Origin of the sequence: Bifidobacterium italicum (assembly GCF_002286915.1) — a bacterium.
Taxonomy (GTDB): Bacteria; Actinomycetota; Actinomycetes; order Actinomycetales; family Bifidobacteriaceae; genus Bifidobacterium; species Bifidobacterium italicum.
Genome location: NZ_MVOG01000004.1, coordinates 57,672 through 115,342, shown reverse-complemented (window position 1 = coordinate 115,342; position 57,671 = coordinate 57,672). Strand labels below are relative to the sequence as shown.

Here is a 57,671-nt window from a genome sequence, read left to right as displayed (position 1 = left end):
ACGATGCCGGCTCCCGCCATCCTCAGGCACGAAGTACGTCACTGCGACGCGCGGCGCATCGTCGAAGCGCGCGAGCAGCGCGGCGAGACGCCGATCGAGCTCCTCGCGCGCGTCCTGCCCCAGTTCGATGCGTCGCACGCGCGGGCGCGCAGCATCCTCGACGATCTCCTCGTATCCAGCGAGGGCCGCGAAAGGCATGAACTGCGCGGCCCGCTGCGCCGCCGACAGCGGTGCATGGACTTGCGAACGATGATGCGGCATGTCGATGATGTCGTCGTAGCGATGCGTGCGTTCGAGGCTCATGCGGCGTGCCCTCCGATCTGTCTGTTGCGTTCGACACCAGTCGCGCCGTCCTCGAGGTTGCGCCCGGTGATCACGGCGTTGCCGCCGAAGCGTCCCTTGATGCCAAGCAACGCGCGCTGCACGGCGAGTTCGCGCGCATCGCGGTCGCCGTCGCGGTCGTCCGCCCCACGCACGTCACCACCATCATCTGCGCCGGCATCGCTCACGCCATCCGCATCGTCGACAGCCGCAAACAGATCCGGCTGCTCATATCTCCCGCCGAGCGTTCCATCTCCATCGAGGCCCCGCTCGCCCATTCCACCATCATCCGATCCGCCAGCATCCGCCCCGCCGACCCTCGTCGCGCTCACGGCGACGTACCGCACGAGCAGGTCCGGGTCGACGGTCCGCTCGAAGATCTCGGCGAAGGCTTCACGCAGCCGTGCCGCGTTCGCCGTCGCCCGGCCCATCCGATGCGAACCGTGCGCGCTTTTCGGCACGCGTCTTCCGTAGCGGTCGGCGACGACGGGTCCCGCATACCCCTCGCCGCGTGCCCCGCCGAGGCTCGTGGCGTCGTAGCTGACGGTGAGCGTGACCAGATCGGTCATCTCGCCGTGCCTAAGCAGGTCGTAGGCGAGCTCGTTGGCCATCTCGAACACGATCGTGCGCGCCCGCGCGTACGCGTACGGCTCGTGCAGCACCTGCCCGCAGCTCCTCGTCGAGTCGTGCGGACGGTACGCCTTGATGTCGGCGATCGTGCACGGCTCCCATCCCCATGCGTGGTCGATGAGCAGCTCCGCGTTGACGCCGAACAGCCGGTAGAGCAGCCCCTCGTTGTAGTAGTCGTTCGGCGAGCCGACCGAGCAGCGCGCGACGTCACCCATCGTCAGCAGCCCGTGATGTTCGAGCATGCGCGACATGCCCGGCCCGATGCGCCAGAAGTCGGTGAGCGGCCGGTGCGCCCACAGCGCGCGCCGGTATTCCATTTCGTCGAGCCGCGCGATGCGCACGCCGTCCTCGTCCTCCGGAATGTGCTTGGCGACGACGTCCATCGCAACCTTCGCCAGATACATGTTCGTGCCGATGCCTGCCGTCGCTGTGATGCCGGTCTCGCGCATGATGTCCGCGACGATGCGCCGCGCGAGTTCATGCGCGTCGCAGCCGAAGTATCCCAGATACGACGTGGCGTCGATGAAGACCTCGTCGATCGAGTAGACGTGGATGTCCCGCGCGTCCGCATAGCGCAGATAGATGCCGTAGATGCGCGCGCTCGCTTCGAGATAATGCGCCATGCGCGGCTTCGCGACGATGACCTCCGCCTTGAGCGACGGGTCCGCCGCGAGCGCGGCCGCGCTCGTCGATGCACCTGCGAAGCGGCGTCCCGGCGCGCGCAGCCGCCGTTGCTCGTTGATGTCGCGCATGCGTTCCTCGATTTCGAACAGCCGCGGACGGCCGCCGATGCCGAGCAACGCCTTGAGCGATGGCGAGACGGCGAGGCAGATCGTTTTGGACGTGCGCGAGCGATCCGCGACGACCAGATTGGCGTCGAGCGGATCGAGCCCGCGCTCCACGCATTCCTCGGATGCGTAGAACGACTTGAGATCTATGGCGAGATAGCTCCGTGCATCCATGCCCTCCATTATCGAACAAACGTTCGAATCTGTCGAATCCCGCGTGCCGCGAGCGCCGTCGTGCCTGCCGCACGCGCCCCGCCTTACGCGTGTCCCGTCACGCAAACTCCGCCGCGCAGATCGCCGCGACCTCGCGCACGCACGCCTCGGCCATCAGCCTTCCCGCCTGCGCCGTCGCGCCGCGCGGATCGGCGAGGCCGCCGTAGGCGGGCACGTCGCCTTCGCGCACCGGGTAGCGCACGTACGGCTTGGGCGTCACCGGCTCCTCGTAGACGATGCGGTCCATGTGCACGAGTTCGGGCGCGTAGTGCAGCATGAGCGCGGTCTCGGTGACGGCCGCATGTTCGAGCGCCCATCCGGGGAACTCGAGGTCGCCGGCGAACACTTCGTCGATGACGTCCGCGGTGAGCGGATCCCACCAGTTCGTCTCGATGATCGTCGCGACGCCGTCGGTCTCGCGCGTCACCAGATCGATGGCCTCGACGATGAACGCCTCGTTCTCGAAATGTGCGTTCATGACGACGATCTTCGTGAAGCCGTCGTCGATGAGTTCGCGCAGCACGTCGTGCATCTGCGCGATGACGGTGGCGCCGTTCATGTCGATCGTGCCGGGGAAGAGCGGTCCGCCTCCGGAGAGCGGCTTCGATTTGTATCCGTAGTTGAGCGTCGGCATGACGGTGCCGTCCACGGCCTGTGCGAGGTCCTCGGCGATGCATGCGGCGAGCGTCGCGTCCGTCTGCATCGGCAGGTGCTGGCTGTGCTGTTCGGTCGACCCGATCGGCACGATCACCGGCTTGTCCTTGCGCGCCGCGAATTGAGGCCATGTCATTTCGTCCATGCGGTAGGTCATCTTCTTCTCCTTATGTGCTCCGTTGATTGATGTTCCGCTGATTGATTACTGCTGCGTTGATTGATTGTCGCCGCGTTGATTCGACTGATCGATGCTGATTTCAGATCGTGCCCAGATCCTTCTCGGTGTTCTCGTGCGACAGGCACATCGCCACGAGCGCGACGGCGGCGATCGCCACCATGTACCAGGCCGGCGCGATCGGCGAGCCGGTGGCCCAGATGAGCCATGTCGCGATGAACGGCGCCGTGCCGCCGAAGATCGCGTTCGCGAGGTTGAAGCTGAAGGCGAATCCGGTGAAACGCACGCTCGTCGGGAAGGTCTCGGTCAGGTAGCTCGACAGGGTGCCGTCGTTGGCGGTGAGCGTCGCGCACAGCGCGAGCTCGACGAGCAGCACGGGCCAGAATGCTCCGGTCTCGAGGATCATGAAGGCCGGGACGGTCAGCACGATGAAGGCCACGCAGGCGCCGATGAGCACCTTCTTGCGTCCGAATCGATCGGAGATGTGCCCCATCGCGAAGACGAGCCCGATGTACAGCACGAGGCAGATCGTCGTGACGAGCGAGGATTCGGAGGCCGCCATGCCGACGGTTTCCGAAAGATAGGTGGGCAGATAGGTCAGCACCGTATAGAAGCCCACCGCGTTGAGCATGCACGCGCCGAAGCTCAGCAGCACCTGCTTGAAGTGGTGGCGGAACAGCGTGCGCAGCGGCGAGACGGGACGCCCGGCATCGTGTGCACCCTCCTGCTTGCGCTCGAGTTCAGCGTTCATCTGCTCGTAGATCGGCGAATCCGCGACGTTGTTGCGGATGTAGTGCACGATCAGGCCCAGCGGGCCGGCCAGCAGGAACGGCACGCGCCAACCCCAGCCGCCCATCGCGGCCGCGCTCAGATGCGAGGTCATCACCATCGCGAGCGTCGAACCGGCGAGCAGGCCGATGGCGGTCGACGCCGGGATCAACGAGCAGTAGATGCCGCGGCGCTTCACCGGCGCGTATTCGCCGAGGAACGTGGCCGCGCCGGCGTATTCTCCGGACGCCGAGAAGCCTTGCACCATGCGCAGCGCCAGCAGCAGCAGCGGCGCGACCAGGCCGATCAATGCGTACGACGGCAGGCAGCCGATGAGGAACGAGGCGCCGGACATCAGCAGGATGGACAGGCTCAGCGCACGCTTGCGGCCGAAGCGGTCGCCAAAATGACCCCAGAACAGCGCGCCGACCGGCCGAAGCACGAACGACAGCGCGAACACGCCGAAGGTCTGCATCAATGCGACGGTGCGGTCGGCCGACGGGAAGAACACGCCGGCGATCACCGTGGCGAAATATGAATACGAGGCATAGTCGAACCATTCGATGAAGTTGCCGAGGAACGACGACAGCGCGACCTTGCGCACCATGCCCTGACGCTCGTCCTCGGGCCCGCGCTCGACGCCTTCCAGTTCCCGGACTTTCAGCCCCGCCTCCGTTATGGCACTCATGGCATCCCACCTTTCTGCTCGGATTGGTCATATCCGCGACGTCGCGCCGCGATATGCGCACTATCCCGCGCCGCGTTTGCCGCGTCATGAACATGCCGTTAATGCGCGCATGCATACGGATGACGTTTCGTCAAGACGTTCCTCCTGCTCGCCAACGCGCCTGCGGCCCGTCGTCGCACACGTCGAGCGCGAGCCTCGCCGCGAACAGCAGCAGCGACCAGGCCGCCCCGTCGTCCGACGCGATGCCGGACATCCTGTGCACTTTGTCCAACCTGTTGTACAGCGTCTGGCGTCGGATCCCCAGCCGCCCGCACGCCCGGGTCTTGTTGTCGCCGGAATCGAAGCAGGCGGCGAGCGTCCCGACGAGCGTGACGTCCGACGCCAGCGCCTCCCCCAGCATCACGCCGAGCAGCATCGCGACCGCCCGTTCCGTGCGCCCCACCTGCGCGAAGCGCACGAGCAGCTCGTCGTATACGGTGCGCACCGACCCCCACCGCGGCGCGGACACGCGGATGCATGCGCGCATGACGCCGATCACGTCGACGAGCATCCCCGCCTCGGCGACCGCGCGGCCGCCGAACGCCCAGACGCCGCCATCCTCCCGCGCGACGCCGCGCAACACATCGGCGCATGCCGAGGCGAACGCGCCGGCGCCGGCCATGCCGGCCGCCTCCCCATCCATTCGCGGCGCGCCGTCCGCCGCATCCGAGACTTCCTTGCCGACCAGTCCGAACAATACGCCGCCGTCCAGCAGGCACAGCGTCTGCGCCCCGTCGATCGCGGCGAATCCGGACAGCAGGCGTTCCATGCCTTCCGCGGACGACACGAGCGAACGCATGCCCAGCGCGAAGGGATAATACAGTGTGCGTTCCGGGAACCCGAGCGCCCCGAGCATCTGCCCGACGTCATGCGCCTCCTCGCGTCCGACGTGCACGCCGTCGACGGGACCCGCCAGGACGCGCGCGATCATCGAGGCGGAGACGTCCGACGGCGTCAGCGCCGCCATGACCTGGCCGACGACCTGCGCGATCTGCGTCCGCGTGCGCTCGTCGAACAGGCGCACCCGCTGCGAAAGCTCCAATGTGGCGACCGGCACGTCCTGCCGCCCGATCGCGATGAGCACCGTCGTCTCCCCGCGGGCCATCGCCGGACCGGCGAACGCGACCGGCAGCCCGTCGGCGTCGAAGATCGCGACCGACTCACCGCAGATGCGCGACAGGCATGCGCCCACCTGCTGCGCGTCGTCCGCCTGCGCAAGCTCACGCCGCAGCACGGTGGACAATGCGTCCACCTCCATCTGCATGAGGAACTGGTCCTTGACGATGAGCGTGTTCACGCTCTGGCAGGCGTCCACGAACGGCACCCGCGAGCGCAGCCCGATGACCGGCACGCCGCGTTCCCCTGCGCGCGAGCGCAGCGCCGCCGGCACGTCGCGCAGCCCTTCGACGAGTTCGACGACGAGCCCGGCCGCGCCGATCCGGGCGAGCGAATCCACGTATCCCGCGAGTTCCACATCATCGAGACGCGCGAACAACGCGCTGCCCTCGACGATGACGAGCTCGCCGCCGGACAGGAAGCGCGCCACATCGTACCGTTCGTTCGTATACGCCCACCGGACCGCGTTGCCAAGCGCCTCGGGCGCGGCCTCCACCGTCGGGTCCGCCTGCGCGAGCACGGATCGTTCGAGCGCATCCTTCACCGTCACCGTCATACAAACCGTCCATTCCTCATCGCCATGCATTCACATGGCCGCCATACGCACGCAAATGATGCCGGCGAGAATAACGGGCACAGATTACGCACAGGCCCGGTTCGCGTTACCTGCACGTCACGGGCGACGCACCGATACGAGAAAGGACCCATGATGACCGTCACGCTTTTCACCAACGCCATATTGCGCGGACGCCCCCAGCCGCAGGACATGCTCGTCGAGGACGGCAGGTTCCGCATGATCGGCCCCGATCTGCCCGCGACGCTCGCCGCGCAAGGGTACGACCTGACGCGCGCGGCCGTCGTCGACCTCGGGGGCCGTCTCGTCAGCGCCCCGTTCTGCGACACGCATCTGCACCTCGACTACGTGTTCACGTCCCGCAAGCCCGGCGCCGCGAACACCTCGGGCACATTGTTCGAGGGCATCCAACGCTGGGGCGAGACGAAGGCGGATCTGACGGTCGACGAGGTGAAGGCGCGCGCACGCCGTGCGGTGGCGATGGAGATGCGCCACGGCGTGCAGTACATCCGCACACACGCCGACGTCACCGATCCGCAGCTCACGTCGCTGCGCGCGCTGCTCGAACTGCGCGAGGAGCTCGCCGACCTCGTGACGATCCAGATCGTCGCGTTCCCGCAGGAGGGCATGTATTCGTATCCCGGCGGCGCCGGCCTCGTCGAGGAGGGGCTGCGGATGGGCGCCGACTGCGTGGGCGCGATCCCCCATTACGAGGCCTGCCGCGAGTTCGGCGAACGCTCGATGCATACGACCGTCGAGCTCGCGTCCCGCTACGGACGCCTCATCGACGTGCATTGCGACGAAACCGACGACCCGAACTCGCGCTTCGTCGAGCTGCTCGCCGCGCTCGCCCATGCCGAGGGCATCGGCGCGATGACGACGGCGAGCCACACCTGCTCGCTCGGATCGGCGGACGACAGCTATTTCTTCCATCTGACCAAGCTGCTGAGGAACTCGCGGATGAACTTCGCGTGCGCCCCCACCGAGAACCTGTATCTGCAGGGCCGCCAGGACACGTTCCCCAAGCGCCGCGGCATCACGCGCGTCAAGGAGCTCACCGACGCCGGCGTCAACGTCTCGCTCGGGCAGGATTCGATGCAGGACCCGTGGTATCCGCTCGGCAACGGCAACATGATGATCATCCTCGACTACGTGCTGCATCTGGCGCAGATGATGACGCCGCCCGAGATCGACCGCGCGCTCGACCTGCTCACCGTCAACGGCGCCACGACGATGCACCTGCGCGACGTCTACGGCATCGAGGAGGGCAGGCCGGCGAACTTCGTCGTGCTCGACGCCCACGACGCGTTCGGCGCCGTCTACGCGCGCGCCGACGTCGTGATGTCGGTGCGCGCGGGCCGCACGCTGTTCCGGGCCGTCACAGACGTCGCCACGTCGGTGCCGCTGCTCGCCGACCATCTGACGGGCGGACTGCCGATCGCCGACGGGACGGAGCTGCTGGCACGCGCCTGAGACCCCGTCCCGCCGGCCTCCGGACCGCCCGTGTCCGGCATGTGAATGGGCGGACGGTCCGGATTCGTTGCAACGGCGCCGTTTTCGCAAAATCCACGTTTCCCGATGTAGCCGACACTTGCTAGGGTTTATCCCGTAGCGAATCCCTTGTCTCCAGTTGTGGAAGGAGTTTTGGCTTGTCGGCTGAGCTCGAAGAGATCCATGAGGAATGTGGCATTTTCGGCGTATGGGGACACCCTGATGCCGCGCGCCTCACCTACTTCGGATTACACGCATTGCAACACCGCGGCCAGGAGGGGGCGGGCATCGTCTCCAACGACCACGGCCATCTCATCGGACACCGCGGCCTCGGCCTGCTCACCCAGGTGTTCCAGGACGAGAAGGACATCCAGCGGCTGCAGGGGGACGCCGCGATCGGCCATGTCCGGTACGCGACCGCCGGCTCCGGCGGCATCGACAACATCCAGCCCTTCGTCTTCCGCTTCCATGACGGGGACATGGCGCTGTGCCACAACGGCAACCTGACGAACTGCTTCTCGCTGCGCCGTGCGCTCGAGAACGAGGGCGCGATCTTCCACTCCAACTCGGACACCGAGGTGCTCATGCATCTGGTGCGCCGCTCGGTGCGCAGCACCGTCGTCGACAAGCTGCAGGAGGCGCTCAACACCGTGCACGGCGGCTTCGCCTACCTGATCATGACCGAGCACGAGATGATCGGCGCGCTCGACCCCAACGGCTTCCGCCCGCTTTCGCTCGGCCGCATGACGAACGGCGCCTACGTGCTCGCCTCCGAGACCTGCGCGCTCGACGTCGTCGGCGCCGAGCGCATCCGCGACATCCAGCCCGGCGAGATGATCATCATCAACGATTCCGGCTACCGCACCGTCAAGTACACGAGCCGCACGCAGCTGTCGATCTGCTCGATGGAGTACATCTACTTCGCGCGCCCCGACTCCGACATCTACGGCGTCAACGTGCATTCGGCGCGCAAGCGCATGGGCGCGCGCCTCGCGCAGGAGTCGCCGGTCGAGGCGGACATGGTCATCGGCGTGCCGAACTCGTCGCTGTCGGCGGCCTCCGGCTATTCGGAGGAGGCCGGACTGCCCAACGAGATGGGCCTGATCAAGAACCAGTACGTCGCGCGCACCTTCATCCAGCCGACGCAGGCGCTGCGCGAGCAGGGCGTGCGCATGAAGCTCTCCGCCGTCAAATCGGTCGTCAACGGCAAGCGCATCGTCGTCATCGACGATTCGATCGTGCGCGGCACGACGTCGAAGCGCATCGTGCAGCTGCTCAAGGAGGCCGGCGCCGCCGAGGTGCACATGCGCATCAGCTCGCCGCCGCTCAAGTACCCGTGCTTCTACGGCATCGACATCTCGACGACGCAGGAGCTCATCGCCGCGAAGAAATCGGTCGACGAGATCCGCGAGTTCATCGGCGCGGACTCCCTCGCCTTCCTCTCACTCGACGGCCTGATCGAATCGATCGGCCTGAACGCGGACGCCCCGTACGGCGGCCTGTGCGTCGCCTACTTCAACGGCGACTACCCGACCGCGCTCGACGACTACGAGGCCGACTTCCTCGCCTCGCTCACGCCGGAGGACCGCGTCACGCTGCCCGGATACAACGGCAAGAAGACGATGTACGAGGGCACCGAGTACACGATGCACCAGAAGCCCTTCGGCGAGCACGCCTCCGACGCGCCCACCGAATACATGGTCCCGAACATCTAAGGCGCCCCTTGCGTCCGCGGACCGCCCCACCAACCATCCGAACACCAATGAAACGACCCGCCGATCTACGCGGCGGACAGGAAGGTCACCATGCCACAAGCATATGAAGACGCGGGTGTGAGCGTCGAAGCCGGCTACGAAGTGGTCAAGCGCATCAAATCGCACGTCGCACGCACGGACCGCCCGGGCGTCGTCAGCGGCATCGGCGGCTTCGGAGGCCTCTTCGACCTCGCCTCGCTCGACTACAAGGAGCCGGTGCTCATCTCCGGCACCGACGGCGTCGGCACGAAGCTCGTCATCGCCAAGCTCATGGACAAGCACGACACGATCGGCGTCGACTGCGTCGCGATGTGCGTCAACGACGTCGTCGCCCAGGGCGCGCAGCCGCTGTTCTTCCTCGACTACATCGCCTGCGGCAAGAACGATCCGGCCGTGCTCGAACAGGTCGTCTCCGGCGTCGCCGACGGCTGCGTGCAGGCCGGCGCCGCGCTCATCGGCGGCGAGACCGCCGAGATGCCGGGCATGTACGACGCCGACGAGTACGATCTGGCCGGCTTCACGGTCGGTTGCGTCGAACGCTCGAAGATCGTCGACGGCTCCGCGATCCGCTCCGGCGACGTCCTCATCGGGCTGCCGTCCACCGGCGTGCATTCGAACGGCTTCTCGCTCGTGCGCAAGGCGCTCTTCGAGCAGGCCGGCTACACGGTGCACACATGTCTGCCCGAACTGGGCGACCGCGAGCTCGGCGACGTGCTGCTCACGCCGACGAAGATCTACGTGAACGCGCTGATGCCGCTGTTCGAGGCCGGCCTCGTGCACGGCGTCGCCCACATCACCGGCGGCGGCTTCATCGAGAACGTGCCGCGTATGCTGCCCGACGGCCTCGCCGCGCGCATCGACCTGGACGCGTGGCCGGTGCCGCCGATCTTCGACGTCATCGAGAAGGCCGGCGACGTCGACCATATGGAGATGTACAACATCTTCAACATGGGCATCGGCATGGTCGTCGCCGTGCCCGCCGACCGCGTCGACGAGGTCATGAACCTGCTCGACCACGCCAACGAGGCGGCGTACCGCATCGGCTCCGTCGTCGAGAGGTCCGACCGGGACGTGGAGCTCGTCTGAGCCCTCCGAAGGCCGCGCGCGTCACGCGTGCGGCCTTCCACGTTGTCTCCCGACGTTTTTCCTCACGTCGTTTCCAACGATTTTTCCCAACCACTCCCCCGAAGAAAGAAGAGACATGAAGGTTTTGGTCATCGGTTCCGGCGCGCGCGAGCACGCGATCGCCGACGCGCTGCTGCGTGGCGGCAGCGTCGAAGAGGTCACCGTCGCCCCCGGCAACCCGGGCATGGAGCTCGAGGACGGCATCCGCACGTTGCAGCTCGCGCCTTCGAATCAGGCCGCGCTCATCGACTTCGTGCGCAACAACGGCTACGACTGGGTCTTCGTCGGCCCCGAGGTCCCGCTCATCGACGGCATCGTCGACGCTTTCGCCGAGGCCGGCATCAAGGCCTTCGGCCCGCGCAAGGCCGCCGCGCAGATCGAGGGCTCGAAGGACTTCGCCAAGCAGCTCATGGAACGCTACGGCATTCCGACGGCCGCCTACAGGACCTTCGACGAGCTCGCCCCGGCCGTCGAGTACGTGCACGGGCACGGCGCGCCGATCGTCATCAAGGCGGACGGCCTGGCCGCCGGCAAGGGCGTGACCGTCGCGATGGACGAGGAGACGGCCGTCGCCGCGCTCAACGACATCTTCGTCGACCATCGTTTCGGCTCCGCCGGCGCGAAGGTCGTCATCGAGGACTTCCTCGAGGGTCAGGAGTTCTCGCTGATGAGCTTCGTCAACGGCACCGACTTCTGGCCGATGCCGATCAGCCAGGACCACAAGCGCGCCTACGACGACGATCAGGGTCCGAACACCGGCGGCATGGGCGCCTACAGCCCGGTCCCGCAGATCGGCCAGGACGTCGTCGACGAGGCGATCTCGACGATCGTCAAGCCGACCGTCGAGGCGATGGCGCAGGACGGCACGCCGTTCACCGGCATCCTCTACGCCGGCCTCATCGCGACCGCCGACGGCCCGAAGGTCATCGAGTTCAACGCGCGCTTCGGCGACCCGGAGACCGAGGTCGTGCTGCCGAAGCTCACGAGCGACCTCGGCGCCGCGATCGACGCGATCCTCAACGGCGAGACGCCCGAGTTCACATGGGACGAGGACAACGCGACGCTCGGCGTCGTGCTCGCCTCCGACGGCTATCCGAACGACGTCGTCAAGGGCGCGCGCATCCCCGAGCTGCACGTCGACGACGACTCGCACGTCTACTACGCGGGCGTCGCGCGCGACGGCGACGGCCTCGTCGCGAACTCCGGCCGCGTGCTGCTCGTCGAGTCCTCGGCGCCGACGCTCGCCGAGGCGCAGCGCAAGGTCTACGCGATCCTCGACGCCGCCGACACGACCGGCATGTTCTACCGTCACGACATCGGCGCGAAGGCGCTCAAGGGCTGACGGCACCTGACCTCATCCCCATAGCGCGGGGCGGCATCGATGATGCCGCCCCGCTATCCGTTCGGGCCGGATGCGCATGTCATGCTCAGTCCCGTCATCCGACATGATCTCGGCGTCCATGTCATTCAACCGCATATCTCAATGGCTTCACAATACAGGCCCATACCCGAAATGCGTAGAGTGATGGACAGAACATCAACGCTTCATTTATGATGACCCCAAAGCTTCAACGATGAAGAAACGGGGGACGGCGATGAGAAAGACATTCACCTCACTATCGGCATTGTGCATCGTGGCCATGCTGGCAGGGTGCGGGCAGTCACAATCCGCACAACCGGTCGATTTCGACAAGAACGATGTCACGTTCACAGGAGCTAACTCCATCACCTATGAAAAGGCATACAATTCCACGAAGTCAGATGTTGTCCGGAAGATATTGATTGACGAGCATATCACTGATGCCGAATTCGACCAGATAAGACAACTGTATGCCGACTGCCTCGGGGAAAAGGGCGCCACCGTGGAATACGAGGGAACGGACGGCAGAAGAAGCGAACGTTTTCCTCCCGGAGTCAGCGTCGATCAAATAGATGAATACATACAAGAGTGTGTCGCAGACACTGCGTTGCCTTATGTGGAGCAGCTGCATCAGCTCGATGGGCAAGATCCCGACTCCGATTCCGTGGATGCGCTTGTCGCCTGCCTCAAGCGTCATGATATCGCCGATCAGGCAATGACCGCCGACGACTACAAGCGCATCGTCACCGACCCCGACCTCGACGACGAGTACTTCGGCAAGTACTTCAATGAACAACGCTCCGACTACGACGCCGAGAAATCACCAGCCTACTGGGCCTGCAACGCCAACCCCAACTCCTGATTGCCATACTCCTCAACGGCTGCGGCCACCGGCTGGCGCTCATGGCGCTGCGCCACGAGTTCGGCGCGCAATCTAGAGGGTAGTAGTAATCGTTGCAACGCTTCATTGTGGTTGTGTTCTTCATTAAACGTATTGCACGGTGTTGAGCAGTTCGATGAAGGGGCAGAGAGCGCAGAATGGCAACATATCTAATCACCTACCCGAAATGGGTAGACCAATGGACAGAACATTTGGCGTTCTCCTACAATGACTTCAGGTTTCAAAGACGAAAACAACATGGGGAGGGACAGCATGAGGAAGACAACCATCGCCATTATGGATGATGATATCTGGTGTCTTAAGTCGCTCGGATCATGGCTAGGCGGCCGACCTCATCTGTGTACGCTTCTCTGGCAAACATCGTCGTCCGATGAAGCATTGCAGCGTTGCCTCAATGGGCGAAATGCACAACAACCTCAAGCGCTTCTTCTCGATATGTCATTCGACATCGCGAGCGCTCCGGAGATCTGCCGTCAGATACGGTCCGAAACAGACTCTATAAGCATTCTCGGCATGTCATCTGGGATGTGTGAGTCATATATCGAAGTGTTGGCGCAGGCCGGCGCACAAGGCATCATAGCGAAGAGGCATCTCGCTAAACGGCTCCCATCCGCCCTATCCCTCCTAGCCGTCGGGAAAAGCATCGACCCCGCGCGTTTCAAGAATACAACGGAGGCACATGCGGACCTTGCAGGCACCACAACCATACAGCAGAAACCGCTCAGCGTACGGGAAGCACAGGTTCTGCACCTCTATTCCCGACACAACACGACCCAACAAATCGCGAATCAGCTTGGTGTTTCACTAAGCACCGTCTATACCTTTGCACATCGAGCGATGGAAAAACTGCAAGTAGATACAATTACAGCAGCTATATATAGATTTCAAGAAGATAATAAACATAAATACATATGATGACAGCATGCATTTCAATTCGCATTTTCGCGGGTATAGCATATCAGTCTTCACCGCACGCGATGTCATAGAACTGCTACAAACACCAACAAACAAATCATAGACATGCAATACTAGAAGATAAGGAACATAACGATGTGTTCCTCGATTATCAAAGAAAGGAGAGGATTGACGATGAAGTCAAAGACACGCAAGCTGCTGGCTGCCACTGCGGTACTGGGATCGTTATTCGGATTCACCGGCATCGCGCAAGCGTATGAAGTGTACGGAAAAGGCGTGGTCTATCTGGATTATTCCATGGCCACCTTCGTCCCTTATTATTCTCGTCATTACCACCAAGCCCAGTATCCGGACGGCTCTGTCCAGACCTTCAGGGGAGAGACTGCGGCCACCTATCATAAGTCCTCTGCGTATTCTAGAGGATTGCCCGTGCTGGATTTTGGAGCTGATTTCTTCAAGTAAGAAGCTTTCCCCATCAGCATGAATCAGAGGGCGAGATACTTATCTCGCCCTCATTATCCTCACTTAGCCATACCACAGGGATACCCATCATGAAAAAAACAATTTATATATTTACTTCCTTTATCATAGTTCTTGCTTTTGGAGGTTGTGGACAAAACTCCAAGTCCACAGATGTAGATTTCAACAAGGATAGTGTTACATTCTCAGGGGCAAACTCCGTCACTTTTCAAAAAGCATACGATATGACACAATCCGATGTCGTACGAAAGATACTCATCGATGAACATATTACCGATGCCGAATTCGATCAAGTCAGAGAAATGTATTCAAACTGTCTTGAAGAAAAAGGATACGAAGTCGAATTTGAGGGGAATGCCGGTGCTCGCAGCGAACATGCCCCCGTAGGCGTAAGCGGCGAGCAGGCGCTCAAGGACGCCAAACAATGTGAAACACGAACCGCCTTGCCATACATCGAAATCCTTCATAGCGTCGAGGGCTATGCCTCTGGCGAAGACACTGTCACGCCGCTTGTCGACTGTCTCAAGCGCCACGGGATCGCCGACGAAACGATGACGGCGGAAGACTACAAGCGCATCGTCACCGACCCCGACCTCGACGACGAGTATTTCGGCAAGTACTTCAACGAGCAACGTTCCGACTACGACGCCGAGAAATCACCAGCCTACTGGGCCTGCAACGCCAACCCCAACGCATAAGGCCGAATCCGCAACGTCACGAGAGAAGCCACCCCCATGAGCAATCACACGCGCCCAAGGATCATGCGCCACACACCGCGTATCAGCATGTCAGTCATCGTGTTGCTTTGCGCGGTCATGCTCGCCATCGGCATGGGGCTTGCATTGCTCCTGATACGGCCCGTCCCTCCCTCGGACCTTGATTCGAAGACGACAGCCGGCACGATGACCGTCGAGGACGGCGTCTTCGACGATCGGCGCGCCGTGACCTTCCGTCTCGCCCAAAGCGACGCCTCGACATTGCAGATGCCGCAGGACGGGACGCTCACATCCTCCACCTGCACCGCCGGCGCCGCATTGCAATCGGGAACGTCGATGTTCTCCATCAACGATCATGCCGTGCTGTCGCTGCATACCAGCATCCCGTTGTATCGGCCGCTCGCCATCGGCACACAGGGGAACGATGTGCGCTCGTTGCATGACGCGCTGCGTGACCTTGGATATGCGGCCCCCGATACGGATACGTTCTCCTCCGACTCCATCGCCGCGTTCAACGCGCTCGCCGAGAAGACCGGAGCTCCCCTCATCACGGCGGACAACGGATGGAACCTCGATCCGGCTCAGATTCTGTGGCAACCCGCCAAGGCGATGACGATCCGTCAATGCTCGGTGCGAGTCGGTACGCAGGTCCATGCAGGAGACGGCATCGCGCAGACTGCGCCGATCATCACCAACGCCATCATCATCCGCACTTCCGAAAATGCGGACGGGCAGCCGGCCGCGGGTAAACGCACGGTGACGGTAGCCGACAAAACCTTCGAAATAGACGACGATGTCACACAGATGAACGATCCGGCTTTCCTCAACGCAATCGCGGCCAGCCACGAATACCAGTCGATGCTCTCCGGCAGCGGATCGGGCGTTTCGGCATCGTCGTCCTCGGGCGCATCATCACAGCAATCCGCCGTCGCAGACGGCTCGCCCGTCGACGTCATCTATCAGTGGTCGCTGGCGGAACCGCGCGCAGTATCGATCATCCCTCCGTCGGCACTGACCGATGTAAGCAGCGGGAAAGGCTGCGTGACCGTCGACGGCGAGCCGCAGCAGGTGACGATCGTGGCCTCACAGTTGGGAAGATCGATGGTCTCCCCGCAATCGGGCACATTGGAGCATGTTGACGTACCCGCCGACAAGACGGTGAGTTGCCGATGAACGCGGCGGACAAGACGGATGCAATGGTCCTGCTGCATGATGTGGGTCACGCCTTCCATGCGAACCAGAGGGGCCATGACGGTGCGGACATGCTGTTCCACGGACTCACGCGGCGATTGGACGCAGGCCACGTCTATGCATTGATCGGACCGTCCGGCTCGGGCAAGTCCACGTTGCTCTCGATCATCGCCGGATGGATCGCGCCGTTGGAGGGAAGCGTCGAGCGCGTGCATTGCGAACAGCTGCATTGGGTGCAGCAGAACCCGCATGGCGTCGCCCACCGCAGCGCCCTTGACCATGTGGCGCTGCCGTTCATCGCACGAGGTGAGCGTCGCGAGGCGGCGAACCGCCACGCGCTTGGGCTGCTCGCCGCTTTTGGACTTGGATCCCTTGCCATGCGCAGGTTCTGCGACCTGTCCGGAGGCGAAGCGCAACGTCTGATGCTCGCCCGCGGCGTCGCCACCTCACCGCAGCTGCTGCTTGTGGATGAGCCGACAGCGCAGCTCGACCGGCACACCGCGAGGGAAGTGAACGACCATCTTCATGCGTTGAGTCGGTCCGGCGTCATCGTCGTCATCGCCACCCACGATCCGGATACCCGCGACGCATGCACCGACGTGATCGATCTGAGGGACTACCAATGAGCGCCGCACGAAACGGGCACGGTCGCGCACAACGAGCGCAGATGCGACTGCGCGGCGTGACCGGCGAAGCCATGCGCGACATCCTCTCCGGCACGACGCATGCGCTGCTGTACGCGGCGGCGCTTATGGCCATCATGTTCACCGCCGCGGGCGCCGAGCTGCTCCAGTTGCGCTCGATCGACGAACGCATCGACGACTACGTCTCCTCGGGGGCCTCGACCTACGTCGTGGAATATCCCGGCCGCATCGACGCGCGATCCTGCGAATCACTCGCCGACGCCCCGGGAGTGCATGCCGCCGGTGCGATCCGGACCGCCGATTCGCGCATATCGTTCGCCGTGCTTCCCTCCACGTCGCTGCCGCTGCTGGAGGCGACGCCGGGCGCGGTGCAGGCGCTGGCCTCGGCGAACAGCCGCGACACACGCGCGCTTACCGGCTCCGAATCGAGCGGTGTCTGGCTGTCCGGACAGGCCGCCGAGACGCTCGGCCTGACAAGCGGACAGACGGCGAGGCTCGCCGACGACACGCCGGCGACGATCGCCGGGGTCTACCCCTCCCCCGAGGACGGACGCAGCTCCAATGCGACCTATGCCGTCGTGCAGCCGGTGCCCCGGGACGGCGTATTCGACGAATGCCTGATCAAGACATGGCCCGTGCCCGATTCGATCGAATCGTTGGCGCTGCTCAGCGTCGGCACCGTGTCCGACGACGGGGACAACCGCCCCACCGTACGCCAGCTCAACACGAGGTTCGGAGCCGGGCTTGACTCCTCCGCGTTGTTCTCATCGCGCGCAACGGCATGGATGCCCGCGCTGGCCGGTGGCGTCGCATTGGCGCTGGGCTTCGTCGCCGTGTGGACGCGGCGTCTCGAATTGGCTTCCGCGTTGCATTGCGGTGTGCCGAAACCGGCTCTGGTGCTCCAGATGATGCTGGAGACGGCCAGCTGGACGTTCGCGGCCATCGTGCTGTGCCTGCCGTTGCCGCTGGCCGTCATGCATCTGTGGGCGGGTTCCGCGCCGCAGCAGATCGTCGTGCTGACGCTGCGCCCGATGCTCGCCGCCGCTTTGGGTGCGGTTGCCGGGGCCGTGGCCGCGTCGCTGTGCGTGCGCGAGCGCGATCTCTTCGCCTATTTCAAGCGCCGCATATGACATCGGCCCTACAGCACAGACGCGGTCGCCGGCGGGATGTCCGCCGGCGACCGCGTCATGGATGAAGCCGGGTCAGCGCTCCTGCTGCGGCTTGGGGATCAGGAACGAGCAGGCGAGGGCGAGAACGAGCAGGACGATGCCGCCGACCATCGACGCCATGTATCCGAAGGTGGCCCCGCCGGAGGCCGTGAACGCCTTCTGCAGCCCGTACAGGATCGCGTAGCTCAATCCGGATCCCAGATTGAACGCGCCGGCGTTCAGGCCGGGCAGGTAGCCCGGATTGTCCTCCGGGGACAGCACGATGCCCAATCCGTTGAGCATGATGTTCGCGGTGCCCGCATACGAGACGCCGAGCACGACCGACAGGACGATGAGGTTCCAGATCGCCGGGCCGTGGCAGACGAAGACGCCGAAGACCATCGCGATCGCGGAGACGACAAGGCCCGCACGCAGCACGAAGCGGTATCCGCGCTTGGACGCGAGCACGCCGGCGACGGGGCCGAAGGCCAGACCGACGAGCGCGTACGGGGTGAGCGTGAACAGCGAGACGGTGTCGGTGGAGATGCCCGCGCCGAAACGCGTGTCCTGCGCGAGCGCCGGGACGATGCCGTTCATGATCGCGAAGACGCCGGTCATCGTCAGCAGCGTGGTGAGCAGCAGGCCCCAGGTGCGGCGCTGTTTGAGGTACTTGGTGGCGACCATCGGATTCTTCTTATGGTTCTCGACATGCCAGAAGCCGATGAACAGCGCGGCGCCGACGATGAGCTCGACGGCCACGAGCCACCAATTGGCCCCGGCGAGCTTCTGGATCTGGTCGATGGCGAGGTAGATGGACAGGAAGGCCGCGGACAGCAGCACCACGCCGAGCCAATCCATCTTCTGGCTCTCCTCGGCATGGCTTTCGCCGGCGAAGAGCCACACGAGGATGATCGCGACGAGCGCGACGCCCGCCATCACCCAGAAGATCGAACGGAAGCCGAAGTGGCCGGCGAGCCAGCCGCCGAGCAGCGCGTCGACGCCGCCAATGCCGCCGTTGACGGCGGTCAGGATGGCCATGAGCCGTGCATAGCGCGCGTCGTCGGTGACGCGCGCATGCAGCATGAGCAGCGTCATCGGCACGACCGGTCCGGCGACGCCCTGGATGACGCGTCCCACCATCAGCATCGGCACGTTGACGGCGAGCGCCGAGATGCAGCAGCCGATGCCGGTGAGCGCGAGCATGCCGATGAGCACCTTCTTGCGCCCGGCCAGATCGCCCAATCGCGGCAGGAACAGCGAGAACACGGCGCATGCGGTGAAGAACACCGTCTGCGTCAGTCCTATCTGGGCGTCGTCGCTGCGCAGCTGGTTGGCCATCGTGGTGAGCGCCGGGGAGAGCATGGACGCGTTGAGCTGGAACGCGAAGATGGCCGCCATGAGCGCGACCATGAGCGCGATGATGGATTTGCCGTCGCCGTCGTTTTTCGCGGGTATGACGGGCTTCGTCGATGCGGTAGTCATGATGGATGCTTCCTTCGTTGAATCCTCGTTGATTCCTCTGGGTTGGTTCCTCTGGTCCTATGGTCCTATGCGGCCTTCAGCCGAGCGCCCTGATGGCGTCGATGACGAGATCCCAGAATCTCTCGACGTCCAGGTGGACGGCCACCTGCGTATGGCATTCCTCGGGGGTGGGTTCGGCGCCGCGGAAGTCGGCCACGGTCATTCCGAGGGTGAGATCGCCGTGGATCTCCACGTCCACCGGGCAGCGCCTCGTCGTGATGACGGTGGGGTCGATGAGGTACGCGACCGTGCACGGGTCGTGCACCGGCGGGTCGACGAAGTCCTGGTTCTCGCGGTAGGAGGCGCGGAAGAAGTCCATGAGCCCGCTGACGAAGGAGGCGAGGTCGGTGCCGAGCGCCTCCATGCGCCGCTGCACGGCGGGCGTGCACAGCGCCTGATGCGTCAGGTCGAGGCCCACCATCGTGAGGGGCCAGGATTCGTTGAACACGATGTGTGCGGCCTCGGGGTCCACCTTCACGTTGAATTCAGCGACGGCGCTCCAGTTGCCCACATGGTAGCCGCCTCCCATCAGGACGACCTCCTTGACGCGTTCGACGATGCGCGGCTCGAGGCGCGCCGCCAGCGCGATGTTCGTCAACGGCCCGGTCGGCACGAGCGTGATCGTCTGCGGCGGATTGGCCATGATCGTGTCGATGATCCAATTGACGGCGTGGCCTTCGTCGAGGGGGCGGCTCGGCACCGGCAGTTCGACGCCGTCGAGCCCGCTCTGCCCGTGGATCGTCGCGGCGGCCTCGGGCTCGCGGATGAGCGGGCGGCCGCAGCCCATGTGCACCGGCACATCGACGGCGTGCGCCTTCTCGAGGACGGCGCGGGCGTTGTAGGTCACCTTGTCGAGGCTCTGGTTGCCGCCGACGGTGGTCACGCCCAGCAGGTCGATCGCGGGGTTGCCGAGGGCGAGCAGGATGGCCACGGCGTCGTCGTGCCCGGGGTCGCAGTCGAGGATGATCTTCTTTCCCATGGTATTCTCCTTTGAATCCAATCGCAGTGCCGTGGTGGCGGGTCGTCCGCATGTCCGTCCCGCATCGTCACCGCATCGTCACCACATCGGTAAAACGTTTTACCAGTTACAAGGATAAGCACGGACGACAAAAATCCCCTGACGTTTTACTCTGGGTAAAATGTCAGGGGATCATGGATGGGCATACGTCGGCGAGGCCTCGTCACATGGGGACGGGCGCGGGCGTCACTTCGGCAGCGTCATGAAATCGGTGTCCTTGAGGTAGTTCGCGCCGGCCGTGATGTCGTACTGGATGAGGCGGTAGTCGGCGAGCAGCCGCTTCGTGGCCTCGTCCATGTCCGCGACGCTCATCGGCTCGCCGTCCTCGTCGAGGTAGATCGCCTGGCCTTCGGGGATGCGGTCCCAGCCTTGGATCGTGTTGACGACCGGCGGCTCCATCGCGGCCACATGCTCGTGCATGCGTGTCAGGAAGCCGATGTACGGCGAGACCTTCGCGTTCATCTGTTCGGCGGCCTGCGCGATGAAGAAGTTCGGCGACGTGTACGCGCTGTCCTCAATCTTCGTGTCGTGGCTCCACGACGCCTCGTTCGACCAGATGAAGTAGTCGGTCAGATGCAGACCGATCGAGTTCCTCGTGTCGGCGCCGGCCGTCGAGTAGATGCCGGGCAGATGGTCGCCGTAGAAGACGACGGTGATCGGCTTGTCGATTTCGTCGAGCTCCTCGAGGAAGTCCTTCGTGGCCGCGTCGGTCAGCTCCATGCCTTTCGCGTAGGTGCGGATCGACTTCTTCTCCTTATCGGTGAGCGGCTTTTGGGAGCCGGCCGCGTCGGTGACCTCGAACTCGTTGTCCTTGTACCAGTCGTTGTACGGCATGTGGTTCTGCATCGTGATGACCTGCAGGAACTGGTTGCCGTCGGTCTTCTTGATCTCCTCGACGGTGCTCCTGTAGGTCGCATCGTCGGAGACGTACGGCGAATCGTCGATGCGGTCCTGATGCGCGATGATATCGTCGCCCTTGAGCGCGTAGAAGTGCGAGAACCCGAGCTTCTTGTAGTTCGTCTCGCGCGAGTACATGCTCGGCTCGTACGGATGCAGCCCGATCGAGTTCTTCGGCGGCCCCCACAGCTGGTTGACGCTCGGCGTCCAGCAGGCGCCGGGCACGAGCTGCTGGTACGGGCTCGTCAGCGACGCGTCGAAGTTGGTCATGCTCATGCCCGTCAGGCCCATGTACTCGAGGTTCGCGGTGCCGCCGCCGTAGCCCGACGAGAGCATCAGGCCGCTCGTCGTCTCCCCTTTGATTTTGCGGATGTCGGGCATCGGGTCCTTGTTGAGCTCGACGCCGGGCACACGCGTGGGATCGGAGAACGATTCGGACAGCACGTAGACGACGGTGCTGTCGTCGAGCGAATGCGTCCTCGTGCGGTTGATCGCGGCCGCCTCCTTCGCGTAGCGCGCGGCGACCTGCTCCATCGTCTCCTTGCTGTAGTCGGACGGCATGTCCATGACCTTCGGGTGGACCTGGCGCAGGAAGGAGACGACGACGCCGTTGCGCTGCGCGTCGTAGACGGAGTCCCACATCGACGGCTTGTCGCCCATGCCGCGCGAGACGTGGTACCCCCACGATCCGACGCTGCCGACGGACGTCGCGTAGCCGGCGAGACCGAGCGCGGGCAGCAGCACGAGCAGGATGCGCGTGCACGCGCCGACCGCCTTGTTGCCGCCGGCGACGAGCGCGCCGCGGCGCGGGTCGAGACGCCAGCAGACGACGGCGAGGACGACCGAGACGGCGATGACGGCGGCGGCGACGCCGATGATGCCCGGTGCCTCAGGCGGCAGGAACTTCATCAGGTCGCCGGTGTTGCCGCCCAGGAAGTTGAGGTCGGAGGGCAGGATCGCCTCGTAGCGCGTCGCGATCTTCATCTTCTCCGCGGCCGCGATGACGGCGGCGGCGGACAGCAGGATCGGCGTCGCCACCCAGAAGCGGTTCGTCGCCATGAGCAGTATCAGATAGACGAGCCCGATGAGCAGCAGGTTGAGCGGCAGCACGCAGTTGCCCTGCGTGAACATCTTGTGCCACATCGCCCCGATCCCCTCGTTCGCGCTCGACAGCTGCACGCGCGTCGACGTCAGCGCGACGCCCCACTGCATGATCGCGAACGCCGCGTAGTCGGCGAGCAGGAAGAGGACGGCGTAGACGACCGCCCAGACGGTGCGTGAGCCGTGCGCGCCGCGCGGACGCGCGTCACGGGCGTCTTCCGGATCGATCGTCCGGATCGTCAGTTCCTCGATGTCGGCGTCCGGCCGCCGTTGTTCGTTGTCCACTGTCGTGCCGCTCCAGATGTCTTGGGTTCTTGGATTCGTGGGTGCCGATCCGTCCGCGGTGCGTCGGCGGTACGGTCTCCCCGATGGGAAAGGGCGCGACCATTGTCCCCCGACAAGCTGACAATCCGCTGTGCGACGAGCCGGCGCCCCGGCCGCCCGGTTCAGCGATGCGGCGAATCGTCGTCGCACGCCCCGACGGCGCCGTTACAGTGTGTACCGCCCGCACGCGGGCATCGAAGGACGTTGCAGCCGCCACCGAGGAGGACGATCATGGCTTCCGCCGCCGTATGGAAGGGGTTCTACGCGATCCGCATCACGCACGGATGGTTCCCGGTCCTGTTCTGGGCGCTCGTCGCGCTCGGACTCGCCACGCTCGTCATCACGCAGTCGGACCGCGGGCGGCGGCGCGCGCTCGCGCGCCAATGCCTCGTCGCGCTCGGCTGCGGTCTCGTCGGGGGCGCCGCCGTCTGGTTCGTCTCGAACGGCATCGTGCTCTTCGGCGTCGAACTGGGATGGGACGTCATCATCGCCTGCGCCGTCGGCTTCCTGCTGCTCGGCTTCTTCGTCGCCGCCGCCGTCGGCACGCGCGGCTGGCGGCGCGCGCTCGCGATCGCCATGGTCCCGTTGACGCTCGTCGCCACCGGCGTGCGCGTCAACGCGATTTACGGCGAATACCAGACGATCGGCTCGCTTGTCGACTATTCGCCCTATCCGCACATCTCGACGCTGCACATCTCGCTCGACACGGTCAGCGTCGACGCATGGGTCAGGCAGGTCGACGAGGGACGGCAGACGCCCGCGAAGGAAGGCAGGCTGCTGTCGGTGGACATCCCGAACCCCGCCTCGAGGTTCCGCGCACGAAAGGGGCTCGTATGGCTGCCGCCGGCGGCGCTCGCGAAGCACCCTCCGAAGCTGCCCGTCATGGTCATGCTCGCCGGGCAGCCCGGCAGCCCGACGCGCTTCTTCACGGCGAGCGACACGATCGCCGACCTGACGCGGTACGCGAACGAGCATGACGGCCTGGCGCCGATCGTCGTCTCCCCCGACCAGAACACGGCGGCCTCGCGCAACTCGCTGTGCGCGGACACAACCCGATGGGGCAAGGCGGAGACCTATCTGACGCGTGACGTTCCCGACTGGATCCGCAGGAACCTGCCGGTGAGCACCGATCCGGCGGATTGGACGATCGGCGGGTACTCGCAGGGCGGCACCTGCTCGACGCAGCTCGGCCCGAACCATCCGGAGCTCTACGGCAACGTGCTCGCCGTGGACGGCGAGATCGCGCCGACCGACGGCAGCGTCGAGCAGATGGTCGAAGGCTACTTCGGCGGCGACCGCGCCGCCTATGAGCGTCAGGTGCCGGTCAACGCGCTGCGGGCCCACGCGCCGTCGAATCAGGTGATGATTCTGGCGGCCGGAGAAAAGGACACGGTCTCGACGGCCAACATCGCTACGATTGGTGAGGAGGCCAGGAAATCCGGGTGGACGGTCGTCCAGATCAAGGTCAAGGACGCGGGACACGACTGGCGCGCGGTCAACGAGACCCTCGCCGTCGCGCTGCCTTGGTTGTGCGACCGGATGGGATTGGACGCCGGCGCGGCGTCCCGGCATGAGTCGGGCGCCGACGAACGGCGACGTGAGGAGAGACGGATGGACGAGCATCCGGGAATCGAGGTGCAGCAATGAACGCAAGGACGGCGGCCGCACGGCCGCATAACGACGGCGGCGTGGGCGTCCAGCTCGGCCGCGACCTGCGCCGATGGGCGCACGAGCAGCGTTTCGCGCTGTGGACGACCTTCGGATTCATCGTCGTCAACCTGTGCTGGTGGCTGTGGTACGCGGTGCAGCACCGCACGCTGCCGTACGCGTCGATGCACACGACGCTCGGCGCCTTCGACCTCGGGCGGCTCATGCCGTCGCTCGTGCTCACGCGCAGCGTGTTCCAGCTCGTCGTCGAGGCGCTGCTGATCCTGTGCATGCTGTGCATCGCCGAGCCGATGATGGGCGTGTGGCGCACAATCGGCGCGAGCCTGGCGAGCGCCGCCATCGGCATCGCGTTCGGCCTGCTGCTGTGCGCCGGCTTCAACGCGCTGCTGCAGGACAACGCGATCATCTACCATGTGCGGTTCACGTTGTCGCCGCTCGTGCTCGTCATCGGCGCGCTGTTCGCGTCCACGGCCTTCGCCTACCAGCTGTGGCGCCGGCGCATCCGTCTGATCGGCTACACGGCGATCCTCGTCGTGCTGCTCTACGGCGGCAACCCCGGCGACTACTGCATGCTCGTCGCCGCGGTCGCCGGACAGCTCATCGGCCGCGCGATGGCGGGGCCTCCGATCGAGGACGGCGCTTGGCATTGGCAGTACAGCAGCTCGTCCGAGACGCGCCGCGTCCTTGGCGCGATCGGCGCCGTGCTCGCGCTCGGCCCGGTCGTCGCTGCCACGTCGCGCTCGCATGCAGGGCCGCTCACCGGACTCGCTTGGGTGCTCAGCCCCGGCTCGGTCAACACCGGCAAACTCGCGAGCTGCATGCACGGGCAGATCACAAGCGGCTGCTTCCAGCAGTACGAGCTGATGCGCGCGAGCATGACCGGCGACCTGATCCGCTCGGTGCTGCCGCTGCTCGTCATGCTCGCACTCGCCTGGGGCGTCTATCTGGGACGGCGCACGGCCGCGATCTGCAGCATCGTCTTCTACCTGGCCTCGAGCGTGATCACCGTGAGCTACTACCTCGTCATGCCCTTCGCGCTCGGCGGCGCGGCCACGGCGTTCTCCGGCCGCGCGATCGAGACGTGTCTCGTCAACGCGCTCGTGCCTCTGCTGTACGCCATAGCGCTCATCGCGAAGCTGCCGGACTTCTTGATCCGCACGAAGGCGCGACCGCTGCGCGTCAGCCTGATCGTGCTCGGCGCGACCTTCGTGGTGTGCGCGGCCGTCTATCTGATCTTCGGCCTGACGCGTCCCGGCGACTTCACGCCGCGTCCGGGCCTGCGCGTGCTGCTCGCCGAACTGCCCGGCCGGTTCCTGCCGATCGGCTTCCTGACGAACACGCGGCTGGCCTTCGTGCCGGACACGGCGCTCGCCTCGCTCGTCTACCAAGGCGTCGGCATCGTGTTCTGGATCGTCTTCGTCGCCGTCGCCTTCGCATGGCTCAACGCGACGATCGACTACGACAGGAAGGCGCGTGCGCGCGCCGAGGAGCTCGTCGAGCGCGGCGGCGAATCGATGAGCTTCATGACGACGTGGGAGGGCAACGAGTACTGGATCTCGCCGACCGGCCGTTCGGCCGTCGCCTATCGCGTGCTCAACCACATCGCGCTGACGACGACCGGCCCCTTCGGCGACGCCGAGGAATGGACGAGCGACCTCGACGAGTTCGCGCGCTTCTGCCGCGACCATTCGTGGTCGCCGGTGTTCTACGCCGTGCACCAGCCGGCGCGCGACCATCTGGCGAGCCTCGGATGGCATTCGATCATGGTCGGCGACGAGATGGTCATCGACCCGCAGAGCTGGAAGACGACCGGCAAGAAATGGCAGGACGTGCGCACCGCGATCAACAAGGCGAAGCGCGAGGGCATCACCGATGAGATGGGCGCCTACGAGGATGCGCCGGCCGACGTGCAGACGCAGATCCAGGAGATCTCCGAACAGTGGTCGCAGGGCAAGGCGCTGCCGGAGATGAAGTTCACGCTCGGCGGCGTCGAGGAGCTCAAGGACCCGCGCGTGCGCATCCTCTACGCGATCGACGCCGACGGCGTCGTGCAGGCGGTCACGAGCTGGCTGCCGACGTGGCGCGACGGGCACGTCTCCGGCTGGACGCTCGACTTCATGCGCTACCGACCCGGCAGCTACAACGGCATCATGGAGTTCCTCATCGCACGCATGGCGCAGCGCATGCACGACTGGGACGAGGAGCATCCGGACGAGAAGGTCGACTTCATCTCGCTGTCGGCGGCGCCGCTGACCGGACTGCACGACGCGTCCGAGGCGAAGCCGGACGACGAGACGAACATCGACGGCACCGTCATGCTGCAGCATTCGCTCGCGCTCGTCGCCGACCTGCTCGAACCCGCCTACGGCTTCAAGTCGCTGTACAACTTCAAGAAGAAGTTCCAGCCCTCCGAACATCCGGTCTACATCTGCTACCCGGATTCGGCGCTGCTCGCGAACCTCGGCATCGCGATCGTGCGCGCGTATCTGCCGACGCTTACGTTCCGCGGCGCCCTCGGCATGCTGTCGACCTTCAAACCGAAGAAGGAGACGCCCGCGAAGAAGGCGGCACCGGACGCGAGGACGGAGGCCGCGGACGTCAAGGGCGCACCCCAGGGAGCGCCGGACCCTGAGGGGACGGCGGCGGATCGGTCATAACGCATCGAATCGGCAAGAGGGGCGGAGCCGCGCACGAATGAACCATCGTGCGCGGCTCCGCCCCTCTTGCCGCTCCCCGCCTCTGCTCCTGCGCCGGCTCTCTCTAGTCGGCGTCCGCGGCGCGGGCCTCGCGCTCGCGGCATTCGGCGCACATGCCGAAGACCTCGAGCGTATGGGACTCGATCGTGAAATCGTAGGTGTCGGCGACCTTCCGCAGCCACTGTTCGCTCGGCGGATCGATCTGGACGGTTCTGCCGCACGACACGCACACGAGGTGGTGATGGTGGCGGTCGTCGCCGCACAGGCGGAACAGCTGCTGCCCGTTCATGCGCACAGTGTCCACGAGGCCCTGCTCCTCCATCGCGTTGAGCTGACGGTAGACGGTGGCCAGGGCGATGTGCTCGCCGGCCTCCTCGAGCCTGTCGTGCAGCTGACGGGCGGAGACGAAGCCGTCTCCCCCTTTGAGCGATTCGCGGATCACGTCCTTCTGCCGTGTATTGCGCATACGGTCGCTGTGCTCCTTCCCATGCGGCGCCCTGACGACGGTGCCGATGCCCGTCCGGTCCACGGACGCCTATGATTCTACCGACGGATCACGCCGCTGATTCCCGGGGACGCGCGATGCGCACGGAACGTGCACGTATGCGGCGCCCGTCGCGCATCGTCTCAGCCGCGGTCGGTGATGTCGGCCCAGCAGCCGGTCGCGTCAAGCTCGGCGACGGTGCGTTCGACGTCGTCGGTCAGGACGGTGATGTGCCCCATCTTGCGGTCGTGCTTCGCCTCGGCCTTGCCGTAGTCGTGCACATGCCACTCGGGATGCCCGGCGATCGCCTCGCGCGTCGGCGCGACGTGCTGTCCGAGCACGTTGACCATGACGGCGGCCGGCGTGAGCGTCCGAGGCTGCGCGAGCGGCCAGCCGCAGATGCCGCGCACATGCAGGTCGTACTGGTCGAAGTCGCATGCCTCGATCGTGTAATGTCCGGAGTTGTGCGGGCGCGGCGCAAGCTCGTTGACGATGAGCGTGCCGTCGGCGAGCACGAACAGCTCGATCGCGAGCGTGCCTGCCAATGCGAAGCCCTTCGCGAGCGCGACGGCCAGCTCCCGCGCGCGTTCCCGCATGCCGTCATCCATCGGCGCCGGCATGATCGTCTTGTGCAGGATGTTGTCGCAGTGGATGTTGCGCACGACCGGGAAGGTCACGTAGTCCTCGCCGTTGCCGCTCACGAGGATCGACGCCTCGTAGGCGAAGTCGACGAAGCCTTCGAGGATCGCCGGCGGGAAGTCCCCGTCCGGCCAGACCTGCCCGAGGTCGGCGGCGTCGCGCAGCACGATCTGGCCGTGGCCGTCGTAGCCGCCCTCGGCCGTCTTGAGCACGGCCGGATAGCCGATCCGTCCGAGCGCGGCGTCCAGTTCGGCGCGGTCGTTCACCGGCGCCCACGGGGCGGTCGCGATGCCGTGGTCGTTGATGAAGGTCTTCTCGGCGACGCGGTTCTGCGTCACGCGCAGCAGGTCGGTGCCCTGCGGGATCGCGACGCGGTCGCGCACCGCGTCGAGCGCGTCGGCGTCCACGTTCTCGAATTCATAGGTGAGCACGTCGCTGCGTTCGGCGAGTTCGCGGATCGCCGCCGTGTCGTCGTAGTCGGCGACGATCTGGAAGTCGGCGACCTGCGCGGTCGGGCAATCCTCGGTCGGGTCGAGCGTACCGACGCGCAATCCCATGTATTTCGCGGACAACGCCATCATACGGCCGAGCTGTCCGCCGCCGACGATGCCGATCGTCGCGCCCGGCGCGAGCATGTCGACGGCGCCGTTCGTTTCCTCAGACAAGCTTGGCATTGGATTCGTCCACCTTCTCCTTGAGTTCCTCGCGGTATTCGTCGAGCGCCTCGGCGAGCGCCGCGTCGTTCATCGACAGCATGCTCACGGCGAGCAGTCCGGCGTTCGTGGCGCCCGAATTGCCGATCGCCGTCGTGGCGACCGGGATGCCGCCGGGCATCTGCACGATCGACAGCAGCGAATCCCAGCCGGAGAGCGCATGCGACTGCACCGGCACGCCGATGACCGGCAGCGTCGTCTGCGCGGCGACCATGCCCGGCAGATGCGCCGCGCCGCCCGCGCCGGCGATGATGACCTTGATGCCGTCGGCGCGCGCCGCATGCGCGAACTCACCCATGAGCTCGGGCGTGCGATGCGCGGAGACGACGCGCTTGAGATAGGGGACGCCGAAACGGTCGAGCATCTCGCAGGCGTGCTTCATCGTCTCCCAATCGCTGGCCGATCCCATGATCACGGCCACTTCGGGCTTGCTGGCTGTCATTGTTACCTCCGCAATGATGTGGACGGTTGGTTTGCTGCGTGTTCCACTGTACGCCGACCCGGCACGCGCGACGCCGCGGCGCGCGGCCTCCGTCTCACATCGCGGCGCGCTTCCCGATCGTCCCCGCGTCGGCCCTCCTCGACCCCGCGCGCGTCGCCGCGCGTCGGCTCACGCCGTGCGCGGCAGCTCGCGGATGCGGCCGACGATCGCATCGACCGTCATCCCGTAACGCGAGTCGAGTTCGGCGAGCGGCGTGCGGTCGGTGAACTCCTTATCGGCGCCGAAGTTGAGCACATGCACTCCCGCGTCGGGCAGCATGTTCGCATAGAACGCGGTGACCTTCTCGCCCCAGCCGCCTTCGAGCTGCGCGTCCTCGAGCGTGACGACGACGCGGTGGCGCGACGCGAGCGCCGTGAGCGTGCGTTCGTCGAGCGTCGAGAACTGCAACGGGTCGATCAGCGTCGCGTCGACGCTGCAGTCACCGCCGGCGCCGTCGGCGAGCGCGCCGACGACGGCCTGCGCCGTCGGGTAGGCGTCGCCCAGCCCCAGCACGGCCACGTCGCGCCCGTCATGCGCGATGCGGTACCCGCTCCACGGCGCGTCCGCGTCGGTGCGCTGCGGCGCGGCCGTCGCCTCGGCGTCGAGAATCCCCGCGCGTTCGGCGTCGAGGATCGCGTTGCCGGGCACGCGGATCAACGTCGGCGCCGTGTTCGCCGGCGACGTCGACCAGGCGAGCATGTCGAGGAACATCCGCCGCGACGTCGGCGCCAGGCAGCGCAGCCCCGGGATGTTGCCGAACATCGTGACGTCGAAGGCGCCCGAATGCGTGTTGTCGGCGTCGGAGACCCCGCCGCCGAAGGACAGCAGCGTCACCGGCGCGCCGTTGATCGCGACCTCCTGCTGCAGCTGGTCGAAGGCGCGCTGGAAGAACGTCGCCGACGTGGCGACGACCGGCCGTCCGCCGGCCTTCGCGATGCCGGCCGCGAACGCGACCGCATGCTCCTCGGTGATGCCGGTGTCCACGTAGTGCGCGCCGGCGCGGGCACGGAACTCCGGCGTGATGCCGTTCGACCCCGGCGTCGCCGGCGAGATGACGACGAGTCCGGGTTCGGCGTCGAAACGCCGCTCGAGCGTCTCCATCGCCAGCCGTCCGTAATGTTTGCGCGCGCCGAGCGGCCTGCCGGCGTCGGCCATCGGCGACTGCCAGTGGTTGGCCTCGCAGCGGCCTTCCCGGATGCCGTGCGCGGCGTCCTCGGCGTCCAGCCCCAGGCCTTTCGTCGTATGGATGTGCAGCACGATCGGATGGTCGATGTCCTTGACGTCCTCGAAGGCGCGCACGAGCGCATGCACGTCGTTGCCGTCCCCGACGTAGCGGTAGTCGAGGCCGAAGGCGCGGAACAAGTTCGTGGCGCAGCGGCCGCGCGACGCGCGCATCTCGGCGAGCGTCGCATACATGCCGCCGTGGTTGCCGGCGATCGACATCTCGTTGTCGTTGAACACGATGATCAGGTTGCCGCCCTGCTCGGCCGCGTTGTTGAGCCCCTCGAAGGCGATGCCGGAGCTCAGCGCGCCGTCGCCGATGACGGCGACGACGTTGTTCGTCTGCGGCGTGCGGCCGGCCGCTCGGCGCATGTCACGCTCCTTCGCCAGACCGCACGCGAGCGAGATCGACGTGCCGGTATGCCCCAGCACGAACAGGTCGTGCTCGCTTTCGTCGGGGTTCGTGAAACCGCTCACCGAGTCGAACAGCGCCGCGTCGCGGAACGCCCGCGCGCGCCCCGTCAGCATCTTGTGCACGTAGCTTTGGTGGGAGACGTCGAAGACGATCTTGTCGAACGGCGATTCGAAGACGCGGTGCAATGCGACGCTCGCCTCCACAAGGCCCAGGTTCGAGCCGATATGGCCGCCGTGGCGTTTGCCGAAGTCGACGAGCGTGTCGCGGATCTGCGCGCACAGGGCGTCCAGTTCGTCCCCGCCGAGCCCCTTGACGTCCGCGGGTGCATGCATGTTCGCCAGAATGTCGCCGGTCATGAGCCTGATCAGATCCTTACGGTTGCGTTCGGTGGACGCGGGTGCGCGCCCCGCGAACCATATTATAGTGTGCCGGCCTCGGGGCGGTCCGCGACGCGTTAGAATGACGGTTGGCGGGCGGACGACGCGTCCGCCCGAACGGACGTAAGGAGCGGCGATGCGGGCCGTATACGCACAGGGCATCAATCCGGAACATCCTTTGGAGGCGCTCGCGGTGGGCGAATTGCCCACCGCGAGGCTGCCGTACGGATGGACGCGCATCAGGACGCGCGCCGTCTCGGTCAACCATCACGACATCTGGTCGCTCAAGGGCGTCGGACTGCCTGCGGACATGACGCCGATGATCCTCGGCACCGACGTGTGCGGCGTGCTCGAGGAGGAGCCCGAGGGACGCACCGGGCTCAAGGCCGGCGACGAGGTCGTCGCATACACGGTCATCGGCGCGGACGGAGCGGGCGTGGCCGCCGGCGAGCGCCGTACGATCCTGTCGGAGAGGTATCCGGGCACGATGGCCGACGAGACGCAGGTCCCGGCGGCGAATCTGTTCGCGAAGCCGGCGAACTGCACGATCGAGGAGGCGGCGGCGCTCGGCACAAGCTGGCTCACCGCCTATTCGATGCTGTTCTCGCGCGGGCACGGCGCGCAGGTGCAACCCGGCGACAGCGTGCTGATCCAGGGGGCGGGCGGCGGCGTGGCGAGCGCGGCGATCCAGCTCGCGCACGCGGCCGGCCTCGAGGTCTTCGTCACGTCGCGCAGCCAGGAGAAGCTCGACGTGGCGCGACGCATCGGCGCGGACGCCGCCGTGCATGTCGGCGAACGCCTGCCGCACAAGGTGGACGCCGTGCTCGATTCGGTCGGTTCGGCCACATGGGCCCATTCGATCCGCTCGGTGCGTCCCGGCGGCGTCATCGTCACCTGCGGCGCGACGAGCGGCGACCAGCCCGGCGCCGAGCTGACACGCGTGTTCTTCCAGGACATCCGAATCCAGGGCAACACGATGGGATCACGCGACGATTTCGCGAGGATGCTGCGCTTCGTCGAACACGCGAACCTGCATCCGATCATCGACGCGACCTATCCGGTCGAATACGCGAAGGACGCCTTCGCCCGCGTGCTGTCCGCCGACCTCTTCGGCAAGGTCGTGCTCACGTTCTGACGGCACGGCCGGCGTCCCGGCACATGCATCCGTGCACGGAGCGGCGTGCCGGGCCTGCCGCATCCCCAAATGCAACGGGGATGGCGCGGACGCCATCCCCGATCGTGACCCCGGACGGGCTCGAACCGTCGACCTTGAGATTAGAAGTCACATGCTCTATCCAGCTGAGCTACGGGGCCAAACCTGAATCAGTATAGCGCACATCATGGTACGTCACCGAACGCCGACCGTCACCGTCCGCATTGCGTCCCGTTCCATCGGTCCCATCGACGAACGGGGACGCAACCAAGCCGTTCTACGGGACGAACCGCCGAGACCGCCGACGAAACAGGACGCTCCGGTCCGAACCATCGGCCCCGCCGACGGACCGGCCCGCAAACAGGTTGTTTTCCGGGACGAACCATCGGCCCCGCCGACGAGACGACCCGTTCCGGGCCGAACCGTAGGCCCCGTCGACGAAACGACCCCGTACGAGCGGATGCGGCCGCGTCGCGACCGCCCGCTACTCGATGATCAGCGCGAGGATGTACAGCAGCAGCAGGAACAGCACGCTCACGGCCGTGTACATGGCCAGATATCGGCTCTTCTTGCGCGGATAGGCGCGGGCGTAGTTCTTGTAGGTGATGAGCGAAGCCATCGATGCGATGAGCGTGCCCATGCCGCCGATGTTCGTGCCGATGATGAGCGGCACCCACTGGTCGCAGAATCCGGACAGCAGCAGCGACGTCGGCACGTTGCTGATGATCTGGCTGGAGATGATCGACACCTCGAGCGGACGCTGCCCGACGAAGGCCTGCGCGATTGCGCAGAACTCCGGCACACGCTTCATGTTGCCGATGAAGATGAAGAACATGATGAACGTGAGCGGCAGACCCCAGTCGGCGTGCAGGAAGGATCTGCGGTCGCAGACGAGCATCGCGACGACGGTCACGACGCACATCACCCACAGCGGGATGAGGTCGCTGACCGTGAGCACGCACACGAGGAACACGCCGGTGTACACGATCGCACGCCATCCTCCGTATCCGGCGCCGTAGCCGGTGACCTTGATCTCATCCGGCTGCGCGCGCGAGGAGTCCGGCGCGAGCACGCCGCGCTCGATGCCCTTGCTGTCCATGCCTTCGAACTCGGTGATCGTGCGGCCGCGGAACACGACCGCCGTGACGATGACGAGCAGCACGGCCGCGAGCGCCGAATACGGCGCCATGATCTCGAGAAAGCGTCCGGTGCTGATGCCGGTGAGCGCCTTGAAGTACAGGTTGTGCGCGTTGCCGATCGGCGTGAGCATGCTGCCGGTGTTCGCGGCGACCGTCATCAGCGCGCACACGACGATCGCCTTGTCCTCCATGTGCGCCATCGTGAGCACGGCCAGTCCGAAGGGCACGAAGGTGAGCAGCGCGACGTCGTTCGTGATGAACATCGACGAGACGAAGGTCAGCGACAGCAGCGTGAGCACGAGCCCGCGCGCCGTGTGCACGCGGCGCAGCAGCGACGCGCCGATGATCCTGAAGACGCCGATGCGCTGGAATCCCGCCACGACGAGCATCAGGCAGATGAGCTGCGCGATCGTGCTCACATGCACGTAGCCGCCGTAGTCCCCGTCCGGCGGCACGATGAAGCATGATATCAATGCGAGTATGGACGCGACGATCAATATGGTCTCGCTGCGCATGAACGTGAGCACCCGTTGCCGCATCCATCCTCCAGAACGCACTTGCAAAAACAAGCCCATCCTACACGAAATCGCGCCGTTGCAACGATTCGGCGTGGTGTATCGCCGACCGTTTCCGGCGTGCAAGGCCGCAAGCTGTTGCAATCATTGCGCTTACGCGCCGACGTTTTCAGTCGGGCCCATATCGTCGCACAGACTACGCCCCATTAGTTCACCGGGATGACTAAATTCGTCGCCGCGACAGGCGCCGCTCACCCGCCGAAGATGCTCGCCTTGAGCTCCTTGCGCGCCGTCTCGAGATGCTGCAGCACGCCGAGCAGCTCGATCTGCTGCTTCGAGTCCTGCGTATGCGCGATGCGGTGCTTCGTCTGCTCGATCGTGCGCATGTAGCCGGCGTCGAGCAGCTTCGCGAGCAGCTGGTTCGCGTACTGCCGCTCCGCCTGCGTCGCCTCGCGCAGCGGCTGCGTGACGACGCCGGCGCCCCCGTGCGCCTCCTGCTCACGTTGCACGGCGTCCTCGTCGAAGCGCAGCGGCAGCGGCATGACGGCGAGTTCGTTGATGACCTGACCGAGCATCGGACCGCCCGCTTCGAGCAGATGCTCGAACCACTGCTGCTGCGTCGCCGAATCCGGCGGCAGTCCGCCGGCCACGTCGACCGCCTGGTACAGCGTCTGGAACACCGGCGTCTGGAAGCAGTGCACGTTGAGGCCGCGGAACAGTTCGGCGTTGACGGCGCGCGGGATCTGGATGAGCGTCGCCATGAACTGCTGCTCGCAGATGAACACCGGATCGGGCACGCGGTAGAAGGTCTGCCGCTCGGCGTTCGCCTGCTCGATGAGCCGCGCCTGCACGGCCGTCGGCTCGCCCTGGCGCTCGCCTTCGCCGGCGCGCGGGTAGCGGCTGCGCCTGGGCATGTACGCGTCCTCGTCGCGCACATGCAGCGCCTTGCGCGCCGCGATGACCTCGCGCCGCATGACGTCGAGGTCGACGCCGATCGCGCGCGCCTCCTTGCGGGCGTACAGATCCCACAGCGAACGGTCGCGGATCTGCGCGATGAGCGGCGCCGTCGCCTTGACGGCGCCCATCCGCCCGGTCGTGTACGAGGTGTCGAAGCGGTTGACGGCGGCGCCAAGCACGAAGTCGTACAACGGCTTCGCGTTCTCGACGAGCGCGCGCAACGCGTCGTCGCCGTGCCGGATGCGCAGGTCGCAGGGGTCGAGGTTGTCCTCGGCGACGGCGACGAAGGTCTGCGACAGGAACGCCGTGTCGAGGCCGAACGCGTGCAGCGCCGCCTTCTGCCCGGCCGCGTCGCCGTCGAACGTGAAGACGATGCGCGAGCTGAGCGCCTGCCCTTCGACCTTGAGCGGACCGACGAGCTGCACGGCGCCGAGCGAGTCGTCGTGGATGAGGCGGCGCACGATCTTCGCGTGCTCCTCGCCGAACGCGGTGCCGCAGGTGGCGACGGCCGTGTCGATGCCGGCCAGATGCATCGCCATGACGTCGGTGTAGCCTTCGACGATGACGACCTGCCGTTTCTTGACGATCGCGTCCTTGGCCAGGTCGATGCCGTAGAGCACCTGGTTCTTGTGGTAGAGCTGCGTGTCCGGCGTGTTGATGTATTTCGCGCCGATCTGGTCGTCGTCGTACAGCTTGCGCGCGCCGAAGCCGAGCGTGCGGCCGGTCGAGTCGCGGATCGGCCATGTGGCGCGCCCGCGGAAATAGTCGTAGACGCCGCGTTGGCCCTGACGCGCGAGGCCGGCGTCGAGCATCTCCTGCTGCGTGTAGCCCTTGTCGGCGAGATGACGCACGAGGTTGTCCCAGCCCTGCGGCGCGTAGCCGCACCCGAAGCGCACGCAGTCCTCGCGGCTGAAGTCGCGTCCGCCGAGCAGCTGGCGCGCCGGCAGCGCCTCCTGCGTCGTCAGCTGTTCGACGAAGAAGCGCTGCGCCTCCTCGTTCATCTCGAGCAGCCGCGTGCGCTTCGAACCCTTGCGCGCGTTGTCGGAGCCGCGCCCCTGCTCGCGGTGCAGCTCGATGTGGTATTTGTCGGCGAGCAGTTCGACGGCGTCGGGGAAGTCGAGGTTCTCCCGTTCCTGCACATAGCCGAAGACGTCGCCGGAGCGTCCGCATCCGAAGCAGTGCCACAGGCCCATCGACGGGCGCACATAGAAGCTCGCCGTCTTCTCGTCATGGAACGGGCACAGGCCGGAGAACGAGCCGGCGCCCGCCGGCTTGAGCGACACGCTCGCAGACACGATGTCGTACAGATCGGCCGCGTTCCTCACCTTGTCTATGTCTTCTTGCCTGATCAAGCCCGCCATGAGCCAACATCATATCAGCCGACCGTCATCGCGGGGCCGTCGTGCACCGATGCTTCACGAACGCGGCGTTTCACGCGCACGGCGGCGTTCACGAGCACAGCAGCGTGTGCATCGTCATCGCCGACGCGTCGGTCAGGCTCGCGACCTGGTCGATCGCGACGCGCAGCCGCGCCCCGTCGTCGGCCGCGTCCATCCAGTCCTCCCAGAACACGCGCTCCAACGCGAAGGGCGGCGTCGACCGGTCGTCCATGATCATGTCGACGAGGTCGGTCACGATCCGCTGTTCGTCCTGCTGCATCGGCGAATGGTCGCGCGGCTCCATCAGATAGTGCACGGCGATGCCCTTGAGCACGAGGATCTCGTAGCGCGTCACTTCAGGCACGGCGAGCGCGCCCATGTACCGCGTCAGCGCGCCGGCGCCGTGGATCGCGCGCATCGCCGCCTCGACGCTCAGCGCGAACCTGCCGATGAGCATGCTCGTGACGTTCTTGAGCTGTGCGAGCGCACGGCGTGAACCGTCGAAGGTCTCGGGGAACGCGCCGATCGCGCGCAGCCTGCCGAAGGCGCGCACAAGCTCGTCGGCGTCCCACTGCGGCCCGTACCATGCGTTGATCTCGCGCACGACGGCGTCGACGGTCCCCGTCCGGTCCAGCTCGGTCAGATCGGCGGCGCCGGTGGCGACGGCGTCCTCGAAGTCGTGCACGCTGTACGCGATGTCGTCGGCGAGGTCCATGACCTGCCCCTCGAGCGGCACCGTCTCCTCGGGCGCGCCCTCCTTGAGCCACCGGAAGACGTCGACATCGTCCGGGTAGACGCCGAACTTGCGGCCGCGCTCGCCTTTCGGATGCGCGTCGGCGCGCATGTAGCCCCACGGGTACTTGACGGATGCGTCGAGGCATGCGCGCGTGAGGTTGACGCCGGCCGGACGTCCCGAGGCGCGGAAGATCTTCGGTTCGAGGCGGGTGAGCAGACGGAAGGTCTGCGCGTTGCCCTCGAATCCGCCGATGTCCTTCGCGAGCGCGGCGAGCGCGCGTTCGCCGTTGTGGCCGAATGGCGGATGGCCGAGGTCGTGCGCGAGGCATGCGCAGTCGACGACGTCGGGGTCGCAGCCGAGCATCCGCGCGATCTGGCGGCCGATCTGCGCGACTTCGAGCGTGTGCGTGAGACGTGTGCGCGCGAAGTCGTCGGTGCCCGCGACGAGGATCTGGCTTTTCGCGCCGAGCCTGCGCAGCGCCGACGAGTGGATGAGGCGTGCGCGGTCTCGTTCGAAGGGCGTGCGGCGTCCCGATTTGGGCGGCTCGGCGGCCCATCGTTCGATGTCGTGCGCCGTGTAGCCTTCCGGCGTCGGCTCTCCGACCGTCGTCTCCCCGTCCATCGGCTCCCCTCCCCTCTTGAGTGTTGAACGCGCCGTGCGGATTCGTTACAGGATGCTCGCCGGGTCGAGCTTCGCGAGATCGTCGGGGCCGAGCACTTCGGCTGCGTGTTCGTACAGCCGCGGGATGCGGTTGCGCAGGCAGGTGAAGATCTCGTAGCTGATCGTCTCGGCGGCGCGCGCCCAGTCGTCGGCGGTCGGTTCGCCGTACGCCTCGCCGCGGCCGGGGCCGAAGAGCTCCACCGTGTCGCCGATCGCGACGCCGAGGTCGTCGGCCATGCCGTGCAGGTCGATGATGAACTGGTCCATGCAGACGCGGCCGCTGACGCGCATGAGCCTGGGGCCTTCCTTCGTCATGACGCGCACCGGACCGCCGGGCATCGTGCGGCCGCGTTCGCCGAGCGCGCCGAGCGCGTCGGCGCCGGAGGCGGAACGGTGGATGCCGTCCGCGTAGCCGACCGGCACGATCGCGACGCTTGTGCGATCCTCGGTCAGGTAGATGCGCCCGTAGGACAGGCCGCTGTGCGCGTCGACGTCCTTGACCGAGCTCAGCTGCGCCTGCAGCGTCATCGCCGGTCTGAGCCCGTAGCGTTCCGGGCTGCCCATGTCCGGGTCGGCCTCGTAGCCGTACAGGCCGACGCCGGGGCGCACGAGTTCGTAGTGGATCGACGGGCGGCTCAACGTGGCCGCCGTGTTCGCCAGATGCCTGATCCGCGGTTCGATGCCGGCGTCCGCGAGGCGCGCCGTGAACTCCTCGAAGCGTGCGATCTGCGCGTCGGTCTGCGCGACGAAGTCGGCGTTGCTCGGGGCGTCGGCGACGGCGAGGTGGCTCCACTGGCCGACGATGTTGAGGACGCCTTCGTCGCGCAGCGCGGCGAGCGCGCCAGCCGCCTCCGGAAGGTTCTCGAACGTGAAGCCGTTGCGGCCGAATCCGGTGTCGACCTTGATGTGCACATGGGCGGGGCGTCGCGCTTCGCGCGCGGCGGCGGCGATGCGCTCGAGCGCCGTCGTCGTGGCCACCGACAGGTCGATGTCCTCCTCGATCAGTTCGCGGTACGGCGCCTCGAGCGGGTTGTTGACCCAGGTGAGGATATGCGCGCGGTCGGGGCCGATGCCGGCGCGACGCAGCAGCAGCGCCTCGTGCGCCTGCGCGGTGCCGAGCCAGGTGGCGCCGCCGGCGAGCGCGGCGAGCGCGGTCGGGATCAGTCCGTGGCCGTAGGCGTCGGCCTTGACGACGCCCATCACCGCGGTCCTGTCCCCTTCGCGGTTCACGACGTCGACGAGATGGCGCATGTTGTCGCGGATGGCGGCGAGGTCCACGATCGCCTGCGCCGGATACCGCCGGCGCGCGGCCCGGTAGTTGGCTTCGCCCCGGGGTGAGGAGAAATGCGGTTCGGCAAGTGCTTGTGCGGTCATATCCGGTATTGTCGCGCACCGCTGTGACGTCGGTGCGCGCGGCGGTTCGCGGCGCGGGGCATCGCCTGCGCACGCGCTGGGCTCAGCGCGCGATCACCAGATCACCACTCGCTCACCATTCGTGCCGCTGGTAGGCGATGCGCGTCGTGTCCTCGTCGCGGTCGAGCAGCTGGATCAGGCCGCAACGCGCGAACCCGCAGGTCTCGAGCACATGCTGCATCGCCTTGTTGTTCGGATGCGTGTCGACGCGCACGTTGCCGTAATGCTTGAGGCACCATTCGACGCAGTCGCGCGCCGCGTGGCGCACGAGACCGCTCGACGCGATCCGGTGGATCGTGACATAGGAGTCGTTGTCGAGCCACGCGCCGTTGATCTTCACATAGGTCGGGTCGATGCCCGGGCACACGGCGAACTGCGCGAGGATGCGCTCATGGCCGCCGACCGTGTCCACGAGCAGCATCGTGCGTTGGTTGGCGATGTCGTCCTTAACCACTTCGGACCTCGGGAACGTGCTCCCCCACTGCGTCGGGTTGCCGTTGCGCGCCATCAGCTCGCGCGCGCGGGCGTAGTTGCGTTCGATCTGCGGATAGTCCTTCATCGTCGCATGGCGGAACCGCCGTGTCGATGCGCTGCCCATTGCCTGCCTCTTCCTTGTTGTCGATGCCGTGTCCGGCGGATCCGCCGCGCCATGCGCGAGGACGCCCGTCACGGGCGTCCGCGCGCATCGGCCCTGAACGGGCGTCTCAGACGAGCCTGCGATCAAAGGGGTCGGAGCTGATGCCCTGCGCGAGGATGTCCCTCGCCCACTCCTTCGCCGTGAACAGGCTGTGGTCGCGGTAGTTGCCGCAGCTTTCGACCGCCGTGGCCGGCACGTCGTCCCACGTCGCCTCGTTCGCGATGAACTCGAGCGACTCCTTGAGCGCCTTCGCAACATCCTCGGTCGAGTGCTCGCCCCAGGTGAGCAGGTGGAAGCCGGTGCGGCATCCGAACGGCGAGCAGTCGATGTAGCCGGGGATGCGCTCGCGCAGCAGCACGGCGATCGTGTGCTCGATCGTATGCAGGCCGCCGGTCGGGATCGCGTTCTCGTTCGGCTGGACGAGACGCAGGTCGTAGTTGGAGATGACGTCGCCGTTGGGGCCGGTCTGCGTGTCGATGTAGCGCACGTACGGCGCCTTGACTTTCGTGTGGTCAAGCTGGAAGCTTTCGACGACCGGCTTGTCCTGCTGCTCCTGTGCCATGGTCTCCTCTTTCGTTTTCGTCGTCCTTCGTCGCGTCGCGTCGCGAATCCGGCGGGATCCGGCCCGGACGTACGCCATCCCATAGTGTATCCCCGTGAGTGTATCCGCGCACGGGAACGGCGTCCGCAGCCTCGCCCTGCCGGTTTCGGCGCCGGTCCCGCAGATGCGCCGGAGCATCGCGAAACTAGACAGATACGGTGCTCGCCGCCCTTTGCTCCACTTGAAGCGAACGCCGTTCGTCGGGCTTCATAGTATGGCCACCAACGCGTCGGTACGCCACAAGCTCTTCGCCGTCGCCAGCAACGCATCAGGTCCGCAACCGACCGCATGCGGCGCCATGTTCCATCAGAACACCCCGCCGCAGCCGAACGCCGGGCCGCCCCGAACGCCGTCCGCCGCATACGATGCGCGGACAGGCCAACAACCGTTTCCCCAACGGAGGAAACACCAGATACAAGAAAGAAGAGCTTCCGATGGCCACCTTCGTCCAAGACACCGATGTCCGCCCCGGCCCGAACCGCTACGTGAGCGATCCGGGAGTCGCCAAGATCGTCCCGAAGTACCTCGAGGACTACGACCATCCGGTCGTCATCACCGGTGTCAAGTCGGCGCAGGCGTTCCTGGACTACACCGGCGCTGACGAGTTCTTCGCGCCGGTGCTGCGCTACGACGGCACGTCGAGCGAACGCAACGCGCGCGAACTCGCCGAGCAGGCGAAGGCGCTCGACGCGGACGCGATCGTCGCGATCGGCGCAGGCAAACTGTCCGACACGGCGAAGAACGTCGCCGAGATCCTCGACGCGGACCTCGTCATCGTGCCGACGCTCGCCTGCGCGTGCGCCGCCTACTCGCCGTATTCGGTGGATTACGACGACGAGCACCGCTTCCTCGGCGTGCCGGTGCATCCGAGGAACAGCACGGCGCTGCTCGTCGACGCGGCGATGATCGCGCGGGCGCCGTCCGAGAAGTTCATCGGCGGCATCGGCGACACGCTTGCGAAGTTCTACGAGTCCGACCCGGTGTTCGCGCAGGCGGACGACCTGACCGTCTTCGACAAACTGTCCCGGCACAGCGCGCGCCTCATACGCGACACGCTGCTCGAGGAAAGCGAGCCGGCGCTCGAAGCGCTGCGCGCCGGAAAGTACGACGATCAGCACGTGCGCACATTGATCGACACGATCATCGGTCTGGCCGGCACCGTGGCCGGCTTCGGCGGCGTGCGCGCCCGCGAATCCGGCGCGCATACGGTGCACGACGGCCTGACGCGCATTCCCGGGTCGGCCGAGACGATGCATGGCGAGAAGGTGGCGTACGGCGTCATGGTCCAGCTCGTGACCGAAGGCAAGGAGGACGAGGCGCGGGCGCTGCTGCCGTTCTACGACCGCATCGGGCTGCCGCATTCGTTCAGGCAGATGAACCTGCCGTTCACCGACGACAACCTCCGGACTGTGGCCGACTTCGCCGCCGCCGAGGGCTCGCCGTTCCACGCGGCGGTGCCGGACGTGACCGCCGAGCAGATCATCGACGCGATGCGGGTCGTCGAGGGCTTCGCGCAGCCGTCGGCCGAATAATCCGGCGGACCGCATCCTGCGGTCTGTGCACGTTGGATTATCGCAGATTACGGCATCGGCGCCCTGCGGGACGCTTGGCGGCTCTCAGCATCCACGCCCCCGGCAGCGCCGACAGCACGGCCGCCATACACAACCACACCGATGACGCTCCTGTGCTCGCCAGACCCCCATTCTGCGCTGCAGCGCCATCGGCATCCTTGCCGGATGCATGCGAGTTCTCGCGCTGTTTCCGATCCGCATCGCCCTTCGTGTTCGGCGTTGCGTTCTCGCGTGACACTTCAGGCTGCTGGGTCTTGCCTTCATCGGTCCGGGTCGATTCCGTCCGCGTCGGCGATGGATGCAGCGTCAGTTCGAATGAAGCCGCAGCCGTACGCGGCATGCCCGTGCCGTCGTCTTCCTCCGTCACGACTACCGTCGCATGGTATTGCCGAACTTCGTCAATGCCGTCGGTCGGGGTACCGACAATCGCCTGAGTCTTGTCATCATAGGACAAGCCGGCCGGCAACCCCTCAAGCGTGGCGCTGTCCTTGAGAGAGGGGTCGTTGTGCTCGACGCCCAAGGGAATGTTGACCGGTTGTCCGACAGTTGCTTCGACGTGTTCCGGCGGCGTCATCCTGAGCTCTGTGACGAGGTCGGGCTGCAGCCACCGCATTGTGAACGACTGGTATCCGACATCGTTCCAACCTCCAATCTCGGGTTCCATCAACAGGCCGATGCGTCCGTCTGACTGGACGGTCATCGAGGTGTATCCGGTGCCATTGGACCGCAATTCCTTGGTATACGGCCATGTGGCCCCATCGTCCACGGACATACTGATGACGCCACGCTGGCGGCCTCCGTCCTCATCGTTCGTGTTGGAGAACAGCAGCACCCGCGAACGCAGCGTACCGGGTCGGGCATTGGGATAGGCGCGGATGATGTCGGCATTGTTCCCCGAGTCCCGCAGATACGGCGCAGTCGACCGATAATCCGTGTTCCAGTGTTCGCCGCCGTCATCCGATACGGCCTGAATGCGATATCCGTTCGCGTTTTGATTCGCCACGCGGGAATTCAGCAGCAGCCGGCCATCCGAAAGCTCGACGACCTTGTTCTCGTTGAAGCTCCACCTGCCGGCATCCGTCACGTTGGAGGTCAGCTCTCCCAAATGCCATGAGGCGCCGTGATCGTCGGAGTACACCGTGCCGGCGACCACGGTGTTGAGGTTACCTTTGACGACGCATGTCAGCTGATTGAGCAATCGTCCCCTGTGCGGCTCCTGCACCTTTTGGGCGCCACCGCCCGAAGTCATGAAGCAGGAGGTGAGGCCGTAACGTTTCGCGGCGTCACGGAGCACCTGATCGGTGATGATGCGATTCTTCCATGTGTGCCCATCATCGGTGGATACAGACAGACCGAGATTCAGGACATGCTCGTTCGCCTCATCGATGGCGCCGTCCGGCGTATAGGTATATGCAGGGGCGTTCGCCACAACGCCGGCTATCTGACTGTACACATGGAAGTTAAAGATGGTGCCCGTATCATGATCCACCACATATGAGGGATCGGAATAGCCTTGGGGATGCTGCCCTGATGCCCCCTGCGCGATCACGATCTCCTCGCCCCAAGTTTTTCCTTTGTCCGTGGAGCGCCGCTGCAGAATCGAATTCGGATTAGGCGCATCGCCTCCTCGAATGTCTCCATTGGCGGCCGGCGGACGCCTGTCGTAGGAAGCCAGCAGATCACCGTTTGACGCCTCGGTCAGTGCTGGGATGCGGATGGTGTATTTACCGGCCAGTCCTTGCGCGATACGATCCAGTTCGCCAATATCCGGTTCCAAGCTCGGATCGGCATCAGGCATCCTGAACGACTTCGCCGAATTGACATCAGCTCCAGCTGCGTCAGGAGCCGCCTCCTCAGCGACCGCCGGCAGAGCGATCAAGCCGCACAGCAAGGACAAAGCCCCTATACAACATATGCCTATGGTCCCGAATCTCTTATATCGCTTTTCCAATGCAGTCATGCCATCTCATTTCACGGGTGATGATTGTCTTTGTCATTTTGAGGCATCAGACACCCACGGGAACGGCGTCTGCGCACGTTCGGTATATCATCCTCACCCATTAAGCGCAGCAGTATGCAACCTCTCGCCCCACCCAGCGCCCGTTGCCCCGGTCACATTGGCGACATCAGGATTCGCATCTTTTCACATCCGCGGCCTATCTGCGGTCGCACGCCTCCGACACGCCCGGGAATGCGCCCACGGCGCTATTCTCCGCGCGACCGATGCGGCCGGCCGCCGCCCGATACGCTTGGAATATGGCATTCTTGATTGTGTTTATCGTGGCGCTGGCGATCAGCGCAGTGGGCTTCCACCGCTACATCTGGTTCATCTCGATCGGCTACGGCTTCTCGATCGCCGGCATCGGCTCGGCGCTGCTCATCTACTTCGGGCTCCGCGGCGGCCTGACGACGGTTGCGACCGTCATGGCCGCTCTGCTCATCATCTACGGGCTGCGGCTCGGCGGATATCTGCTCATCCGCGAATACCGCAGCTCCTCCTACCGGCAGGTGATGCAGCAGGCAATCGACAACGGCTCGCAGGTCAAGCTGCCGCTCAAGCTCCTGACCTGGGTCGGGTGCGCGCTGCTGTATGCGTGCGAGGCCTCGCCGATCGTGTTCCGTCTGCAGAACCATGCGGGCACCGACGCCGTCGCCATCACGGGCGCCGCGATCATGGCGGCCGGCATCATCCTCGAATCCGCGGCGGATCTGACAAAGAACCGCTTCAAGCAGCGGCATCCGCACGGCTTCTGCGACGTCGGCCTGTTCCGCCTCGTGCGCTGCCCGAACTATCTGGGCGAGATCATCACATGGACCGGTGTCTTCGTCTCCGGCGTCACCATCCTCAACGGCGTCTGGCAGTGGATCGCCGCGATCGGCGGCTATCTGTGCATCTGCTGGATCATGTTCGGCGGCGCGCGCAGGCTCGAGCTTCGCCAGAACAAGGAGTACGCCGACGACCCCGACTACCGGCGCTACGCCAAGCGCACCCCGATCCTCATCCCGTTCATCCCGCTGCACAGCCTGAGCAACGCCAAGTGGCTCATCGGCTGAGCTTCAGCGCTTCGCGCGGCAGAGCCGCTCCTCCCGGCATTCGCTGGAAGACGCGGTTCTGCTGCTATGCTCGGGTATGCGGACGAGGATCCGACGGGAGGTGAATGGTCATGCGGCGCAGAATCATCATGAACCGCACCCACGAGACCCTGGCGTTCGATTTCGACGAGCGCACCGGGCATGCCGTGGGCGCCGCCTCCATCATCGACGCGCAGCGCATGCCACCGGAGTTCACCACGCATGGCAAATACGCCGTCTACGCGCATCGCGTGGATTCCTGGTGGCGAGGAAGGGCGATTCCCTCCACACGCGACGGCATCGCCCGCGTGCTTGCGGACCTGCGTCTTTCCAATACCGTCGAACTGCTCGACCGCACCCGAGGCCTGAGCCTGTCCGACCAATACTGGGTGCGGGATGCGGACGAGGATGTGCGCTGGGAGGACGTCAATTTCTTCGACAATCCCTTCCCCGAACAGCTCGGATATGCGCTGCTGTCCGAACGCTCGTCGTCGCATCGGTTCAGTTTTAACGCCCCCGACGCCTCCACCGGCGGCGATCTGCCGAAACGATGGACGGTCGGGGCTGATGGGACACGACTGCTCATCAAAGCCGGTCGCACCGGACAGGAACCAATCAACGAGCTGATCGCGTCCCGTCTTGCGGCTCGTCTGCACATTCCCGCCGTACGGTATACGCTCGGCGAATACGACAACCGTCCCGTCTCGATCTGCGCGGAGATGCTCTCGGACACCGAGGAGCTGATCAGCGCATGGCAGGCGTTGGGTACCGCGAAGCGGAACAACCGTCTGTCCGCCCGTGACCAGTGGATCGCCGCCGCAGCCGCATTGGGCGCCGACGAGCAGGAGACGTCCGACGCCACCGACGACTGGCTGCTGATCGACTGGCTTATGCGCAACATCGACCGCCACTACAACAATTTCGCGTTGATCCGCGATGTGGAGACCCTGCGCGTGCGGCCCGCTCCCCTCTTCGATACGGGCGCTTCGCTGTGGGCTGGTGAACTGCGCATCAGCAACGCGGACTACAGGACCCGACCGTTCTTCGTCACAACCAAATCTCCCACGGCGCGCAGACAGCTGCATCTGATACGCGATTGGGGCCGCTACGATCTCGATGCGCTGGACGACTGGCCCGAAGATGTCGCCCATCATCTGAGTGAATATGGTCTCATGGCGGAATCCCGAATCCATCTGATCCAGCAGGCGCTGCAGGAACGCTTCCAGCAGGCGAAGCAGGCGCGCGACCGATAATATAAGCGCACACCGTCCCAACCGGCGCACGTCCACCGCGCCGTTCCTTCCCGGACGTACGATGGGAGCCATGTCGAATACCACCACGAATCTCACCATCCGCCGCGCCAGGCTCTCCGATTCCGCCACCATCATGGATCTGCTGCGTCAGGTCAACGACGTGCACGCGCACGGGCGGCCCGACCTGTTCGTCGAAGGCCGCACCAAGTACACGCCCGACGAGCTCGCGCAGATCATCGCCGACGATGACCGACCGATCTTCGTCGCCGCCGACGATAACGGCGACGTGCTCGGCTACGCCTTCTGCGTGCGCGAGGACCATGCGGGCAGCAACAACCTACAGCCGATCGCCACGCTGTACATCGACGACATCTGCGTCGACGAGGCCGCCCGCGGCAAGCATGTGGGCACGGCGCTGTACCGTCACGTCCTCGACTACGCCCGCGCGCACGGCTACCACAACGTGACGCTCAACGCCTGGGCTGCGAATCCCGCCGCCGTCAGGTTCTACGAGTCGCTCGGCATGCGCGTCTACAAATACGGCATTGAGCAGATCCTGTAGAGATGCGTCCGTTCAGCATACGATTTCCTCTTCGCTGATCGGCGCCACGATACAAGGAGCAACCATGCGCGCGATAACCTACAGTTCGTTCCGCAACAATCTCAAGGAGAGCATCCGTCAGATCCGCGAGGACGCGGAGCCGCTGCTCGTCACCAACAAGGACGCCGAGGATAACATCATCGTCATGAACCAGTCCGACTACGACAGCCTGATGGAGACGGTGCGCATCTACCGCAATCCGGCGATGGTTGAGAAGATCCTCCGCGGCATGCGTCAGGCGCAGCATGGCGACCTGCACGAGCACGGACTGCTCGACGAGAACTGACCGATGAACCTGACGTAGACCGCCAGCGCCTGAGACGACTACCTCTACCGGCAACGCCAGAACCGGAAGACACTCAAACACATCAACACGCCCTATGACGGCTTGATTGAATCTTCGCGCCCAATACCATCATCACGCGTTTCGTACAACATTCCGCGTTGTTGTCCGACCCGGCTGTCTTCCTTATCATTGAGAGTGCTGAGAGTGCTTTACCGTTCCGAAAGAGCCAGGAAGGAGGTGAACAGTGGCGACCTTGACGGTACAACCGCGTGTACTGCAGTGGGCCGTGCGCAGCAGCGACGCTGACGCCGGCGCAGTGGCCGCGACCAACGGCGACCTTGCACAGCTGCCCAGCTGGCTGGATTCCGACGAGCCGCTGCGACTCTCCTTCACGAAGGTCTCCAAGTTGAGCAAGGCCCTCCATGTGCCTTTCGGCAGTCTGGTCCGTTCTTTCCCGACTCCGCAGGAAGAGGAGCCGCTGCTGCGGTATCGAACGATCAACAACGATGGCGCCGCGATAAGCAACGACCTTAAGGACGTGATTCGCGTGATGCGCAGTCGTCAAGACTGGGCTCGCGACGAGATGATCTCCGCCGGTTTCGAGAAGAACGCCATCGTGGGCATGGCGAAGAACTGCAAGGCTTCGGAGTCGTTGGCGGCAAACATTCGCGACGTATTGTCCTTGTGGATGATCGTCACATCCTGAAGAAGCAGGACAATGACCGCTTCCGCTATGTACGCAGGCAGGCTTCGGACGCCGGTCTGATGGTGATGGTCGATTCCATGGTGGGCACGACTCGCAGGCGCTTGGATCTCGACGAATTCCGCGCCTTCGTGTTGCTGGACGATATAGCTCCGCTGATTTTCATCAACCGCAACGATTCCTACAGAGGCATGATGTTTTCGCTGCTTCATGAGGTGGGTCATGTGCTGTTGGGCACCAGCGAACTCTACAACGATCCGATGTTCGAGGCTAATCGGGTGGCCGCTGAGCGGCTCATCAATCACGCCGTGGTTCAAGCATTGGTCAAGGATGATGCCTTCAGACAGGTCTGGATGAATCACAGCGATTCCGGTCCCATCGCCGCGGCAGATGAGTGTGCGCATCTATATGGACTGAGCGCCTTGACAATGGCCATCCATGCATGCGAGCTTAAGCTTGCGACGCATCAGGACGTAGAAGTCGTCGAATCCCACACACGGCAGATGCTGGAGGCAAAGAAAAGCGCCGATAAGAAGCGGGACGGCGGAAATCAGAATGCGAATACCGCGTTCCACCTTGACGACCGCTACGTATGGATGGTCAGCGAAAGCATCAAGAGCGGATCGTTGCCGTACACCGATGGGCTCGACCTGCTCGGAATACGCTCGCTGCGCGCCTACGATGGATTGCTACGAGAGAAGGGACTGAATGATGTCTGATCCCTATCTCGTCGATTCCAATGTACTGATCAGCGCCCATCGGGTGCATTATCCCTTCAGCACTAGGATGTTCCAGCCTTTCTGGCAAACACTGGAGCAGGCAGCCTCGGACGGCATACTCCTCATGCTCGATGTGGTGTACGACGAGCTCGTGCCCAAACAAGCACCGCCCAATACATGGGACGTGTTGGCCCAGTGGACCGAAGCGGTCTTCAGAGGCAGGATTCTCAGCCGCAAAACGGATGCGATCTTAGCCGCATACGTCGAAGTTCAGGATTATCTCGTTACCTGCAAATGCTATCAGCCGTCCGCTGTGAATCAGTGGAGCGCGGAATCCAAAGCCGATCCTTGGCTCATCGCCGCCGCCAAGGTACATGGAGTCGCAATCGTCACCGATGAGGGAATGGACAAACCGACTCCAAAACAATCCATCAGGAAAGAGCCGAAGATTCCCGACGTTGCGTCGGCCTTGGACGTGCGGACCTGCACAACCCGGCAGTTACTCGGCGACACAAGCCTGTTCAAAGCTGCCACCTATCCGATACAACCTTCATTCTGAGATATCCCTCGCCAGACTCAAGGCTCGGTTTTCGCATAGCCGCAACTCAGAGCCCGTCATACGCATCATCTCGGGATCATCCCAAGATGACGGCAGCATCGTGCGTCCGGCCTCAAGGTTTCTGGGCATTGCCGTTTCCCTCGCGCTCGCCCAATTTCCCGACCCAACGCTACCCCACCCGCACCGCGTGCTCGCGCAGGAAACCGGCGAGTTCGTCCGCGCCGCCGCGGCCGGTGACGATGCCCTGCACCCACTGGTACAGCTCGTTGTCCGCCGCGTCCTCGGCGTCGTTCGCGCGTACATCCCAACCGTGCATCTTCAGGATCGCGAGCGCCATCTTCACAGCCGTACGTTTGTTGCCGTCGGGGAAGATGTGGTCTTTCGCGAAACGCGTCGCGAAATCGGAGATCTGCGCGAAGACGTCCGCGTAGCGTTGCCGCGGTGTGACGCCGAAGAAGCTCAGGAACGTCGAACCGAGCACCGACTGCACACGTCCGAGGATCCTCTCGTCGACCGTCGCCGGCGCGGTCGCCGTAATGTCAAGCCCGGTGCCGCGTATCGTATCGATGTACACTTCGAAAACCGATTCCGCGAGCGCATCCATACGCATCTGCTTGCCGTCGAGTTCGATCGGTTCCACACATCGTTCCATCTGTTGTTCCACGCCCTGTTTCCCGTTCCGTCGTTCCATGTTCTGTCGTTCCATGTTCCGCCCCATCGTCGTTATGAACGCTCCAGCAGACGCAGCGCGTTCGCGTATTCCCGGGTCACGTCGGCGACGCAGTGCGCGAGTGTGTGCGTCGGCACCGCGCGCCGCATATCCGCCGATATGAGGATGTCGTCGATGCCGATATCGCCGCTGCCGCGTGCATGTGCGCGCGACCATACGCCATCGTCCGCGCTCGACAACGTGAGCAGATCGACTACGGTGAGCGGTGCGTACTCCCCGACGACGTGCGCGACGATGGCCTCCGCATCATCGTTGAGCGGTTCCTCCTGCCATTCGTCGCGCTCGCGGACCGTACGAAGCCCGAAGTGTTCGTACGCTTCCCACACGTGCGGTACGATGGGTCCGCATTCGCCGACCGTGACCTCATCCGCGAACAACGGTGCACCCGTGCGCCGTAGTGCCGCGACCTGGCACCAGTAGACGAGCAGGTTGAGTTTGAGGTTCGTCAGGAAATACGTGCCCCCGTATGCCGCGACGATGCGCCGCGCGATTCGCAGTGCGGGAATCGGGGCCGCCGTTGTGCTGTGTATCATTGATGTTCATGATGCGCCAATGTTGGTACAAGGATGTCGATTCGAGCCATCCGACGATGTTCAGCAGGATACAAAAGCGGCCGCTTGTGCTGTACACGGAGGTACTGCACAAGCGGCCGTCGTATCCGGCATGCGCGACCGGTCACCGTGGGAGGCGCGTATGCGGGATCGGGCAATACACTCACCGCATAGTCAGAACCGCGCGATTCGAAGAATCCGACAGAACCGCGCGCGATCTGCTGCGTCGCATTGTCCGCGGCGGCCTGTCCACGTTGGCGGACGCGTTCGCGACATCGTTTGTTGCCACACGATACGGAGTGACGACACTGTGCTGCAACAATGAGTTGATGTCTGATTCACTTCAGTAACCACATAAGATCATATTCATTTTTCTCGCATCGGTGGATTCTATGGTATTCGCGGATTGCATTACGTAGATCGTCAGGGTCCTGCCAGTACACACGCGCCCAATCTTCGCGCTTCACATCGGCATATCCCAATACACTGCGACAGAAGCCCGAAGGCTTGGCATTCTTCTGTTTTTGGCTATAGGACTGCCATGCTCCCTCTTGGCCCTCCGCAAGAATCACCAAATGCTCAATCTCCGGTCGCGTGTGGAATGAATACACTGGCATATTCCTATATGCTTTCGGAAGTACGAATCGTTCACGAAGAGAATCAAGCACCCGTATAACGACCACTTGCGCATCCCATTCCATGGTGAGATACGTATCGGCAAATTTGTCCGCTGACCGCACAGGTATGGTTGCCCTACCTGTGGCAACATCCGGAATCACCTGTTCGGCATCAAAAACCAGTGCATGCGCCGCAAGTAGGGTTTCCATAACCACCCGCTCCATGGAGCCCTCGCAGATTATGGCAATCCTCGCGTTCCGCAGACATTCGGGATCGAAAGCACCGCTCATCACTGCCCCGAATCCGCAGAGAGCCTGTGGGTGATATAGTTCCGCAACATCATGATTTCAGCGGCTTTGGGAGCCGTGGCGCCAAACTGGTTCGACAGGAACATTTCGCTACGCTTGATATCGTAGCGCGGTTCCAAATCAGACAATTTGCTGGCATCAACCTTGCCGTTTTTCATACGCCTCATGAAATATATGCAGTCCGTCCGATCGAGGTAATCCAATAACTCCGGATAATGCGTGGTGAAAATCAGGCATGCGCCGTGAGGATTGGTCACCTGACTGGTAAACAAATCAAAAATGGTCTGTATAAGACGTTTGTTCAGACTATTCTCCAATTCGTCAACAAGCAGCATGTCTCCATGCATCAGCACGCTGATGACCATCTGCATGATCTGAGATCCACGCATCGTGCCGGAACTGAGGAGTAGGGGCAAATCCATCGGAGACACGTCATAGGAACGCTCCTCACCTGCGAATTTGACATGGAAGACGTTCTCCCCATCAAGATCGAGATGCTCCACCGTGTTATCGAAGAACCTGACCACCTGGGTCGGTATCGGACTCATCGGCACCGGAATGTTCAAAGAACTATCGTAGTAGCCCATTCCAAGACCACGCGCGCCATCATCGCGCAGCAGGGTGACGATGGAACGGTTCCGCCCCAGAGCGACTGCAAGATCCTTGCTGAGTTCGCCCCTTGTACGCATGATCTCACAATGGCTCCGGAAAGCGTCAACATCAGCCAATTCCTTTTTGCTGATTCGTCTGCCTCGATGTTGCCACAACGTTTCGGATCCAAAACGGAAGGGGGACTGAGTATCGGCAGAGGTTGGCTCTCTCCACAGATTCCCCATGGAGTCCACATGGGATTCCAGAAGATACCACTCGCCTGCATGCTCAAGCACTATTTGCAGATCGAGGCCGGACTCTTCCAGAAGTTTCGCAACTGCCACACAGGTGCCATCATTGAGAGCTGTACCAATAACCATTTGGCTGGCAAGGGACAGAAGACGCAACGTGGTACTTTTACCAGTGGCGTTGAGACCGGCGAACGCCACAACTGTCTGGGATGCCACGGATGCTCCAGGGCCACTGAATCTCCTTGTCCCCGTATCATCACCGCTCACACGCCCAGTTGCATACAGATCGATGGAAGTCCAATCAGCGGAAAAGAGCTTAAGCCCCTTCGCCCTCATCGTGACGATTTTCACATCCGCCTCCTTTGCATTTATAAACGTGTTTTACGTTTATACGTGACACTACGTTCTATCGTACAACACGACACGAGGCCTGACTGCAACTTCGAAAACAATCACAACAAAACAAGTGGTGGGGGCGACTGGATTTCAATCTGTGCGGATGCGGAGGCTCGCAGCGAACGCGGCGGCGAGGTCGGCGATCTGGTCGAGCGACATCGTGGTTCCGCGAAGGTATTCCACACGCTCAATACGGCGTAGTTGTGCGCCGCGCAGATCGACATCGCTGACTGTGGCATACTGCAGACTGATCGATTCGATACGCGTGCCCGGAAAAAGCCACGCGGTTCAGCTGCGCGCCGACGGCGTCTGTGTTTGGGCAAGTTGTGTTCCGCATTGTGGTCACTAGTTTTCCGCACTTGTGGCGGTGGTTTCGGCTTGGTGGTCGGTATCGGGCCGCGGGTTTGGTTATTTGGTCATGAGCGCGTGTTGGCTTCGGTAGGATTCGCCTTGGAATCTGATGAGTCTGCCGTGGTGGACGGTGCGGTCGATGAGGGCGGCGGCCATGTTGGCGTCGCCCAGGATGCGTCCCCAGCCGCTGAATTCGATGTTGGTGGTGTAGATGACGCTCCTTGTCTCGTAGCTGTCGGAGATGATCTGGAAGAGCAGGCGGCTTCCTTCCTCGTCGCCGGGCTGTAGCCGAATTCGTCGATGATCAGCAGCCGGGCCTTGCCGATGGAGGCGAGTTCGTGGTCGAGTCTGTGGTCCTCCTTGGCGCGGCGTAGCCGCATGAGCAGGCTTGTGGCGGTGAAGAAGCGCACGGGGATGTCGTTGAGGCGCGCGAGCCGGCCGATGGCGCATGCCAGGTGGGTCTTGCCGCATCCGACGTTGCCGTAGAGGACGAGGTCCTCGGCGTGGTCGATGAACTCGAGGGTTTCGAGCTGGGCTCGGTTCCAGTCGGCCGGCATTCTCAGGCGGCTCCAGTCGTAGTCGTCGAGGGTCTTGGCCGTGGGGAAGCCGGCTTGGCGCAGGAGCCGGGCCTTGCGTGAGCGGGCGCGCTGCTCGAGTTCGAGGCCGAACCATCGTTCGATCAGGTCGAGGTTGGCGCCCGTGGCGTCGGCCATGATCTCGCGCAGCACGTCTTTGGTCATCGGCAGGCCGGTGGCCATGTCCATGATGCGTTCCTGCTGGGCGAGGGTGGTGGCGCGTCGTCGTTTGCCGCCGGTCGTGGGCGCGGTGTTCATCGTTTGGTGCTCCTTGTCGTTCATCGTTCGTCGTCGCCGAGGAACAGGTCGTAGTGGCTCAGGTCGGGTTGGTCGGTGTCGGGCATGCGTTCACCCTGGTCGAGCCGTCTGGCGGTGGGCGTCAGCTCATGGGCGTGCAGACGTTCGGGTTCATGTGTTTCGATGAGGCCGGCCGCGGCCCTGGCGACCGCGTCGAAGGACGCGTCGCGGCATGCGGCGCTGATGGCCCTGAGGCTGGCGGCCAGATCGTCGGGGTCGCGCGAGTCGAGCCATCGACGCACGGGGGCGGGCATGTCGGCGCGGATCTCGCTTTCGCCCCATGCCCTGGGTCTGGCGGCGAGCTGGTGGACGACCAGGGCCGGGTCGCGCATCGAGACCGTCGTGCCGTATGCGCGCGGGTAGGCGGCGATCTCGGCGTCGTCATCGGGGTCGTGCAGCGTCACGCTGTCCCATCGGGCCGCCACCAGCACGTTCCTGCGCGCCCAGCGGCCCCCGGCGTGGTAATGGTTCGTTCCGAACTCGACACGGCCGTACTTGTCGCTCTTGCGCGTATGCCAGGACACCGCGTCGAACGCCATGGACGGCAGCGCCATGAGCGCGTCCCTGTCGCGCGCGAAGCGTTCGGCCACGCTCACGGCCGGATCGGCCGGGCACGGGCAGGCCCGGGCCAGTTCCTCGCAGCGTTCCATCAGCAGGCGCGAGAGCTGCCCGAACGATTCGGCATGCGGCTTGGGTACCATGAGGTTGCGCCTCAGGTAGCCGACCGCGTTCTGCACGTTGCCCTTCTCGTTGCCCGAGTACGGGTTGCAGAAACGCACCTCCATGCGATGATGCGAGACGAACGAGGCGAACACGCGCGTGAGCGTCACCTCGCCGTTGCGGCCGCGCCGTCCGGCGCCGGTGGCGTTGTCCATCACCAGCACCGCGGGAACCCCGCCCATGCGCTCGAACACCATCGACAGGCCCTGGCACAGGCATTCGGCGTTCTCGCCCGGCATCGCCACCGCCATCCTCATGTTGGAGTACGGCATCGTGGCCACCAGCAGATGCACCGTGTGCTCCCGACCGGCCACGTCGGCCAGCGCGACGCCGAAATCGACCTGCATCACGCCCGGATCCCAGCAAAGCCGCAGATAGCCGTCCGAGACTTCCCGGTTCGCCTCGCGCCAGGCCTTCACATAGCGGCGCACCCCGCTGTACGAGCCGTCGAACCCGTGTTCGGCCACCAGCCGGTCGAACACCCGCCTGGCCGTATGCCGCTGCTTGCGCGGCATCATCCGGTCCGCCTCCAACCATTGGTCGATCACATGCTCGAACGCATCCGTCTTACGCCCGAACCTCCTGTCCTTTCTCGGTTTGGGGGAACAGTCCTCCTGCCGCGCGTACTTGGCGACCGTGCCACGGTCCACGCCGAGCTCCCTCGCGATCCGCGCATGCGGCATGCCCTGCCGGTCGCGTCGTCTAATATCCTGCTGTATAGGCATCGCAATCGCCATGTTCCTTTCCTCCCGGGCCAGACCGGCAGCAACCGGTCAGAATTGGTGTTACAACCCGGGAATATACAGGTTCGGCGGTCCGATGCCTTCCTTATACAAGCCACCGGTCCACACAGTGCCAACACTGCGGGAAACCAGCAGCCCAAACCGCGGGAAAACACTGCCCAACCTGCCTAAGAAACATTGAACATAAACAGGCGTCGAATTCGTCGATCACGCAGTCGACGAACCGCACGTCGCGCCATTTGGCGTCGCGCAGATTGAGATAGCCGATGTGGCAGTCGCGCATCTCGACCGAACGCATCGACGATTCCATCGCGGCGAACGATTCGAAACGGCAGCCCGTGAGCAAGCAGTCCGCGAATCCCGCGCCGACCGCATGCAGTTGCGCGACGCCGCATGACGCGAACATCGTGCGGCTGATGTGCGCACAATCAAGCGTCAGCGACGACGCTTGGGATTGTTCGAACACACAGTCCAGGAACGTCGCGAGCAGCGCGTCGAGATCCTCCCCGTTCTCGTCGAAGAAGCGCGCGGAATCATAGGAACTCTCCCGTTCCAACAACTGCAATCGCGCCTCATGCAGCCGGTCCGCAGGCTCAAAGCGCGCGATGTTTGGCGCTTTCGCCCCATTCGCCTTCGTCGTTGTCGCGCGCGTCGCAGGTTTGCTCATGCCGCCAGCCTATAGCGCTCCCATGATTCATTCGTCATCACCGCCCGTCAGGTGCTGGTACAGCTCCGCACTCAACGGCTTCGTGAGCCGCAGATCCATCTCGACGAGCCGAACCGTCTCACCATTGTTGTCGCGCGTCGTCTCACGCATGTTCGCGCACGACCCGACACGGCCGACGTAGTAATACATTTTGAGCTTCTCGGCGTCCGCCTTGCGCATGACGAACAACGGGATGAAATGCGTCGCGGCCCAATCCGTATCATCCTGCCCCTGCGCCATCCATTCGATCTCGCGCGACTTGAAACTGCGTTTGTCCTTGCTGAACCAATGCATCTCCTGTGGATTGAGGAAACGGTCCGCGTACTGGCTGTTCGCGTATTTGACGAAGACCGGCATGCTGCTGCCGCCTTTGGGGAGGAGATAACCGCCGACACTGCTGCCGTTGATCTGCGTGGGCCATGCGAGCAGGCGTTCCACTTCGAACATCTTGTATCGGTGTTCGTAGACGAATCCACGGTCATCCTGCAAGGAATGTCCGGTTTTCGCGGATTCTTCGAGGAGGTCGCCGAATCGTTTCAGACCGGTACGTACATTGTCGACAAAGAACCGACGAAATGTGTCGTTGTCGTTGAGCATCGTCGCGAACTCAGACGCAAGACCAACGCCATCCGCTGTACGTACGATGAGCGCGCGCTCTCCATACGATTTCTTCGTGGGGCCATCGAAGAACGACCAATCGAGCACACGAAGCGCTGATTCGAACTGGGCATCGGTATGGTACGACGTTGGGAACCGCTGCGCGACCGCTTCCTTCAATTGATTCTCTGAAATCAGTGATGCCGTACCGCCAATGCATGATATGAGCAATTCGTCGAGGATGACGAGTTCCTGCGGACGTATGGCGACCAACAGCACTTCTGTGGCCATTTTGAGCCACTGTTCACCTTGTGCGCCAACCTGAGCTACCGTATCCATGAATCCTTCATCGTGTTCCTTGCGCGACAGCACGGCTTCGGCACCGCGCGCGAATTCGTAATAGCTGTTGCCCTTCTGCGCCATCGTCATCACCAGCGACGGATCATGACGATAGATGTCCGTCAACATCGGCACGCGACCGAGTTCGTTGCGAATCACCGCATACTTGTCACGCAGCATCTTCATATCGGACCACGATGCCGTATCCAGCGATTCGAGCACCTGCCGACGCGAGATCTCATCGAAGCTGATCGACGACAGGCCGATCGCCTCCCGCTGCAGATTCTTGCGTACGATGTCGCTGTCGCCGGCATTGCCATACAGCGCGACCGGGATGAGGTAGTTGTTCTGATAGTTGCCGATGAAATCGATGACGGTGACGCAGGTCTTGTGCGGGAATTTGCGCAAGCCTCGTCCCAGCTGCTGCGTGAACACGATGCTGGATTGGGTGTTGCGCAGCATCACGATCTGGTTGATCGCAGGAATGTCGATGCCCTCATTGAATTTGTCGACGGTGAAGATGTAGTCGAGGTCGCCGGATTCCAGTTGGCTGACCGCTTTCTCCACTCGTTTCGCTGAAGTGTTGCCACTGATCGCGACTGTTCGGTAAGGGCGCTCAGCCTGCTGATTGGTCTCCTGGTTGAACAGCTCGGACAGTCGTTCCGCCTCTTCGATTCGTGAGCAGAACACGAGTCCCG

The 57,671-nt window shown here is 64.4% G+C and carries 48 protein-coding genes, 1 tRNA gene and 1 pseudogene (2 of these 50 cut by a window edge); 22 read left to right on the top strand and 28 right to left on the bottom strand.

What is annotated here, in order from left to right:
- From B1400_RS01415 to B1400_RS01395, 5 genes are all read right to left on the bottom strand, one after another.
- On the bottom strand, positions 1 to 303 hold the 5' portion of the coding sequence (locus tag B1400_RS01415) for a hypothetical protein (protein ID WP_095612693.1). Its footprint begins 195 nt before the window's first position; 303 of the gene's 498 nt are visible here — the first part of the coding sequence; the start codon lies at positions 301 to 303; its stop codon lies off the left edge, out of view.
- A complete protein-coding gene (locus B1400_RS01410) occupies positions 300 to 1,913 on the bottom strand; it encodes a Y-family DNA polymerase (RefSeq protein WP_095612692.1) in 1,614 nt (537 codons plus the stop codon). Before B1400_RS01410 ends, B1400_RS01415 begins: the two co-directional genes overlap by 4 nt.
- A gap of 97 nt (positions 1,914 to 2,010) precedes the next feature.
- A complete protein-coding gene (locus tag B1400_RS01405) occupies positions 2,011 to 2,751 on the bottom strand; it encodes a creatininase (RefSeq protein ID WP_095612726.1) in 741 nt (246 codons plus the stop codon).
- Between the two features lie 112 nt (positions 2,752 to 2,863).
- On the bottom strand, positions 2,864 to 4,156 hold the full coding sequence (locus B1400_RS01400; protein WP_162288155.1) for an MFS transporter: 1,293 nt from the start codon (positions 4,154 to 4,156) through the stop codon (positions 2,864 to 2,866).
- Between the two features lie 211 nt (positions 4,157 to 4,367).
- On the bottom strand, positions 4,368 to 5,948 hold the full coding sequence (locus B1400_RS01395; RefSeq protein WP_162288153.1) for a PucR family transcriptional regulator: 1,581 nt from the start codon (positions 5,946 to 5,948) through the stop codon (positions 4,368 to 4,370).
- 153 nt (positions 5,949 to 6,101) lie between these two features.
- Between B1400_RS01395 and B1400_RS01390 the strand changes: the two genes are divergently transcribed.
- From B1400_RS01390 to B1400_RS01335, 11 genes are all read left to right on the top strand, one after another.
- Positions 6,102 to 7,439 carry an amidohydrolase family protein gene (locus B1400_RS01390; RefSeq protein ID WP_095612689.1) on the top strand — a complete coding sequence of 446 codons (1,338 nt, stop codon included), beginning with the start codon at positions 6,102 to 6,104 and terminating at the stop codon, positions 7,437 to 7,439.
- Between the two features lie 176 nt (positions 7,440 to 7,615).
- Positions 7,616 to 9,172 (top strand): amidophosphoribosyltransferase, encoded by a 1,557-nt coding sequence (purF, locus tag B1400_RS01385; RefSeq protein ID WP_095612688.1) that lies wholly within the window; start codon positions 7,616 to 7,618, stop codon positions 9,170 to 9,172.
- Between the two features lie 90 nt (positions 9,173 to 9,262).
- Positions 9,263 to 10,297 carry a phosphoribosylformylglycinamidine cyclo-ligase gene (gene purM, locus B1400_RS01380; protein ID WP_095612687.1) on the top strand — a complete coding sequence of 345 codons (1,035 nt, stop codon included), beginning with the start codon at positions 9,263 to 9,265 and terminating at the stop codon, positions 10,295 to 10,297.
- A 115-nt stretch (positions 10,298 to 10,412) separates the two neighbouring features.
- Complete coding sequence (purD, locus tag B1400_RS01375; protein WP_095612686.1) at positions 10,413 to 11,678, top strand: phosphoribosylamine--glycine ligase; 1,266 nt, start codon at positions 10,413 to 10,415, stop codon at positions 11,676 to 11,678.
- Positions 11,679 to 11,931: 253 nt separating this feature from the next.
- Positions 11,932 to 12,558: an LptM family lipoprotein gene (locus tag B1400_RS09420; RefSeq protein ID WP_133064577.1), complete on the top strand. Its 627-nt coding sequence runs from the start codon at positions 11,932 to 11,934 to the stop codon at positions 12,556 to 12,558.
- Positions 12,559 to 12,849: 291 nt separating this feature from the next.
- Complete coding sequence (locus B1400_RS01360; protein WP_157909606.1) at positions 12,850 to 13,512, top strand: response regulator transcription factor; 663 nt, start codon at positions 12,850 to 12,852, stop codon at positions 13,510 to 13,512.
- A 174-nt stretch (positions 13,513 to 13,686) separates the two neighbouring features.
- Positions 13,687 to 13,974: a hypothetical protein gene (locus tag B1400_RS01355; protein WP_133064576.1), complete on the top strand. Its 288-nt coding sequence runs from the start codon at positions 13,687 to 13,689 to the stop codon at positions 13,972 to 13,974.
- Between the two features lie 89 nt (positions 13,975 to 14,063).
- Positions 14,064 to 14,690, top strand: coding sequence for a hypothetical protein (locus B1400_RS09415; protein ID WP_133064575.1), 627 nt, complete (start codon positions 14,064 to 14,066; stop codon positions 14,688 to 14,690).
- 36 nt (positions 14,691 to 14,726) lie between these two features.
- Positions 14,727 to 15,881: a hypothetical protein gene (locus tag B1400_RS01345; RefSeq protein ID WP_133064574.1), complete on the top strand. Its 1,155-nt coding sequence runs from the start codon at positions 14,727 to 14,729 to the stop codon at positions 15,879 to 15,881.
- Positions 15,878 to 16,525, top strand: a complete 648-nt coding sequence (locus tag B1400_RS01340; RefSeq protein WP_095612679.1) for an ATP-binding cassette domain-containing protein — start codon at positions 15,878 to 15,880, stop codon at positions 16,523 to 16,525. Before B1400_RS01345 ends, B1400_RS01340 begins: the two co-directional genes overlap by 4 nt.
- 41 nt (positions 16,526 to 16,566) lie before the next feature.
- Complete coding sequence (locus B1400_RS01335; RefSeq protein WP_095612678.1) at positions 16,567 to 17,673, top strand: hypothetical protein; 1,107 nt, start codon at positions 16,567 to 16,569, stop codon at positions 17,671 to 17,673.
- 72 nt (positions 17,674 to 17,745) lie between these two features.
- Here the strand turns inward: B1400_RS01335 and uriT are convergent, their stop codons facing one another.
- From uriT to B1400_RS01320, 3 genes are all read right to left on the bottom strand, one after another.
- The gene (gene uriT / locus B1400_RS01330; RefSeq protein ID WP_095612677.1) at positions 17,746 to 19,173 is read right to left on the bottom strand and encodes a uridine transporter UriT; all 1,428 of its coding nucleotides are present in this window, start codon (positions 19,171 to 19,173) and stop codon (positions 17,746 to 17,748) included.
- A 76-nt stretch (positions 19,174 to 19,249) separates the two neighbouring features.
- Positions 19,250 to 20,191, bottom strand: a complete 942-nt coding sequence (gene uriH / locus B1400_RS01325) for a uridine-preferring nucleoside hydrolase UriH (protein WP_095612676.1) — start codon at positions 20,189 to 20,191, stop codon at positions 19,250 to 19,252.
- Between the two features lie 225 nt (positions 20,192 to 20,416).
- Complete coding sequence (locus B1400_RS01320; RefSeq protein WP_407641055.1) at positions 20,417 to 22,531, bottom strand: LTA synthase family protein; 2,115 nt, start codon at positions 22,529 to 22,531, stop codon at positions 20,417 to 20,419.
- 252 nt (positions 22,532 to 22,783) lie between these two features.
- Here B1400_RS01320 and B1400_RS01315 point away from each other — a divergent pair, with 252 nt between their 5' ends.
- Entirely contained in the window at positions 22,784 to 24,199 is a 1,416-nt protein-coding gene (locus B1400_RS01315; protein ID WP_095612675.1) for an alpha/beta hydrolase, read from the top strand.
- Positions 24,196 to 26,877: a bifunctional lysylphosphatidylglycerol flippase/synthetase MprF gene (locus tag B1400_RS01310; protein ID WP_095612674.1), complete on the top strand. Its 2,682-nt coding sequence runs from the start codon at positions 24,196 to 24,198 to the stop codon at positions 26,875 to 26,877. Before B1400_RS01315 ends, B1400_RS01310 begins: the two co-directional genes overlap by 4 nt.
- A 103-nt stretch (positions 26,878 to 26,980) precedes the next feature.
- On the opposite strand, the gene B1400_RS01305 is transcribed toward B1400_RS01310, so the two are convergent.
- From B1400_RS01305 to B1400_RS01290, 4 genes are all read right to left on the bottom strand, one after another.
- On the bottom strand, positions 26,981 to 27,382 hold the full coding sequence (locus B1400_RS01305) for a Fur family transcriptional regulator (protein WP_095612673.1): 402 nt from the start codon (positions 27,380 to 27,382) through the stop codon (positions 26,981 to 26,983).
- Positions 27,383 to 27,543: 161 nt separating this feature from the next.
- The gene (gene purK / locus B1400_RS01300) at positions 27,544 to 28,713 is read right to left on the bottom strand and encodes a 5-(carboxyamino)imidazole ribonucleotide synthase (RefSeq protein ID WP_095612672.1); all 1,170 of its coding nucleotides are present in this window, start codon (positions 28,711 to 28,713) and stop codon (positions 27,544 to 27,546) included.
- A complete protein-coding gene (purE, locus tag B1400_RS01295) occupies positions 28,697 to 29,194 on the bottom strand; it encodes a 5-(carboxyamino)imidazole ribonucleotide mutase (RefSeq protein WP_095612671.1) in 498 nt (165 codons plus the stop codon). The genes purK and purE overlap by 17 nt, the downstream gene beginning before the upstream one ends.
- Positions 29,195 to 29,362: 168 nt before the next feature.
- Positions 29,363 to 31,225, bottom strand: coding sequence for a 1-deoxy-D-xylulose-5-phosphate synthase (locus tag B1400_RS01290; protein ID WP_095612670.1), 1,863 nt, complete (start codon positions 31,223 to 31,225; stop codon positions 29,363 to 29,365).
- Between the two features lie 157 nt (positions 31,226 to 31,382).
- On the opposite strand from B1400_RS01290, the gene B1400_RS01285 reads away from it, so the two are divergent.
- Entirely contained in the window at positions 31,383 to 32,381 is a 999-nt protein-coding gene (locus tag B1400_RS01285) for a zinc-binding dehydrogenase (RefSeq protein WP_095612669.1), read from the top strand.
- 105 nt (positions 32,382 to 32,486) lie between these two features.
- Here the strand turns inward: B1400_RS01285 and B1400_RS01280 are convergent.
- From B1400_RS01280 to B1400_RS01250, 7 genes are all read right to left on the bottom strand, one after another.
- Positions 32,487 to 32,560, bottom strand: a tRNA-Arg gene (locus tag B1400_RS01280).
- Positions 32,561 to 32,883: 323 nt separating this feature from the next.
- Positions 32,884 to 34,077: an SLC13 family permease gene (locus B1400_RS01275; protein WP_095612668.1), complete on the bottom strand. Its 1,194-nt coding sequence runs from the start codon at positions 34,075 to 34,077 to the stop codon at positions 32,884 to 32,886.
- A gap of 227 nt (positions 34,078 to 34,304) precedes the next feature.
- Positions 34,305 to 36,371 (bottom strand): DNA primase, encoded by a 2,067-nt coding sequence (gene dnaG, locus B1400_RS01270; protein ID WP_095612667.1) that lies wholly within the window; start codon positions 36,369 to 36,371, stop codon positions 34,305 to 34,307.
- Positions 36,372 to 36,459: 88 nt separating this feature from the next.
- On the bottom strand, positions 36,460 to 37,746 hold the full coding sequence (locus tag B1400_RS01265) for a deoxyguanosinetriphosphate triphosphohydrolase (protein WP_095612666.1): 1,287 nt from the start codon (positions 37,744 to 37,746) through the stop codon (positions 36,460 to 36,462).
- Between the two features lie 45 nt (positions 37,747 to 37,791).
- On the bottom strand, positions 37,792 to 39,159 hold the full coding sequence (gene alr, locus B1400_RS01260) for an alanine racemase (RefSeq protein WP_095612665.1): 1,368 nt from the start codon (positions 39,157 to 39,159) through the stop codon (positions 37,792 to 37,794).
- Between the two features lie 112 nt (positions 39,160 to 39,271).
- Entirely contained in the window at positions 39,272 to 39,796 is a 525-nt protein-coding gene (locus B1400_RS01255) for a GNAT family N-acetyltransferase (protein ID WP_095612664.1), read from the bottom strand.
- A 106-nt stretch (positions 39,797 to 39,902) separates the two neighbouring features.
- The gene (locus B1400_RS01250; RefSeq protein ID WP_095612663.1) at positions 39,903 to 40,397 is read right to left on the bottom strand and encodes an S-ribosylhomocysteine lyase; all 495 of its coding nucleotides are present in this window, start codon (positions 40,395 to 40,397) and stop codon (positions 39,903 to 39,905) included.
- A gap of 473 nt (positions 40,398 to 40,870) precedes the next feature.
- On the opposite strand from B1400_RS01250, the gene B1400_RS01245 reads away from it, so the two are divergent.
- Positions 40,871 to 41,968 (top strand): iron-containing alcohol dehydrogenase family protein, encoded by a 1,098-nt coding sequence (locus tag B1400_RS01245; RefSeq protein ID WP_095612662.1) that lies wholly within the window; start codon positions 40,871 to 40,873, stop codon positions 41,966 to 41,968.
- Positions 41,969 to 42,005: 37 nt separating this feature from the next.
- Here B1400_RS01245 and B1400_RS01240 read toward each other — a convergent pair whose 3' ends face one another.
- The gene (locus B1400_RS01240) at positions 42,006 to 43,967 is read right to left on the bottom strand and encodes an exo-alpha-sialidase (RefSeq protein WP_095612661.1); all 1,962 of its coding nucleotides are present in this window, start codon (positions 43,965 to 43,967) and stop codon (positions 42,006 to 42,008) included.
- A 296-nt stretch (positions 43,968 to 44,263) separates the two neighbouring features.
- Here B1400_RS01240 and B1400_RS01235 point away from each other — a divergent pair, with 296 nt between their 5' ends.
- The 7 genes from B1400_RS01235 to B1400_RS01205 all read left to right on the top strand — a co-directional run bounded on the left by B1400_RS01235 (position 44,264) and on the right by B1400_RS01205 (position 49,200).
- Positions 44,264 to 45,061 (top strand): DUF1295 domain-containing protein, encoded by a 798-nt coding sequence (locus tag B1400_RS01235; RefSeq protein ID WP_095612660.1) that lies wholly within the window; start codon positions 44,264 to 44,266, stop codon positions 45,059 to 45,061.
- Positions 45,062 to 45,171: 110 nt separating this feature from the next.
- Positions 45,172 to 46,332 carry a HipA domain-containing protein gene (locus B1400_RS01230; protein ID WP_133064573.1) on the top strand — a complete coding sequence of 387 codons (1,161 nt, stop codon included), beginning with the start codon at positions 45,172 to 45,174 and terminating at the stop codon, positions 46,330 to 46,332.
- A gap of 70 nt (positions 46,333 to 46,402) precedes the next feature.
- On the top strand, positions 46,403 to 46,894 hold the full coding sequence (locus tag B1400_RS01225; protein ID WP_095612658.1) for a GNAT family N-acetyltransferase: 492 nt from the start codon (positions 46,403 to 46,405) through the stop codon (positions 46,892 to 46,894).
- Positions 46,895 to 46,958: 64 nt separating this feature from the next.
- The gene (locus B1400_RS01220; protein WP_095612657.1) at positions 46,959 to 47,219 is read left to right on the top strand and encodes a type II toxin-antitoxin system Phd/YefM family antitoxin; all 261 of its coding nucleotides are present in this window, start codon (positions 46,959 to 46,961) and stop codon (positions 47,217 to 47,219) included.
- 244 nt (positions 47,220 to 47,463) lie between these two features.
- Positions 47,464 to 47,925, top strand: a complete 462-nt coding sequence (locus B1400_RS01215) for a hypothetical protein (RefSeq protein ID WP_095612656.1) — start codon at positions 47,464 to 47,466, stop codon at positions 47,923 to 47,925.
- Complete coding sequence (locus B1400_RS01210) at positions 47,904 to 48,641, top strand: ImmA/IrrE family metallo-endopeptidase (protein WP_095612655.1); 738 nt, start codon at positions 47,904 to 47,906, stop codon at positions 48,639 to 48,641. Before B1400_RS01215 ends, B1400_RS01210 begins: the two co-directional genes overlap by 22 nt.
- Entirely contained in the window at positions 48,634 to 49,200 is a 567-nt protein-coding gene (locus tag B1400_RS01205) for a DUF4411 family protein (RefSeq protein ID WP_157909605.1), read from the top strand. The genes B1400_RS01210 and B1400_RS01205 overlap by 8 nt, the downstream gene beginning before the upstream one ends.
- Positions 49,201 to 49,369: 169 nt before the next feature.
- Here B1400_RS01205 and B1400_RS01200 read toward each other — a convergent pair whose 3' ends face one another.
- The 8 genes and pseudogenes from B1400_RS01200 to B1400_RS01165 all read right to left on the bottom strand — a co-directional run.
- Positions 49,370 to 49,840, bottom strand: coding sequence for a Fic family protein (locus B1400_RS01200; RefSeq protein ID WP_235607250.1), 471 nt, complete (start codon positions 49,838 to 49,840; stop codon positions 49,370 to 49,372).
- An 83-nt stretch (positions 49,841 to 49,923) separates the two neighbouring features.
- Positions 49,924 to 50,463: a Panacea domain-containing protein gene (locus B1400_RS01195; protein ID WP_235607249.1), complete on the bottom strand. Its 540-nt coding sequence runs from the start codon at positions 50,461 to 50,463 to the stop codon at positions 49,924 to 49,926.
- 356 nt (positions 50,464 to 50,819) lie between these two features.
- Entirely contained in the window at positions 50,820 to 51,308 is a 489-nt protein-coding gene (locus B1400_RS01190; RefSeq protein WP_133064572.1) for a hypothetical protein, read from the bottom strand.
- 80 nt (positions 51,309 to 51,388) lie between these two features.
- The gene (locus B1400_RS01185; RefSeq protein ID WP_095612651.1) at positions 51,389 to 52,600 is read right to left on the bottom strand and encodes an AAA family ATPase; all 1,212 of its coding nucleotides are present in this window, start codon (positions 52,598 to 52,600) and stop codon (positions 51,389 to 51,391) included.
- Positions 52,601 to 53,053: 453 nt separating this feature from the next.
- Positions 53,054 to 53,829 (bottom strand): annotated as a pseudogene (gene istB / locus B1400_RS01180) (IS21-like element helper ATPase IstB).
- A gap of 20 nt (positions 53,830 to 53,849) precedes the next feature.
- Positions 53,850 to 55,325 carry an IS21 family transposase gene (istA, locus tag B1400_RS01175; RefSeq protein ID WP_095612650.1) on the bottom strand — a complete coding sequence of 492 codons (1,476 nt, stop codon included), beginning with the start codon at positions 55,323 to 55,325 and terminating at the stop codon, positions 53,850 to 53,852.
- Between the two features lie 91 nt (positions 55,326 to 55,416).
- Positions 55,417 to 55,998 (bottom strand): pentapeptide repeat-containing protein, encoded by a 582-nt coding sequence (locus B1400_RS01170; protein ID WP_095612649.1) that lies wholly within the window; start codon positions 55,996 to 55,998, stop codon positions 55,417 to 55,419.
- Positions 55,999 to 56,025: 27 nt separating this feature from the next.
- Positions 56,026 to 57,671, bottom strand: partial view of a DUF3427 domain-containing protein gene (locus B1400_RS01165; protein WP_095612648.1) — the 3' portion only. It continues 1,465 nt past the right edge of the window; the window shows 1,646 of its 3,111 coding nt (coding positions 1,466–3,111); the start codon falls outside the window, past its right edge — the gene reads right to left on this strand; it ends in the stop codon at positions 56,026 to 56,028.

Excerpts from the sequence above, each read along its gene's own strand:
- B1400_RS01400 (WP_162288155.1), bottom strand. The coding sequence starts at position 4,156 with ATGGTGCGCAAGGTCGCGCTGTCGTCGTTCCTCGGCAACTTCATCGAA.
- B1400_RS01250 (WP_095612663.1), bottom strand. The coding sequence starts at position 40,397 with ATGGCACAGGAGCAGCAGGACAAGCCGGTCGTCGAAAGCTTCCAGCTT.
- B1400_RS01335 (WP_095612678.1), top strand. The coding sequence starts at position 16,567 with ATGCGACTGCGCGGCGTGACCGGCGAAGCCATGCGCGACATCCTCTCC.
- B1400_RS01275 (WP_095612668.1), bottom strand. The coding sequence starts at position 34,077 with ATGCGGCAACGGGTGCTCACGTTCATGCGCAGCGAGACCATATTGATC.
- istA (WP_095612650.1), bottom strand. The coding sequence starts at position 55,325 with ATGGCGATTGCGATGCCTATACAGCAGGATATTAGACGACGCGACCGG.
- B1400_RS01405 (WP_095612726.1), bottom strand. The coding sequence starts at position 2,751 with ATGGACGAAATGACATGGCCTCAATTCGCGGCGCGCAAGGACAAGCCG.
- B1400_RS01195 (WP_235607249.1), bottom strand. The coding sequence starts at position 50,463 with ATGATACACAGCACAACGGCGGCCCCGATTCCCGCACTGCGAATCGCG.
- B1400_RS01245 (WP_095612662.1), top strand. The coding sequence starts at position 40,871 with ATGGCCACCTTCGTCCAAGACACCGATGTCCGCCCCGGCCCGAACCGC.
- B1400_RS01190 (WP_133064572.1), bottom strand. The coding sequence starts at position 51,308 with ATGGAAACCCTACTTGCGGCGCATGCACTGGTTTTTGATGCCGAACAG.
- uriH (WP_095612676.1), bottom strand. The coding sequence starts at position 20,191 with ATGGGAAAGAAGATCATCCTCGACTGCGACCCCGGGCACGACGACGCC.
- B1400_RS01390 (WP_095612689.1), top strand. The coding sequence starts at position 6,102 with ATGACCGTCACGCTTTTCACCAACGCCATATTGCGCGGACGCCCCCAG.
- uriT (WP_095612677.1), bottom strand. The coding sequence starts at position 19,173 with ATGACTACCGCATCGACGAAGCCCGTCATACCCGCGAAAAACGACGGC.
- B1400_RS01315 (WP_095612675.1), top strand. The coding sequence starts at position 22,784 with ATGGCTTCCGCCGCCGTATGGAAGGGGTTCTACGCGATCCGCATCACG.
- B1400_RS01290 (WP_095612670.1), bottom strand. The coding sequence starts at position 31,225 with ATGACCGGCGACATTCTGGCGAACATGCATGCACCCGCGGACGTCAAG.
- B1400_RS01220 (WP_095612657.1), top strand. The coding sequence starts at position 46,959 with ATGCGCGCGATAACCTACAGTTCGTTCCGCAACAATCTCAAGGAGAGC.
- B1400_RS01395 (WP_162288153.1), bottom strand. The coding sequence starts at position 5,948 with ATGACGGTGACGGTGAAGGATGCGCTCGAACGATCCGTGCTCGCGCAG.
- B1400_RS09415 (WP_133064575.1), top strand. The coding sequence starts at position 14,064 with ATGAAAAAAACAATTTATATATTTACTTCCTTTATCATAGTTCTTGCT.
- purE (WP_095612671.1), bottom strand. The coding sequence starts at position 29,194 with ATGACAGCCAGCAAGCCCGAAGTGGCCGTGATCATGGGATCGGCCAGC.
- B1400_RS01305 (WP_095612673.1), bottom strand. The coding sequence starts at position 27,382 with ATGCGCAATACACGGCAGAAGGACGTGATCCGCGAATCGCTCAAAGGG.
- B1400_RS01285 (WP_095612669.1), top strand. The coding sequence starts at position 31,383 with ATGCGGGCCGTATACGCACAGGGCATCAATCCGGAACATCCTTTGGAG.
- B1400_RS01230 (WP_133064573.1), top strand. The coding sequence starts at position 45,172 with ATGCGGCGCAGAATCATCATGAACCGCACCCACGAGACCCTGGCGTTC.
- B1400_RS01240 (WP_095612661.1), bottom strand. The coding sequence starts at position 43,967 with ATGACTGCATTGGAAAAGCGATATAAGAGATTCGGGACCATAGGCATA.
- B1400_RS09420 (WP_133064577.1), top strand. The coding sequence starts at position 11,932 with ATGAGAAAGACATTCACCTCACTATCGGCATTGTGCATCGTGGCCATG.
- B1400_RS01410 (WP_095612692.1), bottom strand. The coding sequence starts at position 1,913 with ATGGATGCACGGAGCTATCTCGCCATAGATCTCAAGTCGTTCTACGCA.
- purK (WP_095612672.1), bottom strand. The coding sequence starts at position 28,713 with ATGCCAAGCTTGTCTGAGGAAACGAACGGCGCCGTCGACATGCTCGCG.
- B1400_RS01255 (WP_095612664.1), bottom strand. The coding sequence starts at position 39,796 with ATGGGCAGCGCATCGACACGGCGGTTCCGCCATGCGACGATGAAGGAC.
- purM (WP_095612687.1), top strand. The coding sequence starts at position 9,263 with ATGCCACAAGCATATGAAGACGCGGGTGTGAGCGTCGAAGCCGGCTAC.
- alr (WP_095612665.1), bottom strand. The coding sequence starts at position 39,159 with ATGACCGCACAAGCACTTGCCGAACCGCATTTCTCCTCACCCCGGGGC.
- B1400_RS01170 (WP_095612649.1), bottom strand. The coding sequence starts at position 55,998 with ATGAGCAAACCTGCGACGCGCGCGACAACGACGAAGGCGAATGGGGCG.
- purD (WP_095612686.1), top strand. The coding sequence starts at position 10,413 with ATGAAGGTTTTGGTCATCGGTTCCGGCGCGCGCGAGCACGCGATCGCC.
- B1400_RS01340 (WP_095612679.1), top strand. The coding sequence starts at position 15,878 with ATGAACGCGGCGGACAAGACGGATGCAATGGTCCTGCTGCATGATGTG.
- B1400_RS01360 (WP_157909606.1), top strand. The coding sequence starts at position 12,850 with ATGAGGAAGACAACCATCGCCATTATGGATGATGATATCTGGTGTCTT.
- B1400_RS01310 (WP_095612674.1), top strand. The coding sequence starts at position 24,196 with ATGAACGCAAGGACGGCGGCCGCACGGCCGCATAACGACGGCGGCGTG.
- B1400_RS01345 (WP_133064574.1), top strand. The coding sequence starts at position 14,727 with ATGAGCAATCACACGCGCCCAAGGATCATGCGCCACACACCGCGTATC.
- B1400_RS01355 (WP_133064576.1), top strand. The coding sequence starts at position 13,687 with ATGAAGTCAAAGACACGCAAGCTGCTGGCTGCCACTGCGGTACTGGGA.
- B1400_RS01265 (WP_095612666.1), bottom strand. The coding sequence starts at position 37,746 with ATGGACGGGGAGACGACGGTCGGAGAGCCGACGCCGGAAGGCTACACG.
- B1400_RS01225 (WP_095612658.1), top strand. The coding sequence starts at position 46,403 with ATGTCGAATACCACCACGAATCTCACCATCCGCCGCGCCAGGCTCTCC.
- B1400_RS01205 (WP_157909605.1), top strand. The coding sequence starts at position 48,634 with ATGTCTGATCCCTATCTCGTCGATTCCAATGTACTGATCAGCGCCCAT.
- dnaG (WP_095612667.1), bottom strand. The coding sequence starts at position 36,371 with ATGGCGGGCTTGATCAGGCAAGAAGACATAGACAAGGTGAGGAACGCG.
- B1400_RS01235 (WP_095612660.1), top strand. The coding sequence starts at position 44,264 with ATGGCATTCTTGATTGTGTTTATCGTGGCGCTGGCGATCAGCGCAGTG.